Source organism: Vibrio sp. QJM3NY_39, from assembly GCF_057785895.1.
The window spans coordinates 1-57671 of record NZ_CM173505.1 but is presented as its reverse complement, the minus strand read 5'-3'; the positions used below and the strand labels follow the sequence as shown (position 1 = coordinate 57671).

44 protein-coding genes, 5 tRNA genes, 3 rRNA genes and 2 riboswitches are annotated in these 57671 nt (G+C 45.9%); of the genes, 19 read left to right on the top strand and 33 right to left on the bottom strand.

What is annotated here, in order from left to right:
• Positions 1-32: 32 nt before the first annotated feature.
• Positions 33-344, bottom strand: a complete 312-nt coding sequence (locus tag AC3CHU_RS00260; RefSeq protein WP_009848192.1) for a DUF3630 family protein — start codon at positions 342-344, stop codon at positions 33-35.
• Between the two features lie 72 nt (positions 345-416).
• Entirely contained in the window at positions 417-2255 is a 1839-nt protein-coding gene (gene recQ / locus AC3CHU_RS00255) for an ATP-dependent DNA helicase RecQ (RefSeq protein WP_146454381.1), read from the bottom strand.
• Between the two features lie 179 nt (positions 2256-2434).
• Between recQ and rarD the strand changes: the two genes are divergently transcribed.
• The 5 genes from rarD (at position 2435) to tpx (ending at position 8137) form a co-directional block, all read left to right on the top strand.
• Positions 2435-3343: an EamA family transporter RarD gene (gene rarD, locus AC3CHU_RS00250; RefSeq protein WP_009848190.1), complete on the top strand. Its 909-nt coding sequence runs from the start codon at positions 2435-2437 to the stop codon at positions 3341-3343.
• A gap of 86 nt (positions 3344-3429) precedes the next feature.
• Positions 3430-4224, top strand: a complete 795-nt coding sequence (locus AC3CHU_RS00245; protein WP_017077762.1) for a helix-turn-helix transcriptional regulator — start codon at positions 3430-3432, stop codon at positions 4222-4224.
• A 99-nt stretch (positions 4225-4323) separates the two neighbouring features.
• Positions 4324-4986 carry a LysE family translocator gene (locus tag AC3CHU_RS00240; protein WP_004736644.1) on the top strand — a complete coding sequence of 221 codons (663 nt, stop codon included), beginning with the start codon at positions 4324-4326 and terminating at the stop codon, positions 4984-4986.
• A gap of 91 nt (positions 4987-5077) precedes the next feature.
• On the top strand, positions 5078-6835 hold the full coding sequence (gene ggt / locus AC3CHU_RS00235) for a gamma-glutamyltransferase (protein WP_473576472.1): 1758 nt from the start codon (positions 5078-5080) through the stop codon (positions 6833-6835).
• An 804-nt stretch (positions 6836-7639) separates the two neighbouring features.
• On the top strand, positions 7640-8137 hold the full coding sequence (gene tpx / locus AC3CHU_RS00230) for a thiol peroxidase (RefSeq protein WP_146454378.1): 498 nt from the start codon (positions 7640-7642) through the stop codon (positions 8135-8137).
• A gap of 135 nt (positions 8138-8272) precedes the next feature.
• Here tpx and uvrD read toward each other — a convergent pair whose 3' ends face one another.
• Complete coding sequence (uvrD, locus tag AC3CHU_RS00225) at positions 8273-10447, bottom strand: DNA helicase II (RefSeq protein WP_009848185.1); 2175 nt, start codon at positions 10445-10447, stop codon at positions 8273-8275.
• Between the two features lie 263 nt (positions 10448-10710).
• On the opposite strand from uvrD, the gene AC3CHU_RS00220 reads away from it, so the two are divergent.
• The 4 genes from AC3CHU_RS00220 (at position 10711) to AC3CHU_RS00205 (ending at position 13120) form a co-directional block, all read left to right on the top strand.
• Complete coding sequence (locus tag AC3CHU_RS00220) at positions 10711-10971, top strand: BufA1 family periplasmic bufferin-type metallophore (RefSeq protein ID WP_004736650.1); 261 nt, start codon at positions 10711-10713, stop codon at positions 10969-10971.
• Between the two features lie 64 nt (positions 10972-11035).
• The gene (gene bufB, locus AC3CHU_RS00215; protein ID WP_488524923.1) at positions 11036-11896 is read left to right on the top strand and encodes an MNIO family bufferin maturase; all 861 of its coding nucleotides are present in this window, start codon (positions 11036-11038) and stop codon (positions 11894-11896) included.
• The gene (locus tag AC3CHU_RS00210) at positions 11893-12660 is read left to right on the top strand and encodes an HvfC/BufC N-terminal domain-containing protein (RefSeq protein ID WP_488524922.1); all 768 of its coding nucleotides are present in this window, start codon (positions 11893-11895) and stop codon (positions 12658-12660) included. The genes bufB and AC3CHU_RS00210 overlap by 4 nt, the downstream gene beginning before the upstream one ends.
• A gap of 1 nt (position 12661) precedes the next feature.
• Positions 12662-13120 carry a DoxX family protein gene (locus tag AC3CHU_RS00205; RefSeq protein ID WP_488524921.1) on the top strand — a complete coding sequence of 153 codons (459 nt, stop codon included), beginning with the start codon at positions 12662-12664 and terminating at the stop codon, positions 13118-13120.
• Between the two features lie 68 nt (positions 13121-13188).
• Here the strand turns inward: AC3CHU_RS00205 and tsrA are convergent, their stop codons facing one another.
• Together tsrA and AC3CHU_RS00195 are read right to left on the bottom strand one after the other, a co-directional pair.
• Positions 13189-13470, bottom strand: coding sequence for an H-NS-like global regulator TsrA (gene tsrA, locus AC3CHU_RS00200; RefSeq protein WP_016787602.1), 282 nt, complete (start codon positions 13468-13470; stop codon positions 13189-13191).
• A gap of 102 nt (positions 13471-13572) precedes the next feature.
• Positions 13573-14772, bottom strand: a complete 1200-nt coding sequence (locus tag AC3CHU_RS00195; RefSeq protein ID WP_229634799.1) for a multidrug effflux MFS transporter — start codon at positions 14770-14772, stop codon at positions 13573-13575.
• Positions 14773-14873: 101 nt separating this feature from the next.
• On the opposite strand from AC3CHU_RS00195, the gene AC3CHU_RS00190 reads away from it, so the two are divergent.
• Together AC3CHU_RS00190 and AC3CHU_RS00185 are read left to right on the top strand one after the other, a co-directional pair.
• Positions 14874-15815, top strand: coding sequence for a LysR substrate-binding domain-containing protein (locus tag AC3CHU_RS00190; protein WP_017061320.1), 942 nt, complete (start codon positions 14874-14876; stop codon positions 15813-15815).
• Between the two features lie 122 nt (positions 15816-15937).
• Positions 15938-17728 (top strand): aminopeptidase P family protein, encoded by a 1791-nt coding sequence (locus AC3CHU_RS00185; RefSeq protein WP_371728507.1) that lies wholly within the window; start codon positions 15938-15940, stop codon positions 17726-17728.
• Between the two features lie 149 nt (positions 17729-17877).
• Here AC3CHU_RS00185 and thiH read toward each other — a convergent pair whose 3' ends face one another.
• The 19 genes from thiH to AC3CHU_RS00090 form a co-directional block, all read right to left on the bottom strand.
• Positions 17878-19005 carry a 2-iminoacetate synthase ThiH gene (thiH, locus tag AC3CHU_RS00180; RefSeq protein WP_065679807.1) on the bottom strand — a complete coding sequence of 376 codons (1128 nt, stop codon included), beginning with the start codon at positions 19003-19005 and terminating at the stop codon, positions 17878-17880.
• Positions 19006-19012: 7 nt separating this feature from the next.
• Entirely contained in the window at positions 19013-19777 is a 765-nt protein-coding gene (locus AC3CHU_RS00175) for a thiazole synthase (RefSeq protein WP_488524920.1), read from the bottom strand.
• A gap of 2 nt (positions 19778-19779) precedes the next feature.
• Complete coding sequence (gene thiS, locus AC3CHU_RS00170; RefSeq protein WP_004736660.1) at positions 19780-19989, bottom strand: sulfur carrier protein ThiS; 210 nt, start codon at positions 19987-19989, stop codon at positions 19780-19782.
• Positions 19986-20768 (bottom strand): HesA/MoeB/ThiF family protein, encoded by a 783-nt coding sequence (locus AC3CHU_RS00165; protein ID WP_488524919.1) that lies wholly within the window; start codon positions 20766-20768, stop codon positions 19986-19988. The genes thiS and AC3CHU_RS00165 overlap by 4 nt, the downstream gene beginning before the upstream one ends.
• Positions 20758-22050: a thiamine phosphate synthase gene (locus AC3CHU_RS00160; RefSeq protein WP_488524918.1), complete on the bottom strand. Its 1293-nt coding sequence runs from the start codon at positions 22048-22050 to the stop codon at positions 20758-20760. The genes AC3CHU_RS00165 and AC3CHU_RS00160 overlap by 11 nt, the downstream gene beginning before the upstream one ends.
• A complete protein-coding gene (gene thiC, locus AC3CHU_RS00155; protein WP_488524917.1) occupies positions 22050-23999 on the bottom strand; it encodes a phosphomethylpyrimidine synthase ThiC in 1950 nt (649 codons plus the stop codon). The genes AC3CHU_RS00160 and thiC overlap by 1 nt, the downstream gene beginning before the upstream one ends.
• 129 nt (positions 24000-24128) lie before the next feature.
• Positions 24129-24227, bottom strand: a riboswitch (TPP riboswitch).
• 62 nt (positions 24228-24289) lie between these two features.
• Complete coding sequence (gene crcB / locus AC3CHU_RS00150) at positions 24290-24673, bottom strand: fluoride efflux transporter CrcB (RefSeq protein ID WP_004736665.1); 384 nt, start codon at positions 24671-24673, stop codon at positions 24290-24292.
• 101 nt (positions 24674-24774) lie between these two features.
• Entirely contained in the window at positions 24775-26157 is a 1383-nt protein-coding gene (locus AC3CHU_RS00145) for a multicopper oxidase family protein (protein WP_488524916.1), read from the bottom strand.
• Between the two features lie 350 nt (positions 26158-26507).
• A tRNA-Trp gene (locus tag AC3CHU_RS00140) sits at positions 26508-26584 on the bottom strand.
• 60 nt (positions 26585-26644) lie between these two features.
• Positions 26645-26721 (bottom strand) — tRNA-Asp (locus AC3CHU_RS00135).
• Positions 26722-26788: 67 nt separating this feature from the next.
• Positions 26789-26904: ribosomal RNA gene (rrf, locus tag AC3CHU_RS00130) — 5S ribosomal RNA — on the bottom strand.
• 98 nt (positions 26905-27002) lie between these two features.
• Positions 27003-29896 (bottom strand): 23S ribosomal RNA (locus AC3CHU_RS00125).
• A gap of 403 nt (positions 29897-30299) precedes the next feature.
• Positions 30300-30375, bottom strand: a tRNA-Val gene (locus AC3CHU_RS00120).
• 32 nt (positions 30376-30407) lie between these two features.
• Positions 30408-30483 (bottom strand) — tRNA-Lys (locus tag AC3CHU_RS00115).
• Between the two features lie 2 nt (positions 30484-30485).
• Positions 30486-30561: transfer RNA gene (locus AC3CHU_RS00110), tRNA-Glu, on the bottom strand.
• A 91-nt stretch (positions 30562-30652) separates the two neighbouring features.
• Positions 30653-32207 (bottom strand): 16S ribosomal RNA (locus AC3CHU_RS00105).
• The 16S, 23S and 5S rRNA genes sit together here with 5 tRNA genes alongside, the layout of an rRNA operon.
• 545 nt (positions 32208-32752) lie before the next feature.
• Positions 32753-33280 (bottom strand): menaquinone-dependent protoporphyrinogen IX dehydrogenase, encoded by a 528-nt coding sequence (hemG, locus tag AC3CHU_RS00100; RefSeq protein WP_488524915.1) that lies wholly within the window; start codon positions 33278-33280, stop codon positions 32753-32755.
• Between the two features lie 9 nt (positions 33281-33289).
• Positions 33290-34747, bottom strand: coding sequence for a TrkH family potassium uptake protein (locus AC3CHU_RS00095; protein ID WP_010433127.1), 1458 nt, complete (start codon positions 34745-34747; stop codon positions 33290-33292).
• 34 nt (positions 34748-34781) lie between these two features.
• Complete coding sequence (locus tag AC3CHU_RS00090) at positions 34782-35405, bottom strand: YigZ family protein (RefSeq protein WP_488524914.1); 624 nt, start codon at positions 35403-35405, stop codon at positions 34782-34784.
• Positions 35406-35632: 227 nt separating this feature from the next.
• Here AC3CHU_RS00090 and fadB point away from each other — a divergent pair, with 227 nt between their 5' ends.
• From fadB to acuI, 3 genes are all read left to right on the top strand, one after another.
• A complete protein-coding gene (gene fadB / locus AC3CHU_RS00085; protein WP_017073802.1) occupies positions 35633-37804 on the top strand; it encodes a fatty acid oxidation complex subunit alpha FadB in 2172 nt (723 codons plus the stop codon).
• Positions 37805-37830: 26 nt separating this feature from the next.
• Positions 37831-38994, top strand: coding sequence for an acetyl-CoA C-acyltransferase FadA (gene fadA, locus AC3CHU_RS00080; RefSeq protein WP_016784138.1), 1164 nt, complete (start codon positions 37831-37833; stop codon positions 38992-38994).
• A gap of 242 nt (positions 38995-39236) precedes the next feature.
• A complete protein-coding gene (gene acuI, locus AC3CHU_RS00075) occupies positions 39237-40217 on the top strand; it encodes an acrylyl-CoA reductase (NADPH) (protein ID WP_146453672.1) in 981 nt (326 codons plus the stop codon).
• A 109-nt stretch (positions 40218-40326) separates the two neighbouring features.
• On the opposite strand, the gene AC3CHU_RS00070 is transcribed toward acuI, so the two are convergent.
• Together AC3CHU_RS00070 and AC3CHU_RS00065 are read right to left on the bottom strand one after the other, a co-directional pair.
• Positions 40327-41268, bottom strand: coding sequence for a LysR family transcriptional regulator (locus AC3CHU_RS00070; RefSeq protein WP_372244125.1), 942 nt, complete (start codon positions 41266-41268; stop codon positions 40327-40329).
• 155 nt (positions 41269-41423) lie between these two features.
• Positions 41424-41609 (bottom strand): hypothetical protein, encoded by a 186-nt coding sequence (locus AC3CHU_RS00065; RefSeq protein WP_017073805.1) that lies wholly within the window; start codon positions 41607-41609, stop codon positions 41424-41426.
• 149 nt (positions 41610-41758) lie between these two features.
• On the opposite strand from AC3CHU_RS00065, the gene tusA reads away from it, so the two are divergent.
• Entirely contained in the window at positions 41759-42010 is a 252-nt protein-coding gene (gene tusA / locus AC3CHU_RS00060; RefSeq protein ID WP_017055492.1) for a sulfurtransferase TusA, read from the top strand.
• Between the two features lie 83 nt (positions 42011-42093).
• On the opposite strand, the gene AC3CHU_RS00055 is transcribed toward tusA, so the two are convergent.
• Entirely contained in the window at positions 42094-42348 is a 255-nt protein-coding gene (locus AC3CHU_RS00055) for a hypothetical protein (RefSeq protein WP_004736676.1), read from the bottom strand.
• A gap of 151 nt (positions 42349-42499) precedes the next feature.
• Complete coding sequence (locus AC3CHU_RS00050; RefSeq protein ID WP_017073807.1) at positions 42500-43054, bottom strand: TMEM165/GDT1 family protein; 555 nt, start codon at positions 43052-43054, stop codon at positions 42500-42502.
• Positions 43055-43088: 34 nt separating this feature from the next.
• Positions 43089-43265, bottom strand: a riboswitch (yybP-ykoY riboswitch).
• A gap of 210 nt (positions 43266-43475) precedes the next feature.
• On the opposite strand from AC3CHU_RS00050, the gene glyQ reads away from it, so the two are divergent.
• The 4 genes from glyQ to AC3CHU_RS00030 all read left to right on the top strand — a co-directional run bounded on the left by glyQ (position 43476) and on the right by AC3CHU_RS00030 (position 50273).
• Complete coding sequence (glyQ, locus tag AC3CHU_RS00045; protein WP_017073808.1) at positions 43476-44405, top strand: glycine--tRNA ligase subunit alpha; 930 nt, start codon at positions 43476-43478, stop codon at positions 44403-44405.
• A gap of 2 nt (positions 44406-44407) precedes the next feature.
• Positions 44408-46474: a glycine--tRNA ligase subunit beta gene (gene glyS, locus AC3CHU_RS00040; protein ID WP_114634135.1), complete on the top strand. Its 2067-nt coding sequence runs from the start codon at positions 44408-44410 to the stop codon at positions 46472-46474.
• 202 nt (positions 46475-46676) lie between these two features.
• Positions 46677-48764 carry an alpha-amylase gene (locus AC3CHU_RS00035; protein WP_488524913.1) on the top strand — a complete coding sequence of 696 codons (2088 nt, stop codon included), beginning with the start codon at positions 46677-46679 and terminating at the stop codon, positions 48762-48764.
• Between the two features lie 255 nt (positions 48765-49019).
• Entirely contained in the window at positions 49020-50273 is a 1254-nt protein-coding gene (locus AC3CHU_RS00030; RefSeq protein WP_488524912.1) for a valine--pyruvate transaminase, read from the top strand.
• 227 nt (positions 50274-50500) lie between these two features.
• Here AC3CHU_RS00030 and AC3CHU_RS00025 read toward each other — a convergent pair whose 3' ends face one another.
• The 5 genes from AC3CHU_RS00025 to dnaA form a co-directional block, all read right to left on the bottom strand.
• Positions 50501-50935: an Hsp20 family protein gene (locus AC3CHU_RS00025; RefSeq protein WP_004736683.1), complete on the bottom strand. Its 435-nt coding sequence runs from the start codon at positions 50933-50935 to the stop codon at positions 50501-50503.
• A 536-nt stretch (positions 50936-51471) separates the two neighbouring features.
• Complete coding sequence (gene gyrB, locus AC3CHU_RS00020; RefSeq protein ID WP_054542670.1) at positions 51472-53889, bottom strand: DNA topoisomerase (ATP-hydrolyzing) subunit B; 2418 nt, start codon at positions 53887-53889, stop codon at positions 51472-51474.
• Between the two features lie 17 nt (positions 53890-53906).
• Positions 53907-54986, bottom strand: coding sequence for a DNA replication/repair protein RecF (gene recF / locus AC3CHU_RS00015; protein ID WP_010433158.1), 1080 nt, complete (start codon positions 54984-54986; stop codon positions 53907-53909).
• Positions 54987-55067: 81 nt separating this feature from the next.
• Positions 55068-56168: a DNA polymerase III subunit beta gene (gene dnaN / locus AC3CHU_RS00010; RefSeq protein WP_488524911.1), complete on the bottom strand. Its 1101-nt coding sequence runs from the start codon at positions 56166-56168 to the stop codon at positions 55068-55070.
• Positions 56169-56249: 81 nt separating this feature from the next.
• Entirely contained in the window at positions 56250-57671 is a 1422-nt protein-coding gene (dnaA, locus tag AC3CHU_RS00005; RefSeq protein WP_017081729.1) for a chromosomal replication initiator protein DnaA, read from the bottom strand.

The window sequence follows — 57671 nt, the reverse complement described above, 5'->3', positions numbered from 1 at the left end:
GCTATGCTAAACGTTAGAAACCATGCTTGAAGTTAGAAGCCACGCTTGAAAAGCGTCGCGAGATAATCGAACTCTTCTCGGCTTTCTTCAGCGTTTAACGACTCAAACCAAATTGATTCGCTGTAATGCTCAGACTTTAAAAACATTCGACAATCTTCAAAATCAATCAACCAAGAATGCATATCGGCGTCCCATTGCTTTTCAACAACAGAAGCTGACAGCAACGCCACCAGCTTTTCACCTAGCACTTCATAAGAATCAAAATCAAAACTTGGAGACGTAATCAATAAACGTCCTTCCTCAGCCAAATATTCTCTTAAGCCAAATTCTGTTGGTGTTGTCATGTCCCTATCAACCTTATTCTTTTTCTATGAACTAACCGTTCTTATAAGCTAAACGCTTCTGAAAACTAGCAATTAGCCGTGTGTGGTGATGTGTTCTTGAATCAAATCTAAGAATGGATCAGCGTACTTATCGAGTTTGCGTTGACCGACACCATTCACAGCCAGCATTTCGCCATAAGATGTGGGTAGGATTTCAGCCATATCAATCAGCGTCGCATCACTGAATACCACGTATGGTGGCAAGCCATCTTCATCAGCAATCGACTTACGAAGCTTACGCAATTTGGCAAACAGCTTCTTATCGTAGTTCTTACTGCTCAGTTTATCGGACTTCGCATTACGCACTGCTGTATCTAAACGAGGCACAGCCAGCTCCAAAGACATCTCTCCGCGCAGTAACGGACGTGCTTCTTCGGTTAACTGTAACGTCGAGTTACGAGTGATGTTCTGGAACAACAAGCCCTTGTGAATCAGCTGACGGAAGATACTGATCCAGTAATCGTGGCTATGGTCACGGCCAATACCGTAGGTAGACAGTTTATCGTGGCCATTATCACGGACACGAATGTTCTGCATACCGCGCATCACTTCGACCACGTAGCCCATACCAAACGACTGATTGACACGATACACACAAGACAACGCCTTCTGTGCCTCTTGGGTCGCATCAAAATGCTTAGGTGGGTCGAGACAGATATCGCAGTTGCCACATTGCTTCTCGCGATATTCGCCAAAGTAGTTCAACAGAACCTGGCGACGACAGGTTTGAGCTTCAGCAAAGGCACTCATCGCGTTCAGTTTGTGCATCTCAACTTGTTTTTGCGGGCCTTCTTCTTTCTCATCCAGCATACGACGCAGCCAACCCATATCAGCAGGGTCAAACAACATCATAGCTTCAGCAGGCAAGCCATCACGACCTGCGCGGCCTGTCTCCTGATAGTAAGATTCGATGTTACGTGGAATATCAAAGTGCACCACAAAGCGTACATTGGGTTTGTTGATGCCCATACCAAAGGCTACAGTCGCCACAACGATCTGAATATCATCACGTTGGAAAGCTTCTTGAACGTAAGCACGTTCGTCGGTGTCCATGCCAGCATGGTAACCCGCAGCGCGAATACCGTTATTGCACAGCTTCTCGGTCACCATTTCCACTTTCTTACGGCTACCACAATAGATGATGCCGCAATTGCCTTTCTGTGTTTCTAGGTAGCGAACCACCTGAGACACGGGCTTATGCTTCTCAACTAGGTTGTAGCGAATATTAGGGCGATCGAAGCTGCCTAAGTACGTATGCGGATCCACCAACTGCAAACGCGAGATAATATCTTTGCGCGTCGCATCATCAGCGGTTGCCGTTAGCGCCATATAAGGCACATGCGGAAAATACTGTTTAAGCTGGCCTAATGATGCATATTCAGGGCGGAAATCGTGTCCCCACTGAGAGATACAGTGCGCTTCATCGACCGCAATCATCGAAAGCGGTAAGCCTTGTAGACGCTCGATAAAGTCACGCATCAACACGCGCTCTGGCGAGACATACACCATTTTCAGCTGACCTGAGTTCATACGATTAAAGACCGAGATCAGATTCTCACGCGGCATTGACGAGTTAATACACTCTGCCGCGACACCGTTGGCTTTCAGCTGATCAACCTGGTCTTTCATCAACGAAATCAGCGGTGAGATAACCAGAGTCAGCCCTTCACGAACCAAAGCCGGGATTTGGTAACACAGAGATTTACCGCCACCGGTTGGCATAATCACCAAGCTGTCTTTGCCCTCAACGGCCAAATCAATGACCTCTTGCTGACCATCGCGAAAGCTTTGATAGCCGAACACATCTTGCAAGATGGTTTGCGCATCATTCGCGGGAGTTGGTATTTGCTCAGCAATCAGAGTGGCGGTCATTATGGTTCCTAATCGAGGTATGAAATCAGCAAGCATCTTCGGCAAGCAAGTCGCACATTGTAGAGGGGAACGCTGGCGAATTAAACCGCAAATTGTTAGGTGAAAAGGGTTATCGCTCCTATACTGACCAACTCTCTTATAAATCTTATTAATAAGCACTCAGTGCTAGAGAAAGATGCATGACACAGGAAGAACAACAACGTACGCGCCAGGGAGTTTTGCTTGCCGTCGGCGCCTACACCATGTGGGGGATCGCCCCTATATATTTCAAATCTTTAAGTGACGTTTCCCCGTTAGAGATCCTTAGCCACCGTGTAGTATGGTCTTTTTTCCTACTCGCGTTCTTACTGCACATTGGCCGCAGCTGGCGTAAAGTCCGCGACACCCTGACCTCGAAACCAAAAATGCTCTATTTAGTGGCGACGTCTATTTTGGTGGGCGCTAACTGGCTTATTTTTATTTGGGCGGTGAATTCCAATCACATGCTTGATGCCAGCTTGGGGTATTACATCAACCCACTGATTAACGTGTTGCTCGGGATGCTCTTCCTCGGTGAACGCTTACGTAAGCTGCAATGGTTTGCAGTGGCTCTTGCTGCGATTGGCGTATTAATCCAATTAATTGCCTTCGGCTCAGTGCCGATCGTCGCCATTGCCCTAGCCTTTAGCTTCGGTTTTTATGGCTTACTGCGTAAAAAGGTGAGCTTAGAAGCGCAAACCGGTTTGTTCATTGAGACTCTGGTTATGTTGCCTCTCGCAGCAACGTACCTACTGTTTATTGCTGATAGCCCAACCTCGGACTTCTCAATGAACCCTATGCAACTCAATCTGTTACTGGTTGCTGCTGGTGTTATTACCACTATTCCACTGCTGTGCTTTACTGGCGCTGCAACACGCTTGAAGCTATCGACCCTCGGCTTCTTCCAGTACATTGGACCAAGCTTAATGTTCTTGTTAGCGGTGCTGATTTATGGCGAAGCGTTTACCAGTGACAAAGCGATTACCTTCGCCTTTATTTGGGGAGCGTTGGTGATATTCAGCTTTGACGGTCTGCGTAACAACAGAAAGAACAAACGCGCTAAGCAGTAACACTGATCGTTTTTTACAAGACAATCCCTTAATACGAAGATAAGCTTGGTTGAATTGATGACTATTTGACCAAGCTTTTTTGTACCATGGATAAAGTCCACTATTACTCCACCCCAACAGAAGATATCAGCCTGATCCAAGCTCAATACCAAGAGTTTGCTTTTCAGCGCCACTATCATTTGGACTTTCACATTGGCTTAATTACCCAAGGACAGCAGAAATTCGTCTATAAAGGGACGAGCCATAATGTTGGTGCTGGCCAAGTTGTTATCATGCCACCCGATGAGCTGCATGATGGGCACTCCAAACTCGATTCGGGTTATCAAGTCAGTGTATTTGCAGTTTCTCCCCAATGGTTTCAAGATCTTGCCGATCCCAAGAAGAATGGTCACACATTAGGCTTTTCTGAGTTGATCCTCTCCGATCAAGCTGCATTTTCACAATTACGCAACTTACACGGCCTATTAATCCATCAAAACATCAGCCAGCTCGCTCAAGATTGTTTACCTTTCGAAGGGTTCTCGACGATTGTCGATCGTTATGCGAAATTTGGATCGAAGAGTGACATCAAACTGGGTAATCAATCGATTGATACGCTAAAAGACTACTTGATGGCGAACTTGGATCAACCAGTGCGATTAGAACAATTGTCTGAGTTGTGTGGTTTAACCACGACTCAATTCCAACGCCATTTTAAAAACAGAATGGGCATTACGCCTTATGCATGGCTGAGCCGTTTACGTATGGAACAGAGCATGCGTCTGATTAAGTCTGGGATATGTGGTACCAAGGTCGCGCACCAAGTAGGCTTCTATGACCAAGCACACTTCTCTAAGGCTTTCAAAACCACGTTCGGTGTACCACCCTCACAAATCAACTAAGTGTTGATAATTTACAATTGCTCGATTTCAAATCACGGTAAGCTACGCTCAATACGATTACTTATTTAAAAATAGCGGCAACGTTATTGAGAACTGACGATGAACGAAGTCACCATACTGATCACCCTAGCCTCTATCCACTTCATCGCTTTGATGAGCCCCGGCCCTGATTTTGCGTTAGTCGTGCAAAATGCGACGCGTCACGGACGCCAGACAGGCTTGTACATTGCGCTTGGTTTATCTTGCGGGATCTTGCTGCACTCATTGCTAAGCCTGACGGGAATCAGTTACCTAGTCCACCAACAACCGACATTATTTGCCATTATCCAACTAGCCGGCGGTAGCTACTTGCTGTACTTAGGCTACGGTGCACTTAAAGCAACCTGGCAAATCATTCAGAACCACGATGATGATGCCGATACAGTCAATTCCAACGATCTGATTCTGACCAATAAGCGTCAGGCATTTTCGAAAGGGTTTGCGACCAATATTCTCAACCCAAAGGCTTTGGTGTTCTTTATCAGCTTGATGTCGAGCCTAGTGCCTGCCGACATGTCTCTATCAGGTAAAGGCTTTGCGCTTATCATCCTATTTGGTCTGTCTCTGTTTTGGTTCTCACTACTGGCTTGGATGCTTTCGACTAAGGCATTGCAAAAGAAACTCAGCGAAGCAACGGTATACATCGATGGCTTATGTGGCGTGGTATTCAGCCTTATTGGCGTGAGTATTCTTTGGCAGTCGCTGTCCGGTTTAATCGCTTAAATTCGAATCAAGATTACAATTCGTTAACAACACTCTGGCTATCTCATCTTTCCACTGCCAATCTAGCTCTGCATATTAAAAGGAGAAGATCATGCAGTGGAAAACAAAACTAACAACCCTCGCCACTTCTACCCTACTTTTTGCCTCTCACGTCAGTTGGGCAAATCAAGCTACCGATTCCGTCGCACCCGAACAAAGTAGTGGTTTAGAAACCAAACAGCTCGTTAAAGCCAACGATTGGATGGTCACCGCGGCCAACCCTCTTGCCACACAAGCCGGTGCTGATGTACTTGCTCGTGGTGGTAACGCGATAGACGCCATGGTTGCTGTGCAGCTTATGCTTGGCTTAGTGGAACCTCAGTCATCAGGTATTGGTGGCGGCGCGTTCCTTGTTTATTTTGATGGCAAGGACAAGCAACTCAAAACCTACGATGGCCGTGAAACCGCGCCGCTTGATGCCACACCACGTCTATTCCAAGACGAAAACGGCCAACCGCTTAAATTCTATGATGCCGTGGTTGGCGGTCGTTCTGTTGGCACGCCAGGCACGGTGCAATTACTGTGGGACACTCACCAGAAGTACGGCAAGCTCGAATGGGCGTCACTGATTAAGCCTATTGCTCAGCTGGCTGAAGAAGGTTTTACTATTAGTCCACGTTTAGCCACCTTAATTGAGAATGACCAAGAACGTCTAAGCCGCTTTGCCACCACCAAAGCCTACTTCTTCAATGCCGATGGCAGCCCGAAAACCGCAGGTACTCAACTTAAGAACCCAGAATACGCGGCCACGTTAAACGCTATCTCGAAGAACGGCGCTAAGGCCTTCTATCAGGGTGAGATCTCTGCCGACATCATTAATACTGTGCAAACTGCCAAAGGTAACCCGGGCGTATTGGCACAGAAAGATTTCGACGCGTATTCAATTAAGCAACGTGAGCCAGTTTGTTCTGCTTACGAGAGCTATCAAATATGTGGAATGGGACCACCGAGTTCAGGCGCATTAACCGTTGGGCAGATCTTAGCAATGACCGAGCAGTTTGATCTTAAATCATGGGGACCAAACGACGCAAAGTCTTGGCAAGTGTTAGCAGACGCTTCTCGCCTAGCCTTTGCAGACCGTGGTATGTACATGGCAGATCAAGATTACGTACCGATGCCAACCCAAGGGTTAGTGAATACTGACTATTTGCAGGAACGTGCTCAGCTAATTACCGCAGGTAAGGCATTAGACAGTGCGCCATCAGGCACCCCACCATGGGATCACGCAATGCTGCGAAGCCAAGACGTTTCGATTGAATTGCCGTCCACCAGCCACTTCAATATTGTTGATAGCGATGGCAATGTCGTGTCGATGACCACCACTATTGAGAATGCCTTTGGTTCACGCTTGATGGTAAGAGGCTTCCTACTCAATAACGAACTAACAGACTTCTCATTCAAGACACACAACGATGGCAACCCCATCGCCAACCGACTTGAACCGGGTAAGCGTCCGCGCTCTTCAATGGCACCGACCATCATCATGCAAGACGATAAACCTTACATGGCGATTGGCTCTCCGGGCGGCAGCCGTATCATCGGTTATGTGGCACAAGCGATCATTGCTCATACCCAATGGGACATGGATATTCAGCAAGCCATCAATCAACCACACTTCCTAAACCGCTTCGGTACCTTAGATTTGGAAAAAGGAACATCAGCGGAAAACTTCAAATCTGAGCTAGAAAAGATGGGATTTGAGGTCAACGTTCGCGATCTTAACTCTGGTTTACACGCGATTCGCATCACAAAAGATGGTTTAGAAGGCGCTGCAGACCCTCGTCGTGAAGGTGCAGCCATTGGTCAGTAGGGAATAATCCTCCCTTTTTACTCGCTGCCTTGTGCGAGATCTCTCACAAGGCAGTGAGTAAATATCGATATTTGATGACGAAATTAGTCACCCATATATCGTAACCAATTGAAATAAAACGATACGTACGTTTATCATTCAAATAATTATATAGAAATTCGCTTATGCACCATTGCTGATAAATAAGGAATCGGTAATATGAATGGTGTCGGAAGGATGCTGACACGGAACAGGAAACGCCAAGGATTTGGTTATCTTCAGGATGAAGATTCGATTACTCAGGATGAATAATCGGCATGGATAGCGAAATGGACATTGAATGGACGCAATAGTAACTAGGATGGTTGCTACTAAGGAAAGACAATGGACACCTCTGGACGAGGAAAGGACTGAACATCAGGATGATGTAAAGGACACCGCTCAAGGAACAAGTGACGCGCGCTAACGAGGATTGTTGGCAGATCAGGATAAGATCAAGGACACCGCTAGGAAGGCGACGAAAGGAATACGCTGAAGGATAACAGCACACTATCATGGATTTGATGCATGGAGCACACTTAGTAGCCGGATTGCTGCGAGTAAGACTATAGACCCCGATGAGCGCAAGCTCTCGGGGTTTTTCTTTATCTATACCTTAATCCATTACTTTCCAATTGACCTTCTACTTCGCCTGCCAACCGAAAACTCAATACGTTTAATAATAATTCTGATATTAAAGCATTCACTTCTTAACCACTTCAGAGTAACGTAAGTCGAACTAGGCTCAACTAGTTTCATAACCATAATTAAACTAAGGACAAATTCATGTCACACGTTACCTTCAAAGGCGCTGCTGTACCGCTAACAGGCACATTCCCACAAACTGGCGAACAAGCACCAAGCTTTGCACTGACTGCAGGCGATCTTTCTGAACTGACTCTTGCTTCTCTTAAAGGCAAGAAAGTGGTTCTAAATATCTTCCCAAGCATCGATACAGCAACTTGTGCAACGAGCGTACGTACGTTCAACGCAAAAGCAACAGAGCTTGAAAATACGGTTGTGGTTTGTATTTCTGCTGACCTACCGTTTGCTGCTGGTCGCTTCTGCGAACTAGAAGGCATTGAAGGCGTTCAACACGCTTCGACTTTCCGTTCTCCTGCGTTCGCATCAGACTACGGCGTGGCGATTGCTGAAGGCCCATTATCTGGCCTAACAACACGTGCAGTTGTCGTTGTTGATGAGAAAGGTGTGGTAACGCACAGCGAGTTGGTTGCAGAGATCACTGAAGAACCAAACTACGAAGCGGCACTTGCAGCACTGTAAGCCTCACGCTTAGGCGGAAATGCTTTAAGCTCGTATTAACCTAATTTAGGTCGGTACAGAGCAATAAAAAGAGCAGCCAGTGGCTGCTCTTTTTGTTTTTAATAATGAACGATTTTTAGATGTCGAAGTAACAGATTAAAGCTGTTCTAAACGAGCGTAAGCCGTTACTAACCACTTGATGCCTTCACCGTTGAACGCGACTTGAACTCGGCTCTGCGGACCACTTCCCTCAAAGTTGATGATGGTACCTTCACCAAACTTAGGGTGCTTAACGCGAGAGCCTAAGCTAAAGCCCGTTTCGTTAAAGTTCTCTTTCACTGCGGTTTGGCTAAAGCGACCACTGCTTGCAGGGCGGCTCACTTGCGCTTTCATACGCACTTCATCCAGACATGTCTCAGGTAACTCGCGAATAAAGCGCGATGGTTTGTGGTACTTGTCCTGACCATACAAACGACGCATCTCTGCGTAAGTGATGTAAAGCTTCTCCATCGCACGAGTCATACCTACATAACACAGGCGACGCTCTTCTTCTAAACGCCCCGCTTCTTCGGCGGACATTTGGCTTGGGAACATGCCTTCTTCGACACCCACCATGAATACCATTGGGAACTCTAGGCCTTTGGCGCTATGCAGGGTCATTAACTGAACCGCATCATCAAACTCATCAGCCTGACCTTCACCCGCTTCTAAAGCCGCATGAGTTAAGAATGCCGTTAGCATGCTCATTTCATCTGCTTCTTCTGGTTTTTCAAACTGACGCGTTGCCGTTACCAATTCTTCCAAGTTCTCAATACGAGCCTTCGACTTCTCGCCTTTCTCTTGCTCGTACATCGCAAACAAGCCCGACGATTTGATCACGTGGTCGGTTTGCTCATGAAGCCTCAGTTCTATGGTGTCATCTTCAAGTGCATTGATAAGCTCGATAAAGCGGCTCAAAGCACCCGCAGCACGGCCTGGTAACACTTGTTCTTCTATCAGAGCAACACTGGCTTCCCACATGGTTGCACCACGATCACGCGCCGCAAGACGAATCGTTTCTAAGGTTTTATCACCCAAGCCACGCGTTGGCGTATTGACGACACGTTCGAACGCCGCATCATTACTGCGATTACTCATTAAACGCAGATAACTCAGAGCATCTCTGATTTCCTGACGCTCGAAGAATCGCATGCCGCCGTAGATTCGGTAAGGTAAACCACCTTGAATCAAAGCTTCTTCAAGAACACGAGACTGGGCATTATTACGATAAAGCATTGCCGTATCTTCTAGTGCCCCGCCTTTCTCCTGCCACTCTTTGATTTTGCTTACCGTGAAACGCGCTTCATCTAGCTCATTGTAAGCCGAGTACACAGAGATTGGCTCACCATCGTTGCCATCGGTCCACAGCTCTTTACCCATACGCTCGGTGTTGTTCGAGATAAGCTCGTTCGACGCCTGCAAAATGGTTTTGGTTGAACGATAGTTTTGTTCGAGTCGAACCGTTGAAGCTCCTGGGAATTCATCCAAGAACTTTTGAATATTTTCGATTTTCGCGCCGCGCCAACCATAGATAGATTGGTCATCATCACCCACGATCATCACCCGACAATCCGGACCTGCCATCATACGTAGCCAAGCGTATTGAATGTTGTTGGTATCTTGGAACTCGTCGACAAGGATATGCTTGAAGCGAGCTTGGTAGTGCTCTCGGATGTGTTTCTTATCGCGCAGTAATTCATGCGATCGCAACAAGATTTCAGCAAAGTCGACCAAGCCAGCACGATCACATGCCTCTTGGTAAGCAGAGTAGATCTTTAACCACGTTTGAGTTATTGGATCATGGTAGGCGTCAATGTGACTTGGGCGTAGCCCTTCGTCTTTCTTACCATTGATCCACCAAGAAGCTTGCTTGGCAGGCCACTGCTTTTCATCAAGGTTTTGCGCCTTGATTAAGCGACGTAGTAAACGAATCTGATCATCTGAATCAATGATCTGGAAGTCTTCTGGCAGTTTTGCATCTAGGTAGTGAGCACGAAGGATGCGGTGACAGATACCGTGGAAGGTGCCGTTCCACATGCCCGACGAGCTACCCATCATCAACTCTTCAATACGACCACGCATCTCTGCTGCCGCTTTGTTAGTGAAGGTAACCGACATGATAGAGAACGGTGATGCTTGCTCTACGCTTTGTAACCAAGCGATACGATGCACCAACACTCGCGTTTTACCACTGCCAGCACCTGCCAGAATAAGTAGGTTTTCTAAAGGTGCTGCGACCGCCTCACGTTGTTTGTCGTTTAGGCCATCGAGTAAAAGCGAAGGATCTATCATTGGATATGCTCACTACTGGGTATTTATACATAAAAGTTGATTATAACCTAAACACTAGGCTGCGTTTAGGATAATAAGAAGAAAAAACATTCAAAAACTAACATCATAAAATCAATAAGTTAAAAGGCAACTCATCATTAACATTGATATTTCTTATAATGTCGTGAAATTATTTCCTGGTTCTTCCTATCCTTTTTAGTAAGCAAGTTAACAATCCATTAACCTGCGATATAAAATACTATTAAGTCCTAGAGGGAATGACTATGAAAAATTCTAATCTTGCTGTTACAGCTGCAATCACAAGTGTACTAGCGTTCGGCGGTGCAGTTCTTACATCAGCACCTGCGGAAGCTGCAGCAAAAGAAAAATGCTACGGCGTGGCAAAAGCTGGCCAAAATGATTGTGCAACCAAAACAAGTTCATGTGCGGGTACAGCAAAAGAAGACAACCAATCCGATGCATTCGTAGTCGTACCTAAAGGGCTGTGTGGCAAATTATCAGGTGGTAACACTCAATCATCATAATTGAGCTGCTTAGTATGGTGAGCTGACATTCAGCTCACCTCCACTTCTTATTAGGAGAATCGTTGTGACTCAAACTCTTCACCCCAACACAGGGGTTGGCCTTAGAACACCGCACTTGGACTTCTTTAGCCAAAACCCAACCTTAGTGAGTTGGTTAGAGGTGCACAGCGAGAACTACTTTTTAACTCAATCACCGCAACGTCAACAACTCAGGGAAATTCGTAACGCCCACAACATAAGTTGCCACGGTGTTGGGTTGTCTCTAGGTTCTGTTGAGCGCATCAACCCAAATCACTTACTGCAGTTAAAAGATCTGATTGATGATATCGAGCCGTTCTTGGTTTCTGACCACCTCAGCTGGAGTCAGACCGGCGGTCATTACTTCAATGACTTGCTACCGCTGCCTTACACAGAAGAAGCGTTAGAAGTCTTCTGTCACAATGTCATCGAGGTTCAAGACAGCTTGCAACGCCCGATGCTGATAGAGAACCCATCGAGTTACCTAGCCTTCAAGCATTCAACGATCCCAGAATGGGAGTTTTTAGCCGAGGTACAGAAGCGTACTGAGTGTCGCCTATTACTCGATTTCAATAATATTTTTGTCTCATCTTTTAATCATGGCTTCAGCAGTGAAGAGTACTTAAGCGGAATACCTGCAGACAAAGTGGAAGAGATTCACTTGGCAGGTTTTACCAAAAAGAAACTCGAACAAGGTGAGATCTGGATAGACACCCACAGTAAACCTGTCTGTGACGAAGTGTGGCAACTCTACACTGACTGGATAGCACAACATGGTTTGCGCCATACCTTGATTGAGTGGGATCTAGACATCCCAGAACCACAAATCTTATTGGCTGAAGCAACCAAAGCCAGTGATATCTTGTATCAACACGACAAGTTCAGCCAAAGGAGTCGCGCATCATGAGCCACTCCCTAGCTAATGTTCAATCGGAGTTTGCGAACGCCCTGCGCTATCAAAACAATGGTGAGCATTGCGACATCGTGAGCGACCATTTTACTGATGAGCAACGCATCCAGATTTACCGCAACAACTTTGTGATTAGCTTGAGCGAAGTACTGGCAGCAACCTACCCACTCACTGAAATGCTGGTTGGTGAAGAGTGCTTCCAACAGATGGCTCGTCAACATGTCTTAAGTTATCCATCAACCTCTGGTGATGTCAGCGGTTATGGGGAACACTTTGAACAGACTATCCATGCCTTTCCTGCTGTTATTGAGGCTGCACCTTATCTCACTGAAGTGGCTTTGTATGAATGGCAAAAAGATAGCTTGGTGAGATGCGTTTCAGAATCACATGTCGACCAACGTCCCCTTTCTTGTTTAGCTGATGTGCCACAAGAGCAACAAGGCGCTTTAGTATTTCATCTCAAAGGTTCAATAACGCTAGTCAATTCTCGCTATACGATGATCGCGCTTGAGCAAGCTATCTATCAGCAGCAACTCGACGGGTTAGACATCAACCAACCTGAATTTGGGGTGTTAATCCGAGCCGAGAATTCACAGATTGAGAGCCATCGTTTGACAGAAGAATGCCACCAACTATTAACTGAATTGCAATCGGGTCAAACACTCGCTGAGATTGCCCCTTCACTACTACAACACCTGAATACTGTTATGGCGCTTAACGTCATCTCAGGTTTTTCAATCGATGCCGAATTGGAGACATAATATGGATAACAACACAGTCACGAGCATGATGGCTCAATACGACAATTTGATTGAGAAATCACAGGCACTTTTTGTTCCAGTGCTTCTGCTATTTTGTCGCCTTTGGGTGGCATGGGTATTCTTTAATTCTGGGCTGACTAAAATAGCAACTTGGGATAGCACTCTGTACTTGTTTGAATTGGAATACCAAGTCCCACTGTTACCTTGGGAGTTAGCGGCCTATATGGGTACTGCCGCTGAATTGATTCTGCCAGTATTCTTAGCACTTGGTTTATTAACACGACCTATGGCTGCAGCACTATTCGTTTTCAATATCATGGCCGTCGTGTCATACCCTGTATTGTGGGCGCAAGGCTTCTACGATCATCAGCTTTGGGGATTAATGATTCTTATCGTCGTTGTATGGGGCGCAGGACCATTTTCATTGGATAGAATCTTGAAGAAGCAATTTAGCAACTAGTCCTCATCGCAAATCCAAAACGCAAAAAACCACTCAAATGAGTGGTTTTTTTTTTAACTGGTGAAAAACTACTTGCTCAGAAAAGCTTGTAATTCCTCAGCTGAAATACCTTGCTCTGCCAGCTCTTTTGCTAGTAGCTGAACTTGTTCACCTTTACGAGATTCAACCACGCGTTGAAATTGGTAAATGATATCTCGCAAAGTGTCGATTGGAACTTGTTTTGCCGCACTGCGAATACGCTCTTCACTTTGGTTTCCTAGCTCTTTAAGCAATTTACCAAACATGACCTTTTCAGGTGCATCTTCCATTTGTTCTAAGATGCGCGCCATTTCGTAGGTTGTTAATGACATTACAGTATTTTCCGTTGGGGACTAACGTTTCAATGAGTGACAAATATACCATGTTTTAACGTTTCGCAAACCGCCATTTGTATATTTTGTCACCCTTGAGACTTATGCCTTAGCAAACGTCGTGTGCCACGACTTACCTGCTTTGCTCGCAAGTACTAACAATGCAGGAACAATAAGGAACATTTGCAGCGCAATCATCACTTGCGATGTCAAATCAAGACGCTGCATGGTACCAACCAGTAACCCTGAACCACTCATTTGGAACAAGCCAAGCAACGCAGCTGCGGTACCCGCACGGTCACCAAAAGGTTCCAGAGCTTTACCTGCGGCAGCACCCAGAATCCAAGCGAAGCCAACTGAAGATAGGAAAATCGGCAACATGAACGCGATCGCGCTTGCATGCTCAGCAAGTACCAACATAATGACGCCAGCCAGACCCAATGTTGAGATACCTACAACTAACGCCTTATATGTACCAAAACGGTCCATGAACTTCGGAGCAGTGAATGCAGCCGTGATGTTGATAACCGCGTTAATACCAAACCAGAAGGTAAATTCGTTCATCGTCAAACCTAGGTTTTCCATCAACACAACAGGTGCAGAGGTAACGTAAGCCAGGATTACTGCCATTGCCATCAAGCACAATGTCGCATGGAAGATGAATGATGGTGTTTTCAATACCGACCAGTAACGCTCAAGTTTGAACACCGCGACCTTTTCTGTCGCTGGATTAGACTCTTTCATTTGGAAAAACAAAATGGTGCCCACCACGACAGCGAACACAGCCATGAAGCTGAAGTTAGAGCGCCAGCCAAACTGTTGAGTCAACCAAGCACCAAGAATCGGCGCTAATGCAGGAATAAAGCAAATGGCGCCATTAAGGTAACTGATCATACGGCCACTCTTCTCAGGGCCAAATAGATCGCGAACCGTCGCAAAGGCTGCTACAGAAGTCGCACAAGCTCCTAAGCCTTGTAGCAGCCGAGCTATTAACATCATATCAATCGATTGAGCTGCCCACGCCAAGCAAGCACTCAATGCATAGATACTAACACCTCCCAATGCAACGGTTCGACGTCCTAGCTTATCAGCCAAAGGGCCTGCAAATAATTGCCCGACACCCATGGCGAATAAAAACCAAGTAATCGTATCTTGTGCTAGTGCATGTTCCACGTGAAACGCTGTTGAAATTTGTGGCAGAGCTGGAAGATAAATATCTATAGCCAGAGGGCTAAATAGAACCAGCATTGCCAATAAAGCAACCTGCAGTTTACTAGGGGTTGGAAGCGCGTTAGAAGGCACAAGATTCTCCGAATGAGTTAATTTAGGTGCATAATAACCAACTAAAGATATGAACAAAAATGGCATATACTCATTAGCATTATTCCAAATAGGAAACTCACATGAATATCGAGAAACTATCGCGCCTCGACCTCAATCTATTGGTTTGCTTACAGGTGCTGATGGAAGAGCTGAGTGTCACTCGCACCGCACACCGATTATGCTTGAGCCAATCAGCGGTGAGTAAGTCGCTAGCCAAGCTTCGTGAACAATTTAATGACCCCCTTTTTACGCGAAGTGCTCATGGCCTACGACCAACACCGAAAGCTGTTTTCCTTAAGCCTCGGTTAGAAACGTTGATCAACCAACTTGATGTTCTCACTCAGCCTGAGACATTCATTCCCAACAACAGCGACCACAGTTTTCATATTGCTGCCGTTGAGAGTGTTTACCCGCTGATTCTTCCGCACTTCTTACCGGCAATATTTCGACAAGCACCTAAGGTCAATATCAACACCCATGCTTGGACAGAACAAACCTTTAAGAAACTGCAACTTGGCGAACTAGATATCGGACTCACTGGCAAAGACATCGACATCAACGATGCGCGTTTAACTATGCTGCCGCCAGACGACATTTGCGAACAAGAGATCTACCGCGACGCACAGATGTGTGTGCTAAGACGCAACCACCCCGCTCTGAATGGTAAATGGGATTTGGAAACCTACCTTGCGCAGCGTCATGTACAAGTAAGGTGTGATGGTAACGACCGCTGGCTGCTCGACTACAAACTGGCTGATCTTGGCCATCAACGTGATATCGCTATTTCTGTTCCAGACTTCAATAGCGCCGCAAGCCTGTGTACTTACACCGACTTTGTGTTTACCGCACCAAGCCACTTTACTTACCTCGTCGCTAAGCAGCTCGACTTAGTGGTTGTTCCTTTGCCAATGGAATTCCCACCGATGGCATACACTTTGTTTTGGCACCGTGACAGAGAAAATGACCCAGCCTTAACTTGGTTGCGAGATATCATCAAAGAAAAAACTCTGCACCTTAGATAAAAATGGCGTACAGCGTTTGCAGCAAACGAACAAAAGCGCTAGCTTATTGACCTAATAAGTCCCCTCGCATGTATATCGACTGTGAGTGTTAACAAGGACCCTAACAATAAGGATAAACACAGATGCACAATATCACTGCTGAACGCGTTGCTGCAGTTCGAGCTTGGCTTGAAACAAACAACCTAGATGCCGTTATCATTCCACATGAAGACGAATATCTAGGTGAATACGTTCCCGCTCATAACGAGCGACTTCACTGGTTAACAGGTTTCACTGGCTCTGCAGGTGCCGCTGTTATCACTCGTGAAACTGCTGCTATTTTTGTAGATGGTCGCTACACCGTCCAGGTTCGTAAGCAGGTACCAGCAGAGTTATTTGAGTATCGCCACCTTATTGAAGAGCCGGCTTTAGATTGGATCATCAATTCATTGCCACAAGGCAGCAAGGTTGCCTTCGACCCACGCATGCACACTGCAGCTTGGTTGAAAGGTGCCCAAGCTAAACTAGCAGAGAAAGTTGAGTTAACGACACTCTCTTCTAATCCAATTGATGAACTTTGGTCTGATCGCCCTGAACCTGTCGTGTCTGATGTTCGCCTAATGGCAACAGACGCCGTTGGCCAATCAAGCGAGAGCAAACGCGCGGAGATTGCTGGCTTACTAAAAGCAAAAGGTGCGGACGCCGCTATCCTTACCGAGCTAGACTCAATCTGTTGGTTGCTTAACATTCGTGGTTTAGACGTATCTCGCCTACCTGTTGTATTGTCTAATGCAATCATTCACGCTGATGAAAGCGTCGATTTCTTCCTAGACCCAGCACGCATCCCAGCAGGCTTTGAAGCACACGTTGGTAATGGTATTCGAGTTTCTCACCCATCAGAGCTTGAAGTGCGCCTTCAGTCTTTAGAAGGTAACAATGTGTCTGTCGATTCAGGCACGAGTAATGCTTGGTACACGCTTGTTCTGCAAAACGCTGGCGCTCACATCATTGAAGCAGCAGACCCATGCCTAATGCCAAAAGCTGCTAAAAACGCAACTGAGATTGCAGGTATGAAAGCGTGTCACATTCGAGATGGCGTGGCGATGGCGAAATTCCTGTCTTGGATTGATGCAGAAGTCGCGCAAGGTAACCTGCACAACGAAGCTGTACTAGCAGACAAAGTACAATCATTCCGCGAGCAAGACCCGACGCTGATGGATCTAAGTTTTGACACCATTTCTGCGGCTGGCGGCAACGCTGCAATGTGTCACTACAACCATGAGAACCAACCTGAACCTGGTCAGCTAGAACTGAATACTCTGTACCTAGTCGATTCAGGCGGTCAGTACTTAGATGGTACAACCGACATCACTCGTACTATCGCGATTGGCCAACCAAGCGACGAAATGATTCAGCAGTTCACATTAGCGCTTAAAGGTCACATCGGCATTGCACGTGCGCGTTTCCCACAGGGTACTCGTGGTTTCCAACTGGATATCCTAGCGCGTCAGCACTTATGGGCAGAAGGCTTCGATTACGATCATGGTACTGGTCACGGTGTTGGTCACTTCCTAAGTGTTCATGAAGGCCCACAAAGCATCTCTAAGAAGCTTATCGACGTACCTCTTGTTGAAGGCATGGTGTTATCAAACGAGCCGGGTTACTACCGTGCTGATGAGTTTGGTATCCGTATCGAGAACCTAGAATTGGTAGTTGAGCTTCCAACTCAAGGTGATTTCTCAGTACTAACGTTTGAGTCGCTAACTCGTTGCCCTATCGATAAGCGCAACATCAATGTTGATTTGCTAACACGACCTGAACTGGCGTGGCTGAACGACTACCATCAGAAGGTATGGAACGACGTTAGCCCATTAGTTGAAGGTGATACATTGGAATGGTTACGCCAATCGACAACTCCATTGGCTCACGCTTAATGCTTCGCTAAGCGCTTAACTGAACCAACGAACTTGCTCGGTTAATAAGTTAAATAGCAAATAGCAAAACGGCTACCCAAGGGTAGCCGTTTTTATTTGCCTGTATCATTACATCGATGTTTCACGTGGAACATCAACCAATATGTTGATTAACCAGAATAGGCACTGTGCCAGTCTCGCCACACCGGGTCGAAACCACGCTGACGAATCATCGACTCGACATCAGCAGCACTTCTCTCATCACTGATCTCAAACTGCTCAAGCTCTTCTTCACCCGAAGCATAACCACCAGGTTGGGTTTTAGAAGCCGCAGACATACTCGTGATCCCCAATGGCAACACATTGTCGCGAAAGGTTGCCGATTCGCGAGTAGAAAGGGATAGCTCGACCTCAGGATTCAAGAGTCGATATGCGCAGATAAGCTGAACCAATTGTTTGTCGTTCATGACTGATTTAGGCTGTAATCCTCCACTAGAGTCTCCACCCTCACACGGACGAAGACGCGGGAATGAAATTGAATAGCGAGTCTGCCAATAAGTGCGCTCTAGGTAATCTAAGTGAGCAGCAACAAAAAAGCAGTCGGTTCGCCAATCTTCCAAACCAATCAAGGCACCAATCCCTATCTTATCGATCCCCGCCTTTGCCAAGCGATCAGGGGTTTCAAGACGATATTCAAAATCCATTTTATTACCACGTAGATGATGCTCAGCGTAGGTCCTTGGTTGATAGGTCTCTTGATAAACCATCACCGCATCTAAACCGAGCGTTTTAAGTTCTGCGTAATCTTGTTGGTCAAGCGGCTGCACTTCCATCGCGAGGTAGTTGAATTGCTTTTTGATATTCGGCAACACCTGTCGAAAGTAATTCATCCCGACCTTAGTTTCATGTTCACCGGTGACCAACAAAACGCTATCGAACTTCATCTTTTTGATAGCCGCACTTTCGGCATCAATTTCATCCAAAGTAAGCGTGCGGCGCTTGATACGGTTCTCCATTGAGAAGCCACAATACGTGCACGCGTTAGCGCACAGGTTAGATAGGTACAAAGGAATATAAAGCGACATTGTATTGCCAAATCGCTTACGAGTTAGCGCCAACGATTGTTGTGCCATCTGCTCTAAGTAAGGTTCTGCCGCCGGAGAGATCAGAGCCTTAAAGTCTTCTAAGTCACGTTTGGGTTTACTCAGAGCACGTTCAACATCCGCTGCCGTTTTACTGAAGATAGACATACCAATGTCATCCCAGTTGAGCTGTTTAAATCGATCAACAAACGTCATAGCACTGCTACTCGTCTAGGAATGAAGTTAACGGGCTTGAAGCAACCGCGTGAGATACTTTTCCTGCAAGTCCAGCAAGGTAAGCCATACGCCCCGCTTCAACTGCCAACTTAAACGCAATTGCCATTTCAACCGGCTGTTGAGAAGCAGCAATTGCGGTATTCACTAACACTGCGTCTGCGCCCATTTCCATTGCACGTGCAGCATGTGATGGCGCGCCAATGCCCGCATCAACAATCACAGGGACATTCGCTTGGTCGATAATGATCTCTAAGAAGTCTGCAGACGCAATACCCTTATTTGAACCAATAGGCGCACCCAACGGCATAACTGCAGCGCAACCCACCTCTTCCAAGCGTTTACACAATACTGGATCGGCATGGCAGTAAGGCAACACAACAAAACCATCTTTAACCAGTTGCTCAGCAGCTTTAAGCGTCTCAATTGGGTCTGGCATCAAGTACTTTGGATCTGGGTGAATTTCCAGTTTAAGCCAGTTTGTGCCTAGCGCTTCACGAGCCAAATGCGCAGCAAAGACGGCATCTTTTGCACTCTTCGCCCCAGAGGTATTCGGTAGCAAGTTCACGCCAGCATCAATGATTGGTTGTAAAATGTCGTCTTGCTCAGAGCGAATATCGACTCTCTTCAACGCCATGGTTGCCAGTTGCGAACCTGAAGCTTCAATAGCACTCGCCATCAAATGCTTGTTTGCGAACTTGCCGGTTCCAGTGAAGAGTCGTGATTGAAACGTTTTATCAGCGATAGTTAACATGGTTAGCCTCCTGCAATAGCTTGGAAAAGAGAAATAGCATCGCCTTCATTGACGACAGTTTGTTGCCACTGGCTGCGCGGGACAACCGCATTATTGATTGCAAATACACAACCCAGATCAGGGAGTGATAAAGCGTGGATAATGTCCGCTAGAGACGACAAGTGCGCGACCTGCTCTGGTTGCTCGTTTATAGAAATAGTTATGTGGCTCATTGTGCTTCTTCTTCTAGATGTTGGATCGCCGTTGTGTTGCAAACCGGACATTCGCTATCTTGCGTGACCATTAGGTTTTGCCAGTTCATGGTCTGGCCATCGAACAGCTTTAGCTGATGCGTTGCGACTTTAAACTCGCCACCACTAATACGTTGAATAGCAGCCAAAGCTTGAAGGTTACCTATGGTGCCAACAACCGGGCCTATGATGCCGCTATCACTACAACGAGTCGTTTGTGGATGATGACTGAACGGGAACAAACAGTGATAGCACCCTTTCTGATTCTCATAATCAAATACAATAAACTGGCCTTTCCAACCGATTGCAGATCCAGAAATCAAAGGTGTATTGCTGCCGAAACACGCTTGGTTAACCTGCTGGCGTGACGTAAAGTTGTCAGTACAATCCAACACCAAATCAGCGAGCATCACTTCAAGTTCAAGCTGACTGTCACTCATTCGCTGATTGATGGTTCTAACTTGACTGCGACTATTGAGCTCAGTCAGTTGTTGCTTCATAGCTTCGACTTTAGGCGAACCTAACTGACTTTCTTTGAACGCGACCTGTCGTTGCAGGTTAGACGAATCCACACAGTCATCATCAACCAACACGATCTTTCCGACACCCGAAGCCGCAAGGTAAAGAGCGGCAGCATTGCCTAAGCCACCACAACCAATCACTAACACATGGCTGTTTAATAGATTTCGTTGCCCTTGCTCACCGACTTCAGGTAATGCAATTTGTCGTTGATAACGAATAAACTCAAAATCACTCAGCATAGCTAGGCTCCTGCGCAACCTCTTCACCAATATTTGAAGGTTTAGGCGTCATCAGTTTTTCAAAAAACTCGATCACCTTTTTGGGGTCTTCCGCTAATGTAATCGCACGAACAACCGCCAAACTCGACACCCCACAATCCCACACCTGCTCAGCTGTTGATTGGTCAATACCACCAATAGCAACCGTCGGATAACCGATGAGTTGTTCTGTGTATGGGATAGTATCAATCAGCTGTTGATACAGAGATAAACGAACTAAACCCTGAGGCTTTGATGGCATCTGTTTAGTTGATGTTGGGAAGATGTGGCCTAGCGCAATATAGCTTGGGTTAATCTGAACAATGCGTAGCAACTCGTAATAGCCATGAGTCGATAACCCAATCTTTATACCCGCAAAGCTCAACTGTGAGAGGTTTGATTCTTCAATATCCTCTTGCCCTAAATGAACACCAAAAGCGTCATGCTTGAGTGCAAGCTTCCAGTAATCATTGATAAAAACTTGAGCGTTATACTCACGACCAAGATCGATAGATCGTGCGACTTGTTGTTCTAAATCCGCTTGCTGTGGGTTTTTAATACGTAGCTGAACAGTGTTGATGCCAAGCTTGAGCAACCTTTCGATCCACTCAGCATCATCAACCACTGGGTATAGCCCTAGGCTACTCTTACTCAATTCAGGGAACGAAAGTGATGTTCCCTGGTGAGCCCAACCAACACTAATATCCAGTCGCTCATCTTCCAGAACTGGGATCGGAAAGTTTTGATAGCTTGCTGGCCATGTTCCACGTGAAACATTAAATGCTGCGCGAGCTAAAACCAGTGCGTCTTCTAATGGAAATTCCAGCGCCAACAAAGTAAGTAACCAAGCAAAATGGCCACGATTATCTAACTCCTGATGAGCTGTAGTTTCACTCTTGATGACACGATTAGCATCTAGGTGAGACCAGATATCCATTACAGATGAATCATCTGAGACACCTATATAGATAGTGTTTGGAGATTGTGTAAAGGCACCACAAACGTCAGTTAGTGCGACTGAATTACTGTAATCAACAACATGGTTCAGTTCCGCTAACTTACACTCCGCCAATGAATCAACATCATGAGCAAAGCCAATAGATAACGTCTGCTGAATATCAACGACAGAGAAGTATTGAGCTGGGCTTACACCCAACTCAACTGCACCGGTTGCCAAGCCTTGTCGCTTAGCAACCAATAGACAGTTTTGAACCTCCCCCGTTAACTCGATGTCTTGAGATGGGATGAGAATCTTCACTGTCATTATTCCTCTAATTGAGCTTCTTTTACGCCCACAGCTGGGTGGTAAAGTTCAGAGCCAGTATCACGGAACTCTTGTGATTTCTGACGCATCCCTTCCAACGGGTTATCTAGCATCTTAATCTCGATAGCCTGATCCGCGGCTACTTGTTCGGTGTCTTTCGCATACTCTCGAACTTCTTGAGAAATCTTCATCGAGCAGAATTTAGGTCCACACATTGAGCAGAAGTGAGCAACCTTGCCCGACTCTTGTGGCAGAGTTTCATCATGGAAAGAACGCGCGGTTTCAGGATCTAAAGCTAGATTGAATTGGTCTTCCCAACGGAATTCAAAACGTGCCTTTGATAATGCATTATCTCGGATTTGTGCGCCCGGATGTCCTTTAGCGAGGTCCGCTGCGTGTGCTGCTAGCTTGTAAGTAATCAAGCCAGTCTTCACATCTTCTTTATTTGGTAAGCCTAGGTGCTCTTTAGGGGTGACATAACAGAGCATCGCACAGCCGTACCAACCAATCATGGCCGCGCCAATACCAGAGGTAATATGGTCGTAACCAGGGGCAATATCTGTCGTCAATGGGCCTAAAGTATAGAAAGGCGCTTCATGGCAGTGCTCTAACTGCTCGTCCATATTCTCTTTAATCAGGTGCATTGGTACATGTCCAGGGCCTTCAATGATCACCTGAACATCATATTCCCAAGCCACTTTAGTCAACTCACCTAGAGTACGTAACTCCGAGAATTGAGCCTCATCATTAGCATCTGCAATTGAGCCCGGGCGTAAACCGTCACCTAATGACAGAGCAACATCGTACTTCGCACAGATCTCACAGATCTCACGGAAGTGGGTATAAAGGAAACTTTCTTGGTGATGAGCAAGACACCATTTCGCGATGATGGAACCGCCACGAGAGACAATACCAGTCACACGCTTAGCGGTCATAGGAACGTAGCGAAGCAACAAGCCAGCATGAATAGTGAAGTAATCAACACCCTGCTCTGCTTGTTCAATCAAGGTATCGCGCATCACTTCCCAGTTAAGGTCTTCGGCAACGCCATTCACTTTTTCAAGCGCTTGATACATAGGAACCGTACCAATTGGTACTGGGCTATTACGTAGGATCCATTCGCGAGTCTCGTGAATATTACGACCAGTAGAAAGATCCATCACGGTATCGCCACCCCAGCGAGTCGACCAGACTAGCTTCTCAACTTCTTCTTCAATCGAAGAGCTTACTGAAGAGTTACCGATATTGGCGTTCACCTTCACTAAAAAGTTTCTACCAATAATCATCGGTTCTGATTCTGGGTGGTTGATGTTTGAAGGGATAATAGCTCGACCTTCAGCAACCTCTTTACGCACGAACTCAGGAGTAATTTCTTTCGGCAGGTTTGCACCAAAGTTATGGCCAGGGTGTTGATGGTTAAGCTGCTCATCAGCGAACTTCTGACGTCCCATGTTCTCACGTATGGCAATGTACTCCATTTCAGGTGTGATAATACCCTGACGAGCATAGTGCAGTTGAGTAACACATTGGTTGTCTGTCGCGCGACGAATTCTAGGCAGGTTGCCGTAGCGAAGGTCGTCTAGAGTTTCATCTTCTAAACGTTCTTTGGTGTAAACAGAGCTTACGTCGTCTAACAGTTCCGTATCACCACGCTCTTCAATCCATTGCTCTCGCAACTTAGGAAGACCGCTATACAGGTCTATTTGATGTGTAGGGTCTGTGTAAACACCTGAGGTATCGTAAACTTGAATGGGTACATTAGGTTCGAATACAGGCTCTTTTTTGGTACCACCAACAAGGCTATCAGCGAGTGATATTTCTCGGACAGGGACTTGAATGTCCTCTCGAGATCCTTGGATGTAAGCTTTTTTTGAGTTTGGATAGGGTTGTACGGATAAAGAATCAATGAAATTCTTCGCTTCCAGTCTTGCTTGTTTACGAGTCGACATAGCATTTTTCCTTGGCTTTTAGCCATTATTTATAGGGATAAAAATGCTTGACGGATTAGATGCTACAAGAGGGATCACGGTAAGAAATACAGTTGTGATCTGGAGATAGATCTCTAGAAGGATTCTAGTTAGATATCTACTCTTGTTCCCTTCGCAGGTATTAGCCTGATCAGGTTCAACGGATCCCGAGTTAACGGTCTCAGCCATATGGCACTCCGACAAGTTCGATCGAGTATATAAAAACGGCTTGGATAAACCAAGCCGAGTTGTTAACAAATCGTAAGAAAGTTTTAAGACTTTATCAAAAGTTGGAAGCCGATCCATGCGGCTGAAATACTGAGTACCACGTTGAGTAGCACATTGAGTCCCATCTTAAAGAAAGCGCCCTGCTGCATAAGAAGTACGTTATCCATAGAAAACGTAGAAAATGTAGTCAGTGCTCCTAGGAAACCAAGACCGATGATTTGTCTCCACGGTTCCGTCGCGACCATCTCGTTTTCAAACGCGGCGATGAGCAATCCCATAATCAAAGAGCCAATCACGTTAACAGTCAACGTACCGTAAGGAAAACCACGTCCTAACATCACAACGCATAACTCTGAAATCAAGTAACGTGAACAAGCACCAAACGCGCCACCGATGGCGATAAAACCTAGAATAGATAACTGACCCATTGAATCCTCCCAAACAATAATCCCTATATTCTAGCTTTAACGCCGATAAAAGCGAGGGTAGAAACTAAGAATGCATGCGCAAATATTAAACGTTACAGGTGTCACTTAACTTCAATGTATCCCATTAAACCCGTTTTCATGTGTTCTATAACATGACAGTGGTACATCCAGCGGCCAGGGTTATCTGCAACAAATGCAGCTTTAGCTCGGCCGTTTTTTCCAAGTAACACTGTATCGGTATGGAAAGGCTCTTCAACTTTCTTCCCATCAAGTTCCAATACAGTGAATGTATGACCGTGAATATGGATCGGGTGATGGTATTGGGTGACGTTCTTTAGATCGAATATGTAAGTCTTACCTAACTCTAAAGTCGTCAACGGCTCAGGAATATTGTCTTTGCTCATCCCTTCCCATGCTCTTTTATTAGTAAGCCAAAACTTAGGCATCGATTTCCCATCTTTAGAAACTGGTGATACCGCACCTTCCCACTCGAACACAAAATCGATCTCTTCAGCATTAGCAAGATCTAGATTAGGTACCGGGTTAAGAGGTAACAATGGCAATAAACGCCCTTCAGTAAGGGGGGAATCTACTACCTCGAACTCACATAAAGAGAAAGGAAAGCGGCCCTTCATTTGAAGAACATTAACTCGCTCGCCTACTTTGGGCGCTATCAGTCCAATATCCACGCGCATCCCTGGGCCGATTTTATGTTGAGTCAGTTTATATGGCGTCTTTACAGGATTACCATCAATGGCAATCACCCATGCCTCAGCCCCTTCGACAGCAATAGGATAAGTGATCGTATTATCGACATTCGCGATACGCAGTCGAGTCGTTGCATGCTGCTTTAATTGGTATACAGGTTCATGAACACCATTGACGCTACTCCACTCTCCTGGAGTACCCATACGAGCACTGAGTCGTGGGATCATTAAATCTTTCCATTGACCCTGCTTGTCGATGTGCCAATGCTTAAGCATCAATGCGTGTTCTTCATCGAACCGTACTGGATTGCTCTCTTCTACGATAATAAGACCAACTAAGCCCATACCAAGCTGCTTCACGCTATTCATGTGTGGGTGATACCAAAACGTACCGGCATCTGGTGGCGTAAACTCATAAATGAATGTTTCACCTGGCATGATTGGTGGCTGACTTAAGAAGGGAACCCCATCCATTTCGATAGGAATTCTTAAACCATGCCAATGAATAGTCGTCGGCTCTGATAGCTTATTCGTAAAGCGGATCGTGACCTTTTCACCCTGTCGACATCGAATCGTCGGAGCAGGGATCTGTCCATTAAAGGCTAAAACATTGGTATTAAACCCCGTCACCAACTCAGCTGTTGAAGGTTCTGCAGTTAAGTCATAAACATACTTTCCTTGCTCATCAACTGACCGGTTAATTGAGCAAGCGGGTAGAACAGTGAGTGCTGATATAGCGAGAGATGATTGAATAAACTTACGACGGGAGATATCCATATTTGTTGCCTTTTAGTAATAACGACCAAAATGTAACAAAATATTGAGAATAATTCTCATAAAGAAGTGGGGATTGTGCTGTTGATTGTTTATAAAAGAGGCTGGGATAAGTAAGCACTTACACTTTTAAGGCTAGGTTTTATTAAAAGCAGGAATTATCGACTAAAAATCGAACAAATATAAAGTGAAAAAACAGAACTTCTGCTGAGGCATTGATATGGCAGGGTGGAGGTTTCGACTCCCAACAAGCTCTATTTTGGTAAGTCGGAGAATCCGCTGCTTTGCTAATGGCGTATATATTAGATTCAGAAAGCAAAAAGGCTCTAGCATTTCTGCTAGAGCCTTAAATATGGCAGGGGTGGAGAGATTCGAACTCCCAACACGCGGATTTGGAATCCGCTGCTCTGCCAATTGGAGCTACACCCCTAAAACTTTTTACTACGTCAGATTCGAAAAAACCTCGCACTAGGCGAGGTTATCGAATAAGTGGCGGAGTGGACGGGACTCGAACCCGCGACCCCCGGCGTGACAGGCCGGTATTCTAACCAACTGAACTACCACTCCGCAGTGGTCAACTCACTAAGTGAGCGTCCATATCCCCAGGTCGGTCAACCTAAAGATTTAATTTAAAGCCTGGCGATGTCCTACTCTCACATGGGGAAACCCCACACTACCATCGGCGCTATTGTGTTTCACTTCTGAGTTCGGCATGGAATCAGGTGGGTCCACAATGCTATGGTCGCCAAGCAAATTTTAAAATTCGGAAAGCTTATCTAAAAGTTATTTCTCTTCAAACGCATTCAAGGTCTGGTACTTCTGAGTCCACAAAACCCCTTGGGTGTTGTATGGTTAAGCCTCACGGGCAATTAGTACAGGTTAGCTCAATGCCTCGCAGCACTTACACACCCTGCCTATCAACGTCGTAGTCTACGACAACCCTTTAGGACACTTATAGTGCCAGGGAAAACTCATCTCAAGGCTCGCTTCCCGCTTAGATGCTTTCAGCGGTTATCGATTCCGAACTTAGCTACCGGGCAATGCCATTGGCATGACAACCCGAACACCAGAGGTTCGTCCACTCCGGTCCTCTCGTACTAGGAGCAGCCCCTTTCAATTTTCCAACGCCCACGGCAGATAGGGACCGAACTGTCTCACGACGTTCTAAACCCAGCTCGCGTACCACTTTAAATGGCGAACAGCCATACCCTTGGGACCGACTTCAGCCCCAGGATGTGATGAGCCGACATCGAGGTGCCAAACACCGCCGTCGATATGAACTCTTGGGCGGTATCAGCCTGTTATCCCCGGAGTACCTTTTATCCGTTGAGCGATGGCCCTTCCATTCAGAACCACCGGATCACTATGACCTGCTTTCGCACCTGCTCGAATTGTCATTCTCGCAGTCAAGCGGGCTTATGCCATTGCACTAACCACACGATGTCCAACCGTGTTTAGCCCACCTTCGTGCTCCTCCGTTACTCTTTGGGAGGAGACCGCCCCAGTCAAACTACCCACCAGGCACTGTCCGTAATCCCGATTCAGGGACCAACGTTAGAACATCAAAACTACAAGGGTGGTATTTCAAGGACGACTCCACCACATCTAGCGACGCGGTTTCATAGTCTCCCACCTATCCTACACATGTAGGTTCAATGTTCAGTGCCAAGCTGTAGTAAAGGTTCACGGGGTCTTTCCGTCTAGCCGCGGGTACACTGCATCTTCACAGCGATTTCAATTTCACTGAGTCTCGGGTGGAGACAGCGTGGCCATCATTACGCCATTCGTGCAGGTCGGAACTTACCCGACAAGGAATTTCGCTACCTTAGGACCGTTATAGTTACGGCCGCCGTTTACCGGGGCTTCGATCAAGAGCTTCGACCGAAGTCTAACCCCATCAATTAACCTTCCGGCACCGGGCAGGCGTCACACCGTATACGTCATCTTACGATTTTGCACAGTGCTGTGTTTTTAATAAACAGTTGCAGCCACCTGGTATCTGCGACTCTCGTCTGCTCCATCCGCAAGGGACTTCACTGATAAGAGCGTACCTTCTCCCGAAGTTACGGTACCATTTTGCCTAGTTCCTTCACCCGAGTTCTCTCAAGCGCCTTGGTATTCTCTACCCGACCACCTGTGTCGGTTTGGGGTACGATTCCTTACAATCTGAAGCTTAGAGGCTTTTCCTGGAAGCATGGCATCAATGACTTCACTACCGTAGTAGCTCGACATCGTATCTCAGCGTTAATGAAAGTCCGGATTTACCTAAACTTTCCGCCTACGTACTTGAACCTGGACAACCGTCGCCAGGCCCACCTAGCCTTCTCCGTCCCCCCATCGCAATTGTAAGAAGTACGGGAATATTAACCCGTTTCCCATCGACTACGCCTTTCGGCCTCGCCTTAGGAGTCGACTTACCCTGCCCCGATTAACGTTGGACAGGAACCCTTGGTCTTCCGGCGAGGGAGTTTTTCACTCCCTTTATCGTTACTCATGTCAGCATTCGCACTTCTGATACCTCCAGCATGCCTTACAGCACACCTTCAACGGCTTACAGAACGCTCCCCTACCCCACATACCCTAAGGTACGTAGCCGCAGCTTCGGTGTATAGCTTAGCCCCGTTACATCTTCCGCGCAGGCCGACTCGACCAGTGAGCTATTACGCTTTCTTTAAATGATGGCTGCTTCTAAGCCAACATCCTGGCTGTCTGAGCCTTCCCACATCGTTTCCCACTTAGCTATACTTTGGGACCTTAGCTGGCGGTCTGGGTTGTTTCCCTCTCCACGACGGACGTTAGCACCCGCCGTGTGTCTCCCGGATAGTACTTACTGGTATTCGGAGTTTGCAAAGGGTTGGTAAGTCGGGATGACCCCCTAGCCTTAACAGTGCTCTACCCCCAGTAGTATTCGTCCGAGGCGCTACCTAAATAGCTTTCGGGGAGAACCAGCTATCTCCAGGTTTGATTGGCCTTTCACCCCTAGCCACAAGTCATCCGCTAATTTTTCAACATTAGTCGGTTCGGTCCTCCAGTTGATGTTACTCAACCTTCAACCTGCCCATGGCTAGATCACCTGGTTTCGGGTCTAATCCTAGCAACTGTACGCCCAGTTAAGACTCGGTTTCCCTACGGCTCCCCTAAACGGTTAACCTTGCTACTAAAATTAAGTCGCTGACCCATTATACAAAAGGTACGCAGTCACACCACGAAGGTGCTCCTACTGCTTGTACGTACACGGTTTCAGGTTCTATTTCACTCCCCTCACAGGGGTTCTTTTCGCCTTTCCCTCACGGTACTGGTTCACTATCGGTCAGTCAGTAGTATTTAGCCTTGGAGGATGGTCCCCCCATATTCAGACAGGATATCACGTGTCCCGCCCTACTCGTTTTCACTGATTATGAGATGTCGACTACGGGGCTATCACCCTTTACTGCGGCACTTTCCAGAGCCTTCGTCTGTCTCATTAAAAGCTTAAGGGCTAATCCAATTTCGCTCGCCGCTACTTTCGGAATCTCGGTTGATTTCTCTTCCTCGGGGTACTTAGATGTTTCAGTTCCCCCGGTTTGCCTCCTGTTGCTATGTATTCACAACAGGATACTTGCTTATGCAAGTGGGTTTCCCCATTCAGGAATCCCAGACTCAAAAGGTTATTACTACCTAATCTGGGCTTATCGCAAGTTATTACGCCTTTCATCGCCTCTGACTGCCAAGGCATCCACCGTGTACGCTTAGTCACTTAACCATACAACCCGAAAGGGTTTCTATTTGCTTTCACTTTAAAAAGTGAAGGCAAATAAGCGTATGGCAACTAACCAAGGTTTTTGGTTGTCATCAAGAAGGGTTAATTCTTGATGACTGTTTGCCGGACTCAATTGTGAATCAAACTAAAGTTTGATTCGAATACAAGACACTTGAATGTGTTTGTTGTGTTTATCTAATGAAAGATAAACATTGAGAACTTTTAAATTTGATTGAATTACTCGTAAGTAATCAATCAGTCAGCTTTCCAAATTGTTAAAGAGCATGAGACTTTAAGAACCAGTGTTCTAAAATTCACATTTTCTAAAGACTCTCAGGGTCAAACATACCAACCAACGACAAAAGAAGTGGTTTGGATATGAATATAACCAAGAATTTTTAGAGAATGGTGGGCGATACCGGGCTCGAACCAGTGACCCCCTGCTTGTAAGGCAGGTGCTCTCCCAACTGAGCTAATCGCCCACGATAGTTTTAATTCCTTCGCGGAGAAAGAATGGTGGGTCGTGCAGGATTCGAACCTGCGACCAATTGATTAAAAGTCAACTGCTCTACCAACTGAGCTAACGACCCAATGGTATCCCGTAGGGGAGTCGAACCCCTGTTACCGCCGTGAAAGGGCGGTGTCCTAGGCCTCTAGACGAACGGGACACTGGATATTGAAGAACTTGGGAGTTCTTCGTCTCTTTACTTTTCTAAACCTAATCAATCTGTGTGGACACTCATTGTAAGTATCTTCGTATAAGGAGGTGATCCAGCCCCAGGTTCCCCTAGGGCTACCTTGTTACGACTTCACCCCAGTCATGAACCACAAAGTGGTGAGCGTCCTCCCCGAAAGGTTAAACTACCCACTTCTTTTGCAGCCCACTCCCATGGTGTGACGGGCGGTGTGTACAAGGCCCGGGAACGTATTCACCGTGACATTCTGATTCACGATTACTAGCGATTCCGACTTCATGGAGTCGAGTTGCAGACTCCAATCCGGACTACGACGCACTTTTTGGGATTCGCTCACTATCGCTAGCTTGCTGCCCTCTGTATGCGCCATTGTAGCACGTGTGTAGCCCTACTCGTAAGGGCCATGATGACTTGACGTCGTCCCCACCTTCCTCCGGTTTATCACCGGCAGTCTCCCTGGAGTTCCCGACATTACTCGCTGGCAAACAAGGATAAGGGTTGCGCTCGTTGCGGGACTTAACCCAACATTTCACAACACGAGCTGACGACAGCCATGCAGCACCTGTCTCAGAGCTCCCGAAGGCACACCTGCGTCTCCGCTGGCTTCTCTGGATGTCAAGAGTAGGTAAGGTTCTTCGCGTTGCATCGAATTAAACCACATGCTCCACCGCTTGTGCGGGCCCCCGTCAATTCATTTGAGTTTTAATCTTGCGACCGTACTCCCCAGGCGGTCTACTTAACGCGTTAGCTCCGAAAGCCACGGCTCAAGGCCACAACCTCCAAGTAGACATCGTTTACGGCGTGGACTACCAGGGTATCTAATCCTGTTTGCTCCCCACGCTTTCGCATCTGAGTGTCAGTGTCTGTCCAGGGGGCCGCCTTCGCCACTGGTATTCCTTCAGATCTCTACGCATTTCACCGCTACACCTGAAATTCTACCCCCCTCTACAGCACTCTAGTTCACCAGTTTCAAATGCAGTTCCGAGGTTGAGCCCCGGGCTTTCACATCTGACTTAATGAACCACCTGCATGCGCTTTACGCCCAGTAATTCCGATTAACGCTCGCACCCTCCGTATTACCGCGGCTGCTGGCACGGAGTTAGCCGGTGCTTCTTCTGTTGTTAACGTCAAGATATGCAGCTATTAACTACACACCCTTCCTCACAACTGAAAGTACTTTACAACCCGAAGGCCTTCTTCATACACGCGGCATGGCTGCATCAGGCTTTCGCCCATTGTGCAATATTCCCCACTGCTGCCTCCCGTAGGAGTCTGGACCGTGTCTCAGTTCCAGTGTGGCTGATCATCCTCTCAGACCAGCTAGGGATCGTCGCCTTGGTGAGCCATTACCTCACCAACTAGCTAATCCCACCTAGGCATATCTTGACGCGAGAGGCCCGAAGGTCCCCCTCTTTGGCCCGTAGGCATTATGCGGTATTAGCCATCGTTTCCAATGGTTATCCCCCACATCAAGGCAATTTCCTAGGCATTACTCACCCGTCCGCCGCTCGACGCCCATTAACGCACCCGAAGGATTGTTAGTGTCGTTTCCGCTCGACTTGCATGTGTTAGGCCTGCCGCCAGCGTTCAATCTGAGCCATGATCAAACTCTTCAATTTAAGATTTTGTGACTCAACGAATACTGACTTCAAAACTAATATTCATTCGAAAATGAACATGTAATTCTAAAGCTATTACCATTCCAACAGAATGGTAATGAATTGACTGTGCCAAAATTAAGTAAACTTAATTTTGTATTGGTCACTCAGTTCATTGAAATCAAGTTTGTTACCGAAGTAACTGTTACTACGCTCTTTCGAAAAAGAACAAATAACGTTTTGATATTCATCAACGAGTGCCCACACAGATTGATAGGTTTAAATTGTTAAAGAGCTTTTCCTTTTTGAGCTTCGCTCAAATCGGACGGCCATTTTAGCGATTTAAGTTTTAGTGTCAACCACTATTTTCAAAACTTTTTTCAAGCGCTTAGCTTGGCTAATTTGACCTGTTGATTCGTTTTGGTTTCTTACGAAGCCTTCCCGTTTCAACGAGGTCGCATTATAGAGATTTCGATCACACTGGCAAGCCCTTTTTGAAGTTTTTCTCGTTTTTTTATTCGTTCGATTAAAAAGAGCACAAAACGCCTCAAAAGTAGGCTTTTCTCTTACATCTCTTGCAGTTTCTTAGAGAATAAAGAGACTTTTTCCCAGTTTGTGTACTCGACTTCCTTGGTTGTATCCGTTTCGCCACCTGTCATATTCATAATGAAGCGAATCATGGTTTTATCGAACCAGTTATAACGTGGGTAATATAGGGCACCCGCGAATACACCGATTAACGTCGGCTGCCACGGAGACTTTATAAGAAACTTCTTAATGTAAGCGCTACCTTCTGGGGTATCTTTACCTTGGTCTTCTTTACGAGCCGTTAAGTTAACGCAGAAGAAAGCGACCTTGTTTGATTGCAGCTGAGCAAGATTGGCATCAATAAACTGGTATAGCTTCTTATTAAGGTGGCCGTAACGAATAGATGCACCAATCAAAACTCGGTCGTACTGAGCAAAGTCGACATTATTAACAGTGTGCAGATCTTGAAGCTCACATTCGAACTCATTCATTTCTTCTTTTATATAGTTCAAGATTTTCTTGGTCTGCCCTTCACGGCTTGAATACAAAAATAGAGCTTTTGCCACAATATGTCCTTAGCTACGCCAAAACGTAGGGGTCAATAAAATTAATAAGGTGAATATTTCTAAACGGCCAAACAACATAGACACGATCAATACCCACTTGGCTTTGTCATTAACATCGCCAAAGTGCATCGCAACCTCGCCAAGACCAGGACCAAGGTTATTCAATGTTGCCGCCACGGCAGAGAAAGCACTGAGCTCATCCATCCCCGTAGCAATAAGAGCCAACATACAAACCACAAAAACCAATGCGTATGCAGAGAAGAAGCCCCAAACCGCATCCACGACACGTTGTGGTAGTGCCGAACCACCAACCTTGATGGTATAGACAGCTCGCGGGTGAACAAGACGCTTCATTTCACGAGCACCTTGTAAAGTAAGCAATAAGATTCGAATGACTTTCATACCACCGCCCGTTGAACCTGCACAGCCACCTATAAAAGAAGAGAACAGAAGCAGTACAGGTAAGAATAACGGCCACTCAGAAAAACCGGTGGTGGTGAAGCCTGCGGTTGTTGAAATAGATACTGTCTGGAACAGCGCTTGATCGAAAGCATCGTAATACGAATCGTAAGAGTGATGATTAAGTAGCAATAAGAAACAAACTAAGAACAGTACAACTTGAATAAAGATAAAGGCGCGAAACTCAGGATCTTTCCAATAATACTTAGGATGCACACCACCTGAAGCAAATGCCGCAAAGTGAAGTGAATAGTTACATGCTGATATAAGGAGGAACACGACCGTAATCATGTTGATAGCAGGACTATTGAAATAGCCCATGCTCGCATCGTGAGTCGAGAAGCCACCAATCGCAATCGTAGAGAAGCTATGACTGATAGCATCAAAGAAGCTCATGCCTGCAAGCCAAAACGCCACGGCACAGGCAATAGTTAAACTCAGGTAGATATACCAAAGTGCTTTCGCAGTTTCAGCAATACGCGGAGTCATCTTACTGTCTTTGACTGGGCCTGGGATTTCAGCTCGATATAACTGCATACCACCGATACCGAGAACAGGAAGGATGGCGACCGCCAATACGATGATACCCATACCACCGAACCATTGCAGGAACTGGCGGTAAAATAGAATTGCCTTAGGTAGGTCATCGAGGCCAACAATAACTGTTGCACCTGTAGTTGTTAATGCAGAAAACGATTCGAAGAAAGCATCGGTAACCGAAACGTTCGGGTTATCGGCGATCAAAAACGGCAATGCGCCCGCACTGCCGATTACCGTCCAAAACAACACAACAATAAGAAAGCCATCACGCGCTTTCAACTCATGTTTATATCGTCGGTTGGGAAACCAACAAGTTGCCCCACAGAATAATAGAACGAAAAAAGTCGTCACAAATGGCACACCCGCACCATCTCTATAGATAAGTGCGACGAGCGCAGGTGCGAGCATTGATACACTAAAAAGTGCTAATAATAATCCGACGATTCGAATAATTGAGCGAAATTGCATGAGCTATTGAACGAAGCGAAATGCTTCAAACTTCCTAGTTGTCTTTAACTTTCGTTACCAGTGCCTTGGCACCGCTTTTATTGATCATGGTCTGAGTAAACGAATCTACCTGCAGGAGCTCTATCTCAATGATAAGCTCAACTTGAACACCATAATCCGCTTGGACCTCAACAGCCTGATGCTGAGCCATAATAGATTGTGCAATTGGCACGAAGCTATAGTCTAACTCTAGCCGTAATTTTGTGGTTATTTTTTTCTCGATAGTTTGAAGCAGCTTGAGAGCTTGTTGTACTCCTCCACCGTAAGCCTTAACCAAACCACCCGTTCCGAGCTTGATTCCACCTGAATAGCGAGTGACTACAGCCGTTAACTCGCCAACACCCGAACCAGACAGTTGCGCCAAGATAGGCTTTCCAGCAGTACCCGAGGGTTCGCCATCATCACTAAAGCCCCACTTCATCGAGTCTTCAGGTCGCCCTGCAGCAAAGCCCCAACAGTTATGTCGCGCTGAAGAATGCTCTTTTTTTACCTGCTCTACGAACTGTTTAGCAACTTCTACACTTGGTGTATGAGCAAGCTGAGTAATGAAGACGCTCTTCTTTATCTCTTCTTCAAACAGAGCCGATGCTGACGGTATTAAATAGGGCTGTTCATTCATATCGTTGACTTAATTATTAAGAACGGCGAAGTGTATCACGCGTGAATAATAACGGTTAGAGGATCTGTGCTATCGCACAATGTTAAACAATTGTTTAAAAAATGTATTGAAATTAATCAGGCAGAGGTACAGACTAAGATAACTGGTCTTACCAGGTATTCTACAATAATAGAAAGATAACAAGATTCTCTCAAACAATCGTGGATTGTATGTCATGGAGATAGACAATGATTTACCAAGCTAACACCCTACAGGTAAAGGAATTACAAGATGGTATCGCTGAACTAAGCTTCTGCGCGCCGGCCTCTGTAAACAAACTCGACCTCGCTACTTTAGAATCACTAGACAAAGCGTTAGATGCTCTTAATGCTCACGCAGGATTACGTGGTTTAATCTTAACTTCAAACAAAGACGCGTTCATTGTAGGCGCAGACATCACTGAATTTCTTGGCCTATTTGCTAAGCCAGAAGCAGAACTTGATGAATGGTTAAGATTCGCTAATTCAATCTTTAGTAAGCTCGAAGATCTTCCTGTACCAACTCTTTCAATGATGCGTGGCCATGCTCTTGGCGGTGGCTGTGAATGCGTACTCGCAACGGACTTCCGTATTGGTGACAAAACCACCAGCATAGGTCTACCAGAAACAAAACTGGGTATCATGCCTGGCTTTGGCGGTTGTGTGCGCCTACCTCGTGTTATAGGTGCAGACAGCGCAATGGAAATTATCACGCAAGGCAAAGCATGCCGCGCAGATGAAGCGCTTAAGATTGGCTTGTTAGATGCGATTGTTGATACAGACAAACTATTAGAGTCAGCGATTAATACTGTTTCACTGGCTGCAAATGAAAAAATCGATTGGCAGCTACGTCGTAAACAAAAAACATCAGCGCTATCACTGAGTAAGTTAGAAGCAATGATGAGCTTTACCATGGCTAAAGGCCTTGTAGCTCAAAAAGCAGGCCCTCATTACCCAGCGCCAATTACTTCAGTTATTGCTATTGAAGAAGCAGCACGTAGCGATCGCGATGCGGCATTAGACATCGAACGTAAACATTTCGTTAAACTAGCGAAATCAGAAGAAGCAAAAGCTCTTGTTGGCTTATTCCTTAATGACCAATACATTAAAGGCTTAGCAAAACAGGCTGGTAAATCTGCAAATAAAGCAACTGAGCGTGCTGCCGTACTCGGTGCTGGCATCATGGGTGGCGGTATTGCTTACCAATCTGCGCTGAAAGGCGTGCCAGTAATGATGAAAGACATCGCACAGGCGTCTCTTGATCTTGGTATGAACGAAGCATCTAAGCTATTGAATAAACGTTTATCACGCGGTCGCCTAGATGGATTCAAGATGGCAGGTATTCTGTCTTCGATTACTCCAAGCTTGCATTATGCTGGTGTTGAACAATCTGATGTGATTGTGGAAGCGGTTGTAGAAAACCCGAAAGTAAAAGCAGCAGTACTGAGTGAAGTTGAAGGCCTAGTTGGTGAAGACACGGTTCTAACATCAAATACCTCAACGATTCCGATCAACCTGCTGGCGAAATCTTTAAAGCGCCCAGAAAACTTCTGTGGCATGCACTTCTTTAACCCAGTACACCGCATGCCTTTGGTTGAGATCATCCGTGGCGAGCATACTTCAGAAGAAACTATTAATCGCGTAGTTGCTTACGCAGCGAAAATGGGCAAATCCCCAATCGTTGTTAATGACTGCCCTGGCTTCTTCGTAAACCGTGTACTTTTCCCTTACTTTGGCGGTTTCAGCATGTTGCTACGCGACGGTGCTGATTTCACTAAAATAGATAAAGTAATGGAACGTAAGTTCGGTTGGCCAATGGGCCCTGCGTACCTGCTAGACGTTGTTGGTTTAGACACTGCACACCATGCACAAGCAGTAATGGCGCAAGGTTTCCCTGAGCGTATGGGTAAAGAAGGTCGTGATGCGATTGACGCGCTTTACATCGCTGAAAAATACGGTCAGAAGAACGGTAGTGGTTTCTACACATACAGCGTAGACAAACGCGGTCGTCCTAAGAAAACTTTCTCAGAAGACATTCTTCCTATCCTGGCTGATGTATGCCAACAGCCACAAGACTTTGATGACCAGACCATTATCCAGCGTGTGATGATTCCAATGATCAACGAAGTGGTGCTTTGTTTAGAAGAAGGCATCATTGCTACACCGCAAGAAGCGGATATGGCATTGGTTTACGGTTTAGGCTTCCCTCCATTCAGAGGCGGCGTATTCCGCTACTTAGACAGTGTGGGTATTGGTAACTTCGTTGAAATGGCGAAGAACTACCAAGACTTAGGTGCAATGTACCAAGTTCCTCAACTATTGCTTGATATGGCAGCGAAAGGCGAAAGCTTTTACGACGGCCAACAAGCCAGTTCTCTGTAGCCCACATTTGGAAAAGGAATAGCAAAATGAATAATGTAGTTGTTGTTGATTGCCTTCGCACCCCAATGGGACGTTCCAAAGGTGGAGCTTTCCGTCACACTCGTGCTGAAGACCTATCTGCACATTTGATGAAAGGCATTTTAGAGCGCAACCCAGAAGTAAACCCTGTCGAAATTGAAGACATTTACTGGGGTTGTGTACAACAAACGCTAGAGCAAGGCTTCAACGTGGCACGTAACGCTGCTTTGCTTGCTGGCCTACCGATTGAGATTGGTGCGGTAACGGTCAACCGTTTATGTGGCTCATCTATGCAAGCTCTGCATGATGCAACTCGCTCTATCATGGTTGGCGATGCTGAAATCTGCCTGATCGGTGGTGTCGAACACATGGGTCACGTACCAATGAACCACGGTGTTGATTTCCACCCAGGCATGTCTAAGCACGTAGCAAAAGCAGCGGGTATGATGGGCTTAACGGCTGAGATGCTTGGTAAAATGCACGGTATTAGCCGTGAAGATCAAGACGCATTCGCAGCACGCTCACACGCTAGAGCTCAAGCAGCAACGGTTGAAGGTCGTTTCAAGAATGAAATCCTACCAACAGAAGCTCACGCGGCAGACGGTTCACTGTTCACTCTGGATTATGATGAAGTAATTCGCCCTGAAACTACTGTTGAAGGCCTGTCTCAGCTTCGCCCAGTATTCGATCCAGCAAATGGTACGGTAACAGCAGGTACTTCATCAGCACTGTCTGATGGCGCTTCTGCAATGCTTATCATGAGTGAAGAAAAAGCCAACGCGCTTGGCCTTAAGATTCGTGCTCGCGTGAAGTCGATGGCTATTGCAGGTTGCGATCCTTCTATCATGGGTTACGGCCCAGTACCAGCAACCAAGAAAGCACTGAAACGTGCAGGCTTAACGATTGAAGATATGGGTGTTATTGAGTTGAATGAAGCATTCGCTGCTCAATCTCTTCCATGTGCGAAAGATCTAGGTCTACTGGATGTGGTTGACGAGAAAGTAAACCTTAACGGTGGTGCCATTGCACTGGGTCACCCATTAGGCTGTTCTGGCTCTCGTATCTCAACAACCCTGATTAACCTAATGGAAGCACAAGACGTGAAATACGGCTTAGCAACCATGTGTATTGGTTTAGGCCAAGGTATTGCAACGGTATTTGAACGCCCATAGCGCTCGTTGATTGTAATACTTGTAGGGTAATATTTTGTGCAGCTATATTTATATAGCTGCACTTTTTATTGCTCGGCGTCCAATAATGTATCGATTCGTTCAGCGAACTTAGCAAGAGTAAAAGCGCCACCCACATCTATGCACAAAATGCATAGACTCAATGTTGATGTTTCATTATTTTTTCTTCGGTGATTCAACTAAAGTTACTTCAGTTTCCTAATATTCCTCCCACGGAGCAGATCATGTTTAAAGCACTTGTACTAAACCAAGAAGACAAAAAAACTATCGCGTCAGTTTCTCAAATTGATGAGTCTCAATTACCAGAAGGTAACGTGAAGGTTGATGTAAGTTACTCTTCTTTGAACTACAAAGATGGTTTGGCGATTACAGGTAAAGGACGCATTGTTCGTAACTTTCCTATGGTTCCTGGTATCGACCTTTCTGGTGTGGTTTCACAATCTGAAGACCCACGCTACAAAGCGGGCGACGAAGTTGTTCTAACTGGCTGGGGTGTTGGTGAAGGCCACTGGGGCGGCATGGCGGAGAAAGCAAGCCTAAACGGTGATTGGTTAGTGCCAATGCCATCAGGTCTAGACGCTAAAAAAGTAATGGCTATTGGTACAGCAGGCTTTACAGCAATGCTTTGTGTTCAAGCTATTGTAGATGCTGGCATCAAACCAGAAGACGGTGAAATCCTAGTAACAGGTGCAAGTGGCGGCGTAGGCAGTGTGTCTATCACTCTACTAAACCAACTGGGCTACAAAGTCGCAGCTGTGACTGGTCGTGCTTCTGCAAATGGCGAGCTATTAAAATCACTAGGCGCAACACGTATTGTAGAGCGTGCTGAACTAGAAGAACCGGCGAAGCCACTTGAGAAACAACTGTGGGCTGGTGCTATCGATACTGTAGGTAGCAAAGTACTTGCAAAAGTATTGGCGCAAATTGATTACAACGGTGCGGTTGCAATGTGTGGTCTAGCAGGCGGTTTTGACTTACCAACCACGGTAATGCCATTCATTCTACGTAACGTTCGCCTACAAGGTGTTGATTCAGTAATGTGCCCTCGTGAGAAACGTATTAAAGCGTGGGAACAACTTGCTGAGTTGCTACCTGAGTCTTTCTACGGCCAAGCGACTAAAGAAGTATCTTTAGATGGTGCTATTCAAGCTGCAGAAGACATCACTAACGGTCAAATCACTGGTCGCGTAGTTATAAAGCTTTAGTAATCAGCTAAAGCTTAAATATCCCAGATCAACAAAGGGCTGATAGTAATCAGCCCTTTTGCGTTTTAGTCATTGAGATCGAGTAAACCAAAGCTAGATCTAAGTTAAGTTACCCCAAGCCAACATCCGCAATACGCTTCTGAATCAATTCACCACACTCCTCTTTTACCACCCTTCTTAACCATTGTTGCGAGGCAGAAGAATCGCAGCGAGAGTGCCAGATCAGAGAGTAATCAAACGGCATAAACTCAAATGGTAATGGCTTAACAACCAAGTCATAGCGCTCTGCCACCAAATAAGCCAAATCGGCAGGCACAGTAATCACCAACGGCATTCTATCGACAATCGCCAATGCGGCTTCAAGGTGATAAGCACGCAGCACCATTTTGCGAGGCTGTTGATTAGCTAAAGCGTTATCGAGTAAAGCCTTAACACCATCACTGATCGCAATCATCGCGTGAGGTGAAGAAACATAATCTTCAAGACTTAACGATCGATCGGCTAAAGGGTGATTTTTAGATAACAAACACGACACACCGACCGGCCCCAATACTTCTTGATGAAGTGGTGCAACGCTGCCACTCGGGCGACAAATAGCCATATCGACACGTTCGGTGCTGAGTTGCTTAAACAAATGCTCATGCTGCAGCGGCGCAAATTCCAAAGAAATATTAGGCGCTTGCTCGTAAATCTTAGGTAACGCATACGGCAAAATGGTTTGCATCGCGTAGTCGGTGGTTGCGATCAGAAAACGCTCACTGCAATAGTAAGGGTCAAAATCACTCGGGCTAAGCAGTTGACGGAATGACTCTAAAGGTTGATCAATACGTTGACTGATTTCGAGTGCTTTCTTGGTGGGAATAAGATGCTGACCTTGGCGTGTAAACAGAGGGTCATTGAGTAACTCTCGAAGTCGTCCCAATACACGGCTGGTTGCTGATTGGCTTAAGTTAAGCCGAATCGCAGCCTGACTAACACTTCCTTCTTCAATCAATACCTTTAAGGCGACCAATAAATTTAGGTCTCTACGATAGATGTCTTCTAATTCCACGCCACTTACCTAGCTGTATACAATTGTCATTGATCACTACGTTGTTTATAGCATGCTTTAGATAAAAAAAATCCCGCAATTACGCGGGGAAGCCCAAGAAAATTTGGGGATAGTGTCGGAATGTTGTCGTATCGGAATTCGCTGTTGTATTCGGGTTAGTGTTCTTGCTCTTCGGCTATGCCTTGCCAACGGCGCATCTCTACCCAAATACCAATAATCGTTGCTATTATGCCAAATATTGGCATCAGTGAGGTCTCTGTCGATGAGCGTAGTACTAACGCACAAAAAGAAATAAAACAGAGAACTGAATAAATTGTTAATCTATCTAATCCTGTCAACATCGCCACTCCTTAGCTAGTTGCCTTTGTTTCAAGTTGTTATCAACTTGTTAATTAAGTTATAGGAAATGACTCCACTTGCCAAGCACTTATTGCATATTTTTTCTGCAGACGTATTATTCACTCGTTAGATAGATATAGAGATACAAACCATGACATTCAAACCTGAACTGGCAACCCATACTTTAGAAGCTGAAGGCCTGCGTTGCCCAGAACCAGTAATGATGGTCAGGAAGACAATTAGAAACATGCAGGATGGCGATGTGTTACTGGTAAAAGCAGACGACCCTTCAACAACTCGCGATATTCCGAGCTTTTGTCGTTTTATGGATCATCAGTTAGTCGGCCAAGCAACTGAAGCTTTGCCTTACCAATATTTGATAAGAAAAGGGTTGGAGGCATAAGCCTCACCTAAATATCAAGCATCAAAAAAGCCGCTCGTACCTTATATTCTTCAACAGAACTCAGAGTACGAGCGGCTTTTTGTTTATTCGTTTCTAGATTTATTTTGCAGATGCTCAAGCTGATGCTGTATTTCTCGGATATCTTTACGCATAGGAATAATATGCGCGACCCGAATCCAGGCTTCTACTGCAAGCCCGGTCATGATCATCGAACCAGCCACCATTGGTAGCCACATGTCCGTCAACACCATGCCTAATAGTGTAAGTGCAAGACCAAAGGTAAATAAATAGCTTTGGCTTTGTGGAGTGATACCCATATAACGCGTCAACATAATCATGCCCTCGTGTTCTTAACTCACAAGATTAAAATATCATGACAAGTATGACAGTTATATGTCCATTCGATCGATAAACCTGACAATACTGTAAGAGTATGACCTACAACACATTACTCTACTGGTTGAGTATAATAAGACTCAATACCACCGCTTAATAGAAAGCCGCTGCGATAGCCAAACCCACGAATAACAAAGCAGTGATCTTGCGAATCAGATCAAGAGGCATCTTATCTGCCGATAACTTACCAATGATCACCACAGGCACATTCGCCAGCAACATACCAATGGTAGTACCCAGAATCACCCACGTTAATGCATCAGAATATTGGGCCCCTAGAATGGAGGTCGCAATCTGAGTCTTATCGCCAATCTCAGCAATAAAGAAAGCAATAAAGCTGGCGACAAACGGACCACGGTTAGAGATGGCTTCATCGTCGTCCAGTTTATCCGGAATAAGAATCCAGCCCGCCATAGCGATAAAACTGACCACCAGCACCCATTTCAACACTTCAGGAGATAAGTAATCCGCGACCACAACACCGAGCCATGCAGCAAGGGCATGATTGGCAATAGTGGCAAAGAAGATAGCGGCAATAATCGGTATCGGTTTTCGATATCGACTGGCTAATAAAAGGGATAACAACTGAGTCTTATCACCGATCTCGGCTAAGGCGACAGTTGTAATTGAAATTGCTAAAACGCTCACGACATGCTCATTTGGGACGGAGATTATTATATTTAACCAAAGACAAACCTCGCGCCCCATCCCGGTTCACGATGCTTGTCTAAGGTCTTGCTAAGCGCCACCAAAGGTGGTGGTTGCCTCGAACGCCATGATGATTTTGCATCAATTATGTTGACGGACGAACTCATTCAATAGGATATGAATAAGTAAGCTACTCCCCAAAGACCGCGAGATTTTAATCACCCACGCTTTCAAACACAAGTGTCAAAGTTATCAAAATATCCACTTGTGCCGAAAAACAAACATTAAAGGCAAAAAAATCCACTAAACGACATTTTAGACCACTAATTAAACAAGATTACCCCTACTCGCTTTACCAATATCTCGGTATACTCAGAGGTTATTTTTCTCATTCATTTAAAAGAATCGCGCGAACCTGACTATGCAAAAATACGATATCAAAACCTTCCAGGGAATGATCCTCGCGCTGCAGGATTACTGGGCACAAAACGGTTGTACCATTGTTCAACCACTAGATATGGAAGTAGGTGCTGGCACCTCTCACCCAATGACATGTCTACGTGCACTTGGCCCAGAGCCAATGTCTACGGCATACGTTCAACCTTCTCGTCGTCCGACCGATGGTCGTTACGGTGAAAACCCGAACCGCCTGCAGCACTACTATCAATTCCAAGTAGCTCTAAAACCTTCTCCAGATAACATCCAGGAGTTGTACTTAGGCTCTCTTGAAGTTCTTGGTGTCGACCCGCTTGTTCACGATATTCGCTTCGTAGAAGACAACTGGGAAAACCCAACGCTAGGCGCATGGGGTCTTGGTTGGGAAGTATGGCTAAACGGTATGGAAGTGACTCAATTCACTTACTTCCAACAAGTTGGCGGCCTTGAGTGTAAGCCTGTAACTGGCGAGATCACTTACGGTATCGAGCGTCTAGCAATGTACATCCAAGAAGTAGACTCAGTTTACGACCTTGTATGGAACGTAGCACCAGACGGTTCTAACGTGACTTACGGTGACATCTTCCACCAAAACGAAGTTGAGCAATCAACGTACAACTTCGAGCACGCAGACGTAGATTTCCTATTCACTTTCTTTGACCAGTGCGAAAAAGAGTGTAAAGAGCTACTTGAGCTTGAGAAGCCACTGCCGCTTCCAGCTTACGAGCGCATTCTAAAAGCAGGTCACGCATTCAACATCCTTGATGCGCGCAAAGCTATCTCTGTAACAGAGCGTCAACGTTACATCCTTCGTATCCGCAACCTGACTAAAGCTGTTGCAGAAGCGTACTACGCGTCACGTGAAGCACTTGGCTTCCCAATGTGCCGATCTGTAGAAAAAAAGGAAGGTAAATAATCATGGCGAAGAATTTTCTAATTGAACTGGGTACGGAAGAGCTTCCACCAACGGCACTTCGTTCTCTAGCAGAAGCCTTTGCTTCTAACTTTGAAGCAGGTCTTAAAACGGCTGAGCTTTCTCACGAAGGCATCAAGTGGTACGCAGCACCTCGTCGTCTAGCACTTAAAGTGACTGCCCTGGCTGAAGGCCAAGCAGACAAAGTCGTTGAGAAGCGCGGCCCTGCAATTTCTGTAGCATTCGATGCTGAAGGCAACGCGACTAAAGCTGCACAAGGTTGGGCTCGTGGTAACGGTATTACTGTTGAGCAAGCTGACCGTCTGAAAACAGACAAAGGTGAGTGGCTTCTTTTCAAACAAGAAGTGGCTGGCAAACCAGTTCAAAAATTGGTAATGGACATCGCTGCGAAAGCACTGGCTGGCCTACCCATTCCTAAAGCAATGCGCTGGGGTAACTCAGACATCCAATTTATCCGTCCAGTGAAAACACTGACAGTACTACTAGGTGATGAGCTTGTTGAAGGCAAAATCCTAGGTGTAGCTTCTGCTCGTACTATCCGTGGCCACCGTTTCATGGGCGAACAAGAGTTCACTATCGACTCTGCTGACCAATACCCTGCGATCTTAGAAGAGCGCGGTAAAGTAATGGCAGATTACGATGCGCGTAAAGCGATCATTCTTGCTGATGCTAAAAAAGCAGCAGATGCGGTTGGCGGTATTGCTGACCTAGAAGATGACCTTGTTGAAGAAGTTACCTCTTTGGTTGAATGGCCAGTAGTGCTTACTGCTAAGTTTGAGCAAGAGTTCCTAAAAGTGCCTTCTGAAGCTTTGGTTTACACCATGAAAGGCGACCAGAAGTACTTCCCTGTATACGATTCAGAGAAAAACCTACTACCGAACTTTATCTTCGTTTCGAACATCGAGTCTAAAGAGCCTCGTCACGTTATCGAAGGTAACGAGAAAGTTGTACGTCCACGTCTTGCTGATGCTGAATTCTTCTTCAACACCGACCGTAAGCGCCCGCTTATCGACCGTCTTGCTGAACTAGATCAAGCTATCTTCCAGAAGCAACTGGGCACTATCAAAGACAAAACAGACCGCATCACAGAACTTGCAGGCTACATTGCTGAGCAAATCGATGCTGACGTTGAAAAGTCTAAGCGCGCAGGCCTACTGGCTAAGTGTGACCTAATGACATCAATGGTATTCGAATTTACGGATACTCAAGGTGTGATGGGCATGCACTACGCAACGCACGATGGTGAAGACGAGCAAGTAGCACTGGCACTTTACGAGCAGTACATGCCTCGTTTCGCAGGTGACACACTACCAAGCACTGGCATCTCTTCTGCTGTAGCAATGGCAGACAAGCTAGACACTATCGTCGGTATCTTCGGTATTGGCCAAGCACCAAAAGGTTCTGACCCATTCGCTCTACGTCGTGCATCACTAGGTGTGCTACGTATCATCGTTGAAAACGGCTACAACCTAGACCTAACTGATCTAATCGGTAAAGCGAAAGAGCTACTAGGCGACAAGCTAACTAACGACAACGTAGAAGCTGACGTTATCGACTTCATGCTAGGTCGTTTCCGCGCATGGTACCAAGATGCTGGTTTCAGCGTTGATATCATCCAAGCGGTACTAGCACGTCGTCCAACCAAGCCAGCTGACTTTGACCAACGTGTTAAAGCGGTTTCTCACTTCCGTGAACTGGAAGCAGCAGAAGCACTAGCAGCAGCGAACAAGCGTGTAGGTAACATCCTTGCGAAATTCGATGGCGAACTACCAGCAGAAATCGATCTAGCTCTTCTTCAAGAAGACGCAGAGAAAGCGCTGGCTGAAAACGTTGAAGTAATGACGGAAGCACTAGAACCAGCATTCGCGACAGGCAACTACCAAGAAGCCCTAAGCAAGCTTGCTGACCTACGTGAACCTGTTGATGCATTCTTCGACAACGTAATGGTTATGGCTGATGACGAAGCGCTTAAGAAGAACCGTCTAACGCTACTGAACAACCTACGTAACCTGTTCCTACAGATTGCTGACATCTCTCTACTGCAAAAATAAGCACGAGTGAGATTGTTGCTCTAAGTCATACTCTGAGTAACTAACTGTAAACACCCAAAGGGAAGCGAAAGCTTCCCTTTTTGTTTTTGTGAACCAAGCATTTGTTTGTAGAGGTGTTATTGATTAACTGAATGAATCAGCACTCAGACTGTAGAGGGCATTGTTTGCTATAAATAACCTGTTTATTCAGGGGAAGGGAACAATGAAAAAAACAGTACTCGCGCTTTCAATACTCGCACTCAGCGCATGCAGCCAAACCAGTGACAATAACCTATTACTGACAATTGATAACGACACTGTCGTATTTGAATCATCAGGTAAAGGCACCGTAATTGCAGAACAGGAACTCGCCAAAGGTAGCTATACCTTCTCTATCAGCGATGCCCAACAAACCTGTGGTACTAACTATGCTTTGGCTGAAGAGAGTCGCATCAAATTCAATAAACCCCTTCGTCTAGACGACTGTGCCGAGAATTCTGAAATCGCCATCAAGGTCTTTCGCGCTAACACCTACCAATTTACGCTCAACCCACAGACCAATGAACTCACGGTTCAAGTAAAGCCAAAACAGCAACAAGCTCAAAGTTTTGCCTGCCCAGTACCTAGTGACCAACCAACCACCATCAACGTTGCTCAAACCTTTGATGATGGCACTTTAGTTAGAGATGCCCTTTCTGGCATCGAAGCTACCGTCAGTAACGGCAATGTCATCATGCAGCCTGCAGAAAGCAGCCAAGGTGTTCTACTGCTAGAGAAAGTAGAACCAGAAACCAAAGCTGATTTTAGCTGGGACAACGCCACGGTTTACTTCGTGATGACCGATCGCTTCCACAACGGTAACCCTGACAACGACAACAGCTATGGTCGCAGTCAAGATGGACAAGATGAAATCGGCACCTTCCACGGTGGTGACTTAGCCGGTTTAACCGAAAAACTCGACTACATAGAATCGCTCGGTGCTAATGCTATCTGGATTACCTCTCCACTAGAGCAGATTCACGGCTGGGTTGGCGGTGGTGATCGCGGTGACTTCAAACATTACGGCTATCATGGCTACTACCATCAAGATTGGACTAAGCTCGATGACAACATGGGTACCGAAGACGAGCTGAAAACCTTCATCGATACAGCACACAGCAAAGGCATTCGTGTCGTTTGGGATGTGGTAATGAACCACACGGGTTACGCAACACTTGCCGACATGCAAGAGTTCGATTTTGGTAAACTCAACCTGACCGATGAACAAGCTAAACAAACCCTCGGCGAAAACTGGACAGATTGGCAACCAGAAGCAGGCCAGAACTGGCACTACTTCAATAACTACATATCTTACAGTGACAAAGAAGCGTGGGAGAAATGGTGGGGTAAAGCTTGGTTACGCAGCGACATTGGTGCTTATGACTCACCGGGGTACAACAACCTCACCATGTCTTTGGCACACCTACCCGATTTCAAAACAGAATCAACAGAGACCACTGGGCTGCCTAATTTCTATCGCAACAAGTCCACCAGCGCCACGGATGAACTCCAAACCCCTCGTGAACATCTCATCACTTGGTTGTCTGACTGGGTACGTGAATATGGCGTTGATGGTTTCAGAGTCGATACCGCCAAGCACGTTGAGTTAGACGCGTGGGCAGAGCTTAAAGAGAGCACTAACCAAGCGCTTGCAGAATGGAAGCAAAACAACCCAGACAAAGCCCTGGATGACCTACCTTTTTGGATGACAGGCGAAGTATGGGCACACAGCGTGGTGAAATCAGACTATTTCGCTAACGGGTTTGATTCGATCATCAACTTTGAATTCCAGAGTGATATCGCACCCAAAGCACTTAAGTGTCTATCCGATCTCGATGCTGACTACCTGCGCTACGCAGACAAGATCAACAGTGACAGCGAGTTCAACGTGTTGAGTTACCTTTCATCTCACGACACCTCGTTATTCTGGACACAACACGGCAGTGACTTTGCAAAACAAACCAAAGCTGCAAACGCGTTGATGCTGGCTCCCGGAGCAGTGCAGATCTATTACGGTGATGAAATCGCTCGTGATTTCGGCCCAACAGGCTCCGACCCAATGCAAGGCACTCGCTCTGACATGCCTTGGGATCAAATCACAGGTGAACGAGCAGAGTTGCTGGAACACTGGCAAGCGCTTGGCCAATTCCGCCAACGCCACCCAGCGGTAGCCCAAGGTAAGCATATCCCCCGTAACAGCAAGGGCTACTATGCGTTCGAACGCCAATACCAAGATGACAAGGTATTAGTCGTTTATACTGGCTCAAAGTAAGCGCTGATTGAAATAACCCACAGGAATTAAAAGGAGAAGCTTAGGCTTCTCCTTTTTTGATCACGAAACACTCGTTCAATAAGAAAGCAGACACTCATTAGTTAAACTTTATAGAAGTTTTTTTCACGTTAGAGCATTTGGCGCTATGCGTCGCAAAAACATTGCGGTATGTTCAAGGAACACACTGATGGTAGACATAAGGTCTGCCTTAATGACACATAACAAGCAATCACAATGAATTAGGTAAAATAAGTAATGCAGTTCTCTAAGTTTGGTGAAAAGTTTAATCGATACTCTGGAATCACTCGTTTAATGGATGATTTGAATGATGGCCTGCGCACTCCTGGCGCAATCATGCTCGGTGGTGGTAACCCAGCCGCTATCCCAGCCATGCTCGATTACTTTAACCAAGCCAGTGCCGACATGCTCGCCAGTGGAGAACTCATTGCCGCCCTCGCCAACTACGATGGTCCGCAAGGCAAAGACAGCTTCATTAAATCGTTAGCGGCGATGCTGAAAGATACTTATGGTTGGGACATCAGCGAGAAGAACATCAGCCTGACCAACGGCAGTCAAAGTGGCTTCTTTTACCTATTCAATCTTTTAGCAGGCCAACAGCCAGACGGATCACACAAGAAAATCTTGCTACCGATCGCGCCTGAATATATCGGCTACGGCGATGCTGGCATTGATGACGATATTTTTATCTCTTACCACCCAGAGATCGAACTGCTAGAAAACCGCCAGTTTAAATACCACGTTGATTTTGAGAAGCTCAAGGTTGATGACTCGGTTGCCGCTATCTGTGCTTCTCGTCCAACCAACCCAACTGGTAACGTACTGACCGACGAAGAAGTGCGTAAACTGGATAAGCTGGCACGTGAAAACAACATCCCGCTACTGATCGATAACGCTTACGGCCTGCCATTTCCAAACATCATCTTTGAAGATGTGGAACCGTTCTGGAATGAAAATACCATTCTGTGCATGAGCTTATCTAAGCTTGGTTTACCGGGTGTACGTTGCGGTATCGTGATTGCGAGCGAAGAAGTAACACAAGCTCTGACCAACATGAATGGCATTATCAGCCTAGCACCGAATAGTGTTGGTCCTGCGATTGCTAACCACATGATTGAAAAAGGCGATTTACTGCGCTTAAGCAGCGAGGTAATCAAACCTTTCTATAAAGATAAATCTCTACGTGCAGTTGAGCTTTTACAAGAAGCGATCGACGACCCTCGCTTCCGTATCCACAAGCCTGAAGGCGCGATTTTCTTATGGCTATGGTTTGATGAGCTGCCGATTACCACCATGGAGCTGTACGACCGCCTCAAAGCTCGTGGCGTATTGATTGTTCCGGGTGAATACTTCTTTATCGGCCAAGAAGACGAATGGGATCATGCTCACCAGTGCTTGCGTATGAACTACGTACAAGATGATGAAGCGATGCAGAAAGGCATTGCTATCATTGCTGAAGAAGTGAAAAAGGCTTACTCAGAACAGCAATAAGACCTTTTAGGTTACTGTAGGCCAAATACAAAAAAAGCACCATCCTTCTTCAAGGTATTGGTGCTCTTTCACTTCTACTTCCCGATAGTTTTTGTCACTTGAATACCCTAAATAATTGGGGGTTCAGCTAGGCGACTAGAAAATTCAGCCCTATGAGCATAGGGAACCTATGTAATTAGGGGGAATTTACGACGTCAACAACGCTGTAGCTTCAAGTATGACGGGTATTAGCCTTCTAGTAGGCTATTACCGTTGATAGCAATCTTACGTGGTTGCATCGCTTCTGGGATTTCGCGTTCTAGGTCGATGTGAAGAAGACCATTTTCCATGCTTGCACCTACCACTTTTACGTAGTCAGCCAGTTGAAATTTACGTTCGAAATCGCGCTCTGCAATACCTTGATATACGAAGGTTTTCTCTGCTTCAGCTTTACGCTCACCTTTAACAATTAACATGTTCTCTTTTTGAGTAAGATCTAATTGGTCATCTGCAAAACCAGCGACTGCCATAGTAATACGGTAGTTATTCTCGTCTTTTTGCTCGATGTTATACGGAGGGTAACCGCCAGAAGCATTTTTTGATGTGTTCGCTTCCATCATATTGAAAAGACGATCGAAGCCGATTGCGTTGCGGTAAAGTGGAGTGAAATCTACAGTTCTCATAATGCTATCCTTTTAGTAAGCAATAGTCTTAGCTGTAATTTTTACTGAGATCGAACCTGTGAGTGATCCAGTAAACAGCTAAGGGATTCAGTTCGCATTCCTCGGGTTTCACCTCGTTTGGTGACAACACTGGGACATGGCAATGAATCAATTTTTAAATTGTGTGCTGCCAAAGTTATCCTCTATTGAGCGATACTTCGTTAGCGGAAATGAAGGTTCTGTTTCTTCTCTTGTAGAGCAAGACAGTCATCCTCTTCACAACTAGATATGTGGATTGAGCAAAATAGTTTCAAGGGATTATTTTCAATTATTTTTCCAATCTAATATTTTTCAATACCTTACAGACACAAAAAAGCACCACCAATAGGCAGTGCTTTCATAATTTTATGAACTTCATCAATACAACGAAGACATCAATTTAATTGCTTCGAGGCTAAGTTAGTTCGCATTAGTTCAAGCGAGGCGCACGCAGCATACAAGTGTATGTGAGTACGCCGAACGCAGAAATCATGCGAAATAACGACGCATCGCAGTGATTAAACGTCTAGGTTTGCTACTTTAAGTGCATTCTCTTCGATGAAGTTACGACGAGGCTCTACTTGGTCGCCCATCAACGTTGTAAACAACAGATCAGCACCAACAGCATCTTCAATCGTTACTTGCATCATACGACGAGTTTCAGGATCCATAGTCGTTTCCCAAAGCTGATCAGGGTTCATCTCACCTAGACCTTTGTATCGTTGTAGGCTTAGGCCACGACGAGACTCTTTCACTAACCAATTCAGAGCTTCAACAAAGCTAGAAACCGCTTGAGTACGCTCACCACGTTTGATGTAAGCGCCTTCTTCAATCAAGCCATCAAGTGCTTCAGAAAGATCCGCTAGCTTGCCAAACTCTTTCGAGTTGATAAGGTCAATGCTGAGTACGTGCTCATGAGTTACACCGTGTGTACGTACTACAATCTTAGGAACGCTTAAACCTAGCTCTTCGTGTTTTTCAACTTCAAGAGAGTATTGGCTCGCACCCGCTTCTTTGCCATTTAGCTGCTCTACAAGCTGCTTACCCCAAGCTTCAACGGCTGCTTCATCATGACACTGCTCAGCGGTTAGGCGAGGTACATAAATCAGTTCGTGAATCAATGCTCGTGGGTAACGACGGCTCATACGATCAACCAGCTTAATACCTGCATTGTATTGATGAACAAGCTTCTCTAAGCCTTCACCAGTAAACGCAGGTGCTTCAGGGTTTACGTGCAATTCTGCATTATCTAAAGCCAAAGATACTTGATACTGGTTCATCGCATCTTCATCTTTGATGTACTGCTCTTGCTTACCCTTCTTCACTTTGTAAAGCGGTGGCTGAGCAATGTAGATGTAACCACGTTCAATCAGTTCAGGCATTTGACGGTAGAAGAACGTCAGTAGCAGAGTACGGATGTGAGAACCATCGACATCGGCATCGGTCATGATGATGATGTTGTGGTAACGCAATTTATCTGGGTTGTATTCGTCACGACCAATACCACAACCAAGTGCTGTAATGAGCGTTGCGACTTCTTGAGAAGACAGCATTTTATCGAAGCGTGCTTTCTCTACGTTAAGGATTTTACCTTTAAGCGGTAGGATTGCTTGGTTCTTACGGTTACGACCCTGCTTAGCTGATCCGCCAGCAGAGTCTCCTTCCACAATGTATAGTTCAGACAGTGCAGGATCTTTTTCCTGACAGTCAGCTAGTTTACCTGGAAGACCCGCTAAATCTAATGCGCCTTTACGACGTGTCATCTCACGAGCTTTACGCGCTGCATCACGAGCACGTGCTGCATCGATAATTTTCGAACAAACGATTTTCGCTTCACCTGGGTTCTCAATTAAGAACTCAGACAGTTTCTCACCCATTGTAGACTCAACCGCAGACTTCACTTCTGAAGAAACCAGCTTGTCTTTAGTTTGGCTTGAGAACTTAGGATCTGGCACTTTCACCGAAACAATCGCTGTCAAACCTTCACGAGCATCATCACCTGATGTTGAAGTCTTCGCTTTCTTCGAGAAGCCTTCTTTGTCCATGAAGCTGTTCAATGTACGTGTTAGTGCACCACGGAATCCCGCTAAGTGAGCACCACCATCACGCTGAGGGATGTTGTTGGTGAAACAATAAATATTTTCTTGGTAACCGTCATTCCATTGCATCGCAACTTCAACGGTAATACCGTCTTCACGCTCATGATCGAAATGGAATATTTTCTGGATAATTGGTGTTTTGTTGGTGTTTAAGTGCTCAACAAACGCTTGGATACCGCCTTCGTATTCGAAGTGATCCATTTTGTCTTCTTCGCGCTTATCAATTAGCTTAATTGATACACCTGAGTTCAAGAATGATAGCTCGCGTAGACGCTTAGCTAAAATATCGTAATGGAACTCGATGTTAGTGAAGGTTTCTTCACTCGGCCAGAAACGAATCTCTGTACCTGTTTTGTCCGTGTCACCTACAACCGCTAGTGGCGCTTGAGGCTCACCGTGGCAGTATGTTTGAGTGTGGATTTTGCCACCGCGATGGATAGTCAGAGTAACTTGCTTAGAAAGTGCGTTAACTACTGAAACACCAACACCGTGCAGACCACCAGATACTTTGTACGAGTTATCATCGAACTTACCACCAGCATGAAGAACCGTCATGATTACTTCTGCTGCTGATACTTTTTCTTCTGGGTGCAATTCAGTTGGAATACCACGGCCGTCATCGCTTACTGACACAGAACTATCTTCATGGATAGTTACGATGATGTCATTACAGTGACCAGCGAGTGCTTCATCAATAGAGTTATCTACCACCTCAAAAACCATGTGGTGCAGACCGGTACCATCATCCGTGTCGCCAATGTACATTCCAGGACGCTTACGTACCGCATCCAGACCCTTCAGTACTTTAATACTCGATGAATCGTAATTATCTGACATAGTTACTCTCTGACTAATTATCCTTGCTCTATTTTGCCATGTTCCACATGAAACATCCTGCTATTTTCGTCATGCATATCTGCAATCTGATCAGCGGTAATAGAGCTTACAAAAACTTGAGCCTTGGTCGCCTTTAAACACTCAGCAAGACGTGCTCGGCGTTGGCTATCTAATTCGGAAGCAAAGTCATCTATCAAGTAGATGCACTGCTTACCTGTCATTTGAGTGAGGTGTTGCCCTTGTGCTACTCGTAGCGCGCACACCATCAACTTCAACTGACCTCGTGACAAGACATCTTCCACAGGAGTGCCGTTCACTTTTATCTTTAGATCCGCTTTGTTTGGCCCACTAAAGGTGTAACCAAGCTGCTGATCCCTTTCAAAATTCTTTTCTAATATCTCGGCGTATGGGGTGTCTTTATCCCAGCCTCGATAGTAGTTAATCTTTATCTCAAACTCAGGCAAGAAGGTCGCGCAGATTTCTTCGGCGACTTCTTTAAGCTGTTCAACGTACGTGGCACGCCACTGGCTGATGCTTTCAGCTAAACGGGCCAATTCTTGATCCCAATAGCTCAGTTCTCGATAGTTCGTCGCCGTTTTCAATAATGCATTACGCTGTTTATTGAGGCGCTTTACCCTGCCCCAAGCATCATAAAAACCCGACTCACTGTGGAAGACTCCCCAATCAATGAATGCGCGGCGATGCTTAGGTCCATCGGTTAGTAAATCAAACCCTTCGGGGTGAATCAACTGCAAAGGTAAGACTTGAGCTAACTGAGCCAATTTTTGCCCAGTTTGACCGCTTATTTTAACCTCTGTGGTGCCATCGCGCTGCTTATTAATGCCAATTGGCAGCTCAAATTGATCCGAGGTCATAAAACGGCCATGGACAAACAGTTCGCTACACTCATTTTGAATGATACGACCGGTTAAGGAGCTTTTGAACGAGCGACCATGTCCGAGCAGATACACTGCTTCAAGGACGCTGGTTTTGCCGCTTCCGTTAGCCCCTATAAGAAAGTTAAAGCCTGATGACGGTTGAATGTCACAGGCTTCAATATTTCTAAACTGCTTTACGATTAAGCGCGATAAAGGCATAACGTCTTCATATTAATCTTCAATCACGGCTCGATAGACAAACGTTGTTGATAAGCAAACATAATGTATAAATAAACACAGTTACAAACGAATCGGCATAACAACGTACATCGCGCTGTCATCTTGTGCGTTTTCAATCAATGCACTCGCATTCGCGTCTGACATTGAGATTCGAACCTGTTCACAACGCAGTGTGTTCAATACATCCAATACGTAGCTTACGTTGAAGCCAATCTCTAGTGCGTCACCGTCGAAGGTGACGTCTAGCACTTCTTCCGCTTCTTCTTGTTCTGGGTTGTTCGCTGTAATACGCATCTCGGTATCTACAAGATTAACGCGAACACCACGGAATTTTTCATTCGACAGAATCGCAGCACGAGAAAACGCTGAACGTAACTCATCGCAGCCGGCTTCTAATGTCTTAGTGGTATTTTGTGGCATTACGCGGCGATAATCAGGAAAACGACCATCAACCAGCTTAGAAGTGAAGACATAGTTGTTCACTTCAGCACGCACGTTAGAGTTACCAATCTGCAGCGTTACTGGCTGTTCAGGAGCATCGAGTAGCTTCACCAACTCTTGCACACCTTTACGAGGAACAATGATCTGCTTCTGAGCAAAATCAGCACCCAGTTTCGCTTGAGATACCGCCATACGGTGACCATCAGTTGCAACACTACGTAAGATAGAACCTTCAATCTCAAACAACATACCGTTGAGGTAGTAACGAACGTCTTGGTTCGCCATTGAGAATTGTGTTTTCTCGATAAGACCGCGCAATTCAGCTTGTGTCACTGACACTTCAACTTCACTGCTCCAATCTTCAATATTTGGAAAATCTGCCGCAGGTAATGTTGCCAATGAGAAACGGCTACGACCAGAACGAACCTGAACACGGTCACCATCCAATACCACAGTGATCACTGAGCTATCTGGCAAACCGCGACAGATATCTAGGAACTTACGTGAAGGTACGGTAATGCTGCCCGCTTCGAAATCACCTTCAAGCGTTACACGGCTGATCAATTCAACTTCTAGATCCGTCGCTGTCATCGACAACACGTTATCTTCTACTTTAATCAGTAGGTTTCCTAGAATTGGAAGCGTTGGCCTGCCACCGAGTGCGCCAGATACTTGTTGTAATGGCTTTATCAGGTGACTACGTTCAATGGTAAATTTCATATCTTGCTCTTACGGTCTAAATGGCACTGCGTAATAGTACGTGGCCAAGATTCTGCTTATTAAGGTTAAGAATACTGTGTATTAAGAAGAAAGGGTACGAATCAAGTTCGAATAATCTTCTTTAATGTCGTGGCTCTCTTCACGCAGCTGAGCAATCTTACGACAAGCGTGCAGCACAGTCGTGTGGTCACGGCCACCGAATGCATCACCAATCTCAGGCAAGCTGTGGTTAGTCAGCTCTTTAGCCAGTGCCATCGCCAATTGGCGCGGACGAGCAACAGAACGAGAACGACGTTTAGATAATAGATCAGCGACTTTGATTTTGTAGTATTCAGCGACTGTCTTTTGAATGTTATCAATGGTGACCAGTTTTTCTTGCAGGGCAAGTAAGTCACGCAGTGCCTCACGCACGAAATCGATCGTGATCGGACGGCCAGTGAAGTTTGCATTCGCAATAACACGGTTCAATGCGCCTTCTAGCTCACGAACGTTAGAGCGTAAACGCTTCGCAATAAAGAACGCCACTTCATCCGCAAGATGAATTTGGTGGTCTTCTGCTTTCTTCATCAAGATCGCCACACGAGTCTCAAGCTCAGGTGGCTCAATCGCAACCGTCAAACCCCAACCGAAGCGGGATTTAAGACGATCCTCTACCCCGTTGATCTCTTTTGGATAACGGTCAGACGTTAGGATGATCTGTTGATTGCCTTCAAGCAGCGCATTAAAGGTATGGAAGAACTCTTCTTGAGAGCGCTCTTTGTTAGCAAAAAATTGGATATCATCGATAAGCAATGCATCAACACTACGGTAGTAGCGCTTAAATTCTTCAATCGCATTGTTTTGGAGCGCTTTCACCATGTCTTGAACAAAGCGCTCTGAGTGCATGTAAACCACTTTAGCATTCGGCTTATTATCAACAATGGCGTTACCCACCGCATGCAACAAGTGCGTTTTACCTAAACCAGTACCGCCATACAAAAACAACGGGTTGTAAGCGGTTCCTGGGTTATCAGAAACCTGACGTGCCGCAGCCAAACCCAGTTGGTTCGACTTACCTTCAACAAAGTTATTGAACTTATGTTTTGGGTTCACGTTTGAACGGTGATTAAGGTCAACTGCTACAGGTTCTTCATCACGCCAGATATTGTGTACTGGTTTGCGTGCTTGCAGCTGCGCAGGTGCAGACGACTCAGCAGCTACATCAGCAGCGGTACGTGTACGAGCAGGGGCGATAGCCTCAGACCTTGGAGCAATGACTCGTTTACTTCCAATCTCAAAATGAAGATGCGGGATATCATTACCACAATATTCTTGTAGCAAACGGTTAATGCTATTTAGGTACTTATCGCGCACCCAATCGAGTACAAATCGGTTTGGTGCAAATAGAGTTAGAGTATTACCATTGAGCTCCGCTTGTAACGGACGTACCCACATACTGAATTCTGTAGCTGGTAACTCTTCTTGAAGCTGTTGCAAGCATTGCAACCAAAGCGAAGATGACAC

Excerpts from the sequence above, each read along its gene's own strand:
- AC3CHU_RS00260 (WP_009848192.1), bottom strand. The coding sequence starts at position 344 with ATGACAACACCAACAGAATTTGGCTTAAGAGAATATTTGGCTGAGGAA.
- gyrB (WP_054542670.1), bottom strand. The coding sequence starts at position 53,889 with ATGTCAGATAATTACGATTCATCGAGTATTAAAGTACTGAAGGGTCTG.
- thiS (WP_004736660.1), bottom strand. The coding sequence starts at position 19,989 with ATGAGCCACATAACTATTTCTATAAACGAGCAACCAGAGCAGGTCGCG.
- thiC (WP_488524917.1), bottom strand. The coding sequence starts at position 23,999 with ATGTCGACTCGTAAACAAGCAAGACTGGAAGCGAAGAATTTCATTGAT.
- AC3CHU_RS00185 (WP_371728507.1), top strand. The coding sequence starts at position 15,938 with ATGCACAATATCACTGCTGAACGCGTTGCTGCAGTTCGAGCTTGGCTT.
- thiH (WP_065679807.1), bottom strand. The coding sequence starts at position 19,005 with ATGACGTTTGTTGATCGATTTAAACAGCTCAACTGGGATGACATTGGT.
- recQ (WP_146454381.1), bottom strand. The coding sequence starts at position 2,255 with ATGACCGCCACTCTGATTGCTGAGCAAATACCAACTCCCGCGAATGAT.
- crcB (WP_004736665.1), bottom strand. The coding sequence starts at position 24,673 with ATGGGTCAGTTATCTATTCTAGGTTTTATCGCCATCGGTGGCGCGTTT.
- AC3CHU_RS00190 (WP_017061320.1), top strand. The coding sequence starts at position 14,874 with ATGAATATCGAGAAACTATCGCGCCTCGACCTCAATCTATTGGTTTGC.
- AC3CHU_RS00240 (WP_004736644.1), top strand. The coding sequence starts at position 4,324 with ATGAACGAAGTCACCATACTGATCACCCTAGCCTCTATCCACTTCATC.
- AC3CHU_RS00055 (WP_004736676.1), bottom strand. The coding sequence starts at position 42,348 with ATGATTATGTTGACGCGTTATATGGGTATCACTCCACAAAGCCAAAGC.
- AC3CHU_RS00165 (WP_488524919.1), bottom strand. The coding sequence starts at position 20,768 with ATGCTGAGTGATTTTGAGTTTATTCGTTATCAACGACAAATTGCATTA.
- AC3CHU_RS00160 (WP_488524918.1), bottom strand. The coding sequence starts at position 22,050 with ATGACAGTGAAGATTCTCATCCCATCTCAAGACATCGAGTTAACGGGG.
- AC3CHU_RS00220 (WP_004736650.1), top strand. The coding sequence starts at position 10,711 with ATGAAAAATTCTAATCTTGCTGTTACAGCTGCAATCACAAGTGTACTA.
- fadA (WP_016784138.1), top strand. The coding sequence starts at position 37,831 with ATGAATAATGTAGTTGTTGTTGATTGCCTTCGCACCCCAATGGGACGT.
- rarD (WP_009848190.1), top strand. The coding sequence starts at position 2,435 with ATGACACAGGAAGAACAACAACGTACGCGCCAGGGAGTTTTGCTTGCC.
- tpx (WP_146454378.1), top strand. The coding sequence starts at position 7,640 with ATGTCACACGTTACCTTCAAAGGCGCTGCTGTACCGCTAACAGGCACA.
- ggt (WP_473576472.1), top strand. The coding sequence starts at position 5,078 with ATGCAGTGGAAAACAAAACTAACAACCCTCGCCACTTCTACCCTACTT.
- AC3CHU_RS00210 (WP_488524922.1), top strand. The coding sequence starts at position 11,893 with ATGAGCCACTCCCTAGCTAATGTTCAATCGGAGTTTGCGAACGCCCTG.
- AC3CHU_RS00025 (WP_004736683.1), bottom strand. The coding sequence starts at position 50,935 with ATGAGAACTGTAGATTTCACTCCACTTTACCGCAACGCAATCGGCTTC.
- uvrD (WP_009848185.1), bottom strand. The coding sequence starts at position 10,447 with ATGATAGATCCTTCGCTTTTACTCGATGGCCTAAACGACAAACAACGT.
- tusA (WP_017055492.1), top strand. The coding sequence starts at position 41,759 with ATGACATTCAAACCTGAACTGGCAACCCATACTTTAGAAGCTGAAGGC.
- AC3CHU_RS00145 (WP_488524916.1), bottom strand. The coding sequence starts at position 26,157 with ATGGATATCTCCCGTCGTAAGTTTATTCAATCATCTCTCGCTATATCA.
- AC3CHU_RS00030 (WP_488524912.1), top strand. The coding sequence starts at position 49,020 with ATGCAGTTCTCTAAGTTTGGTGAAAAGTTTAATCGATACTCTGGAATC.
- recF (WP_010433158.1), bottom strand. The coding sequence starts at position 54,986 with ATGCCTTTATCGCGCTTAATCGTAAAGCAGTTTAGAAATATTGAAGCC.
- glyQ (WP_017073808.1), top strand. The coding sequence starts at position 43,476 with ATGCAAAAATACGATATCAAAACCTTCCAGGGAATGATCCTCGCGCTG.
- AC3CHU_RS00205 (WP_488524921.1), top strand. The coding sequence starts at position 12,662 with ATGGATAACAACACAGTCACGAGCATGATGGCTCAATACGACAATTTG.
- glyS (WP_114634135.1), top strand. The coding sequence starts at position 44,408 with ATGGCGAAGAATTTTCTAATTGAACTGGGTACGGAAGAGCTTCCACCA.
- AC3CHU_RS00175 (WP_488524920.1), bottom strand. The coding sequence starts at position 19,777 with ATGTTAACTATCGCTGATAAAACGTTTCAATCACGACTCTTCACTGGA.
- AC3CHU_RS00245 (WP_017077762.1), top strand. The coding sequence starts at position 3,430 with ATGGATAAAGTCCACTATTACTCCACCCCAACAGAAGATATCAGCCTG.
- dnaN (WP_488524911.1), bottom strand. The coding sequence starts at position 56,168 with ATGAAATTTACCATTGAACGTAGTCACCTGATAAAGCCATTACAACAA.
- fadB (WP_017073802.1), top strand. The coding sequence starts at position 35,633 with ATGATTTACCAAGCTAACACCCTACAGGTAAAGGAATTACAAGATGGT.
- tsrA (WP_016787602.1), bottom strand. The coding sequence starts at position 13,470 with ATGTCATTAACAACCTACGAAATGGCGCGCATCTTAGAACAAATGGAA.
- AC3CHU_RS00095 (WP_010433127.1), bottom strand. The coding sequence starts at position 34,747 with ATGCAATTTCGCTCAATTATTCGAATCGTCGGATTATTATTAGCACTT.
- acuI (WP_146453672.1), top strand. The coding sequence starts at position 39,237 with ATGTTTAAAGCACTTGTACTAAACCAAGAAGACAAAAAAACTATCGCG.
- AC3CHU_RS00035 (WP_488524913.1), top strand. The coding sequence starts at position 46,677 with ATGAAAAAAACAGTACTCGCGCTTTCAATACTCGCACTCAGCGCATGC.
- AC3CHU_RS00090 (WP_488524914.1), bottom strand. The coding sequence starts at position 35,405 with ATGAATGAACAGCCCTATTTAATACCGTCAGCATCGGCTCTGTTTGAA.
- AC3CHU_RS00065 (WP_017073805.1), bottom strand. The coding sequence starts at position 41,609 with ATGTTGACAGGATTAGATAGATTAACAATTTATTCAGTTCTCTGTTTT.